This window comes from Streptomyces barkulensis, from assembly GCF_002843305.1.
Taxonomy (GTDB): Bacteria; Actinomycetota; Actinomycetes; order Streptomycetales; family Streptomycetaceae; genus Streptomyces; species Streptomyces barkulensis.
In genome coordinates this window covers 1-46,651 of sequence record NZ_PGSG01000035.1, presented here as the reverse complement: position 1 = coordinate 46,651, position 46,651 = coordinate 1, and the positions used below count along the sequence as shown (strand labels likewise).

The 46,651-nt window shown below is 69.5% G+C and carries 49 protein-coding genes; 9 read left to right on the top strand and 40 right to left on the bottom strand.

Annotated features, from left to right (window positions below; all coding sequences use genetic code 11):
- Positions 1-144 precede the first annotated feature (144 nt).
- The gene (locus tag CUT83_RS08670; RefSeq protein WP_101254054.1) at positions 145-891 is read left to right on the top strand and encodes a transposase family protein; all 747 of its coding nucleotides are present in this window, start codon (positions 145-147) and stop codon (positions 889-891) included.
- 35 nt (positions 892-926) lie between these two features.
- Here CUT83_RS08670 and CUT83_RS08665 read toward each other — a convergent pair whose 3' ends face one another.
- The 38 genes from CUT83_RS08665 to CUT83_RS08475 form a co-directional block, all read right to left on the bottom strand.
- Positions 927-1,262 carry a hypothetical protein gene (locus tag CUT83_RS08665; protein WP_101255285.1) on the bottom strand — a complete coding sequence of 112 codons (336 nt, stop codon included), beginning with the start codon at positions 1,260-1,262 and terminating at the stop codon, positions 927-929.
- A gap of 82 nt (positions 1,263-1,344) precedes the next feature.
- Complete coding sequence (locus CUT83_RS08660; RefSeq protein ID WP_240958044.1) at positions 1,345-8,271, bottom strand: RHS repeat-associated core domain-containing protein; 6,927 nt, start codon at positions 8,269-8,271, stop codon at positions 1,345-1,347.
- 92 nt (positions 8,272-8,363) lie between these two features.
- Positions 8,364-12,074, bottom strand: a complete 3,711-nt coding sequence (locus tag CUT83_RS08655) for a LamG domain-containing protein (RefSeq protein ID WP_101255284.1) — start codon at positions 12,072-12,074, stop codon at positions 8,364-8,366.
- Positions 12,071-13,609 (bottom strand): FG-GAP repeat domain-containing protein, encoded by a 1,539-nt coding sequence (locus CUT83_RS08650; protein WP_240958045.1) that lies wholly within the window; start codon positions 13,607-13,609, stop codon positions 12,071-12,073. The genes CUT83_RS08655 and CUT83_RS08650 overlap by 4 nt, the downstream gene beginning before the upstream one ends.
- 263 nt (positions 13,610-13,872) lie before the next feature.
- Positions 13,873-14,748, bottom strand: coding sequence for a tRNA pseudouridine(38-40) synthase TruA (gene truA / locus CUT83_RS08645; RefSeq protein WP_101255283.1), 876 nt, complete (start codon positions 14,746-14,748; stop codon positions 13,873-13,875).
- A gap of 133 nt (positions 14,749-14,881) precedes the next feature.
- Positions 14,882-15,436, bottom strand: a complete 555-nt coding sequence (gene rplQ / locus CUT83_RS08640) for a 50S ribosomal protein L17 (RefSeq protein WP_093851441.1) — start codon at positions 15,434-15,436, stop codon at positions 14,882-14,884.
- Positions 15,437-15,642: 206 nt separating this feature from the next.
- Positions 15,643-16,665: a DNA-directed RNA polymerase subunit alpha gene (locus CUT83_RS08635; RefSeq protein ID WP_093660637.1), complete on the bottom strand. Its 1,023-nt coding sequence runs from the start codon at positions 16,663-16,665 to the stop codon at positions 15,643-15,645.
- A gap of 137 nt (positions 16,666-16,802) precedes the next feature.
- Complete coding sequence (gene rpsD / locus CUT83_RS08630; RefSeq protein WP_093851443.1) at positions 16,803-17,429, bottom strand: 30S ribosomal protein S4; 627 nt, start codon at positions 17,427-17,429, stop codon at positions 16,803-16,805.
- Positions 17,430-17,456: 27 nt separating this feature from the next.
- Positions 17,457-17,861 carry a 30S ribosomal protein S11 gene (gene rpsK, locus CUT83_RS08625; RefSeq protein ID WP_004571845.1) on the bottom strand — a complete coding sequence of 135 codons (405 nt, stop codon included), beginning with the start codon at positions 17,859-17,861 and terminating at the stop codon, positions 17,457-17,459.
- A gap of 65 nt (positions 17,862-17,926) precedes the next feature.
- Positions 17,927-18,307, bottom strand: coding sequence for a 30S ribosomal protein S13 (gene rpsM / locus CUT83_RS08620; RefSeq protein WP_093851444.1), 381 nt, complete (start codon positions 18,305-18,307; stop codon positions 17,927-17,929).
- A gap of 203 nt (positions 18,308-18,510) precedes the next feature.
- Positions 18,511-18,624, bottom strand: coding sequence for a 50S ribosomal protein L36 (gene rpmJ / locus CUT83_RS08615; protein ID WP_003956441.1), 114 nt, complete (start codon positions 18,622-18,624; stop codon positions 18,511-18,513).
- A 60-nt stretch (positions 18,625-18,684) separates the two neighbouring features.
- A complete protein-coding gene (infA, locus tag CUT83_RS08610) occupies positions 18,685-18,906 on the bottom strand; it encodes a translation initiation factor IF-1 (protein WP_003948620.1) in 222 nt (73 codons plus the stop codon).
- Positions 18,907-19,221: 315 nt separating this feature from the next.
- Positions 19,222-20,058, bottom strand: coding sequence for a type I methionyl aminopeptidase (gene map, locus CUT83_RS08605; protein WP_101255282.1), 837 nt, complete (start codon positions 20,056-20,058; stop codon positions 19,222-19,224).
- Positions 20,059-20,196: 138 nt separating this feature from the next.
- Positions 20,197-20,865 carry an adenylate kinase gene (locus tag CUT83_RS08600; protein ID WP_101255281.1) on the bottom strand — a complete coding sequence of 223 codons (669 nt, stop codon included), beginning with the start codon at positions 20,863-20,865 and terminating at the stop codon, positions 20,197-20,199.
- Positions 20,865-22,181, bottom strand: coding sequence for a preprotein translocase subunit SecY (secY, locus tag CUT83_RS08595; RefSeq protein WP_093851447.1), 1,317 nt, complete (start codon positions 22,179-22,181; stop codon positions 20,865-20,867). Before secY ends, CUT83_RS08600 begins: the two co-directional genes overlap by 1 nt.
- A gap of 198 nt (positions 22,182-22,379) precedes the next feature.
- Positions 22,380-22,835, bottom strand: coding sequence for a 50S ribosomal protein L15 (gene rplO / locus CUT83_RS08590; protein WP_093851448.1), 456 nt, complete (start codon positions 22,833-22,835; stop codon positions 22,380-22,382).
- 1 nt (position 22,836) lies between these two features.
- Positions 22,837-23,019, bottom strand: a complete 183-nt coding sequence (rpmD, locus tag CUT83_RS08585) for a 50S ribosomal protein L30 (protein ID WP_093660623.1) — start codon at positions 23,017-23,019, stop codon at positions 22,837-22,839.
- The gene (gene rpsE / locus CUT83_RS08580; protein ID WP_093660621.1) at positions 23,019-23,624 is read right to left on the bottom strand and encodes a 30S ribosomal protein S5; all 606 of its coding nucleotides are present in this window, start codon (positions 23,622-23,624) and stop codon (positions 23,019-23,021) included. The genes rpmD and rpsE overlap by 1 nt, the downstream gene beginning before the upstream one ends.
- A gap of 43 nt (positions 23,625-23,667) precedes the next feature.
- On the bottom strand, positions 23,668-24,051 hold the full coding sequence (gene rplR / locus CUT83_RS08575) for a 50S ribosomal protein L18 (RefSeq protein ID WP_101255280.1): 384 nt from the start codon (positions 24,049-24,051) through the stop codon (positions 23,668-23,670).
- 3 nt (positions 24,052-24,054) lie between these two features.
- Positions 24,055-24,594 (bottom strand): 50S ribosomal protein L6, encoded by a 540-nt coding sequence (gene rplF, locus CUT83_RS08570; protein ID WP_093851450.1) that lies wholly within the window; start codon positions 24,592-24,594, stop codon positions 24,055-24,057.
- A gap of 24 nt (positions 24,595-24,618) precedes the next feature.
- Positions 24,619-25,017, bottom strand: a complete 399-nt coding sequence (gene rpsH, locus CUT83_RS08565; RefSeq protein ID WP_093660615.1) for a 30S ribosomal protein S8 — start codon at positions 25,015-25,017, stop codon at positions 24,619-24,621.
- Positions 25,018-25,233: 216 nt separating this feature from the next.
- Positions 25,234-25,419, bottom strand: a complete 186-nt coding sequence (locus CUT83_RS08555; protein WP_004571834.1) for a type Z 30S ribosomal protein S14 — start codon at positions 25,417-25,419, stop codon at positions 25,234-25,236.
- Positions 25,420-25,422: 3 nt separating this feature from the next.
- A complete protein-coding gene (gene rplE, locus CUT83_RS08550) occupies positions 25,423-25,986 on the bottom strand; it encodes a 50S ribosomal protein L5 (RefSeq protein ID WP_101255279.1) in 564 nt (187 codons plus the stop codon).
- Positions 25,986-26,309: a 50S ribosomal protein L24 gene (gene rplX, locus CUT83_RS08545; protein ID WP_101255278.1), complete on the bottom strand. Its 324-nt coding sequence runs from the start codon at positions 26,307-26,309 to the stop codon at positions 25,986-25,988. The genes rplE and rplX overlap by 1 nt, the downstream gene beginning before the upstream one ends.
- Positions 26,310-26,312: 3 nt before the next feature.
- Complete coding sequence (gene rplN / locus CUT83_RS08540; protein ID WP_055718836.1) at positions 26,313-26,681, bottom strand: 50S ribosomal protein L14; 369 nt, start codon at positions 26,679-26,681, stop codon at positions 26,313-26,315.
- Positions 26,682-26,781: 100 nt separating this feature from the next.
- Positions 26,782-27,069, bottom strand: coding sequence for a 30S ribosomal protein S17 (rpsQ, locus tag CUT83_RS08535; RefSeq protein WP_093660607.1), 288 nt, complete (start codon positions 27,067-27,069; stop codon positions 26,782-26,784).
- Entirely contained in the window at positions 27,069-27,293 is a 225-nt protein-coding gene (rpmC, locus tag CUT83_RS08530; RefSeq protein WP_093851454.1) for a 50S ribosomal protein L29, read from the bottom strand. The genes rpsQ and rpmC overlap by 1 nt, the downstream gene beginning before the upstream one ends.
- Positions 27,293-27,712 (bottom strand): 50S ribosomal protein L16, encoded by a 420-nt coding sequence (gene rplP / locus CUT83_RS08525; RefSeq protein WP_093660605.1) that lies wholly within the window; start codon positions 27,710-27,712, stop codon positions 27,293-27,295. The genes rpmC and rplP overlap by 1 nt, the downstream gene beginning before the upstream one ends.
- A 5-nt stretch (positions 27,713-27,717) precedes the next feature.
- Positions 27,718-28,548 (bottom strand): 30S ribosomal protein S3, encoded by an 831-nt coding sequence (gene rpsC, locus CUT83_RS08520; RefSeq protein ID WP_101255277.1) that lies wholly within the window; start codon positions 28,546-28,548, stop codon positions 27,718-27,720.
- Entirely contained in the window at positions 28,548-28,895 is a 348-nt protein-coding gene (gene rplV, locus CUT83_RS08515; protein ID WP_006130776.1) for a 50S ribosomal protein L22, read from the bottom strand. The genes rpsC and rplV overlap by 1 nt, the downstream gene beginning before the upstream one ends.
- Before the next feature lie 46 nt (positions 28,896-28,941).
- The gene (gene rpsS / locus CUT83_RS08510) at positions 28,942-29,223 is read right to left on the bottom strand and encodes a 30S ribosomal protein S19 (RefSeq protein WP_101255276.1); all 282 of its coding nucleotides are present in this window, start codon (positions 29,221-29,223) and stop codon (positions 28,942-28,944) included.
- A 14-nt stretch (positions 29,224-29,237) separates the two neighbouring features.
- Positions 29,238-30,074, bottom strand: a complete 837-nt coding sequence (rplB, locus tag CUT83_RS08505; protein ID WP_093851457.1) for a 50S ribosomal protein L2 — start codon at positions 30,072-30,074, stop codon at positions 29,238-29,240.
- A 39-nt stretch (positions 30,075-30,113) separates the two neighbouring features.
- The gene (rplW, locus tag CUT83_RS08500) at positions 30,114-30,437 is read right to left on the bottom strand and encodes a 50S ribosomal protein L23 (RefSeq protein WP_101255275.1); all 324 of its coding nucleotides are present in this window, start codon (positions 30,435-30,437) and stop codon (positions 30,114-30,116) included.
- Positions 30,437-31,093: a 50S ribosomal protein L4 gene (gene rplD / locus CUT83_RS08495; RefSeq protein ID WP_101255274.1), complete on the bottom strand. Its 657-nt coding sequence runs from the start codon at positions 31,091-31,093 to the stop codon at positions 30,437-30,439. Before rplD ends, rplW begins: the two co-directional genes overlap by 1 nt.
- 8 nt (positions 31,094-31,101) lie before the next feature.
- The gene (gene rplC, locus CUT83_RS08490; protein WP_101255273.1) at positions 31,102-31,749 is read right to left on the bottom strand and encodes a 50S ribosomal protein L3; all 648 of its coding nucleotides are present in this window, start codon (positions 31,747-31,749) and stop codon (positions 31,102-31,104) included.
- A 14-nt stretch (positions 31,750-31,763) separates the two neighbouring features.
- Complete coding sequence (gene rpsJ, locus CUT83_RS08485) at positions 31,764-32,072, bottom strand: 30S ribosomal protein S10 (protein ID WP_004571821.1); 309 nt, start codon at positions 32,070-32,072, stop codon at positions 31,764-31,766.
- Positions 32,073-32,497: 425 nt separating this feature from the next.
- Positions 32,498-35,419: a type 2 lanthipeptide synthetase LanM family protein gene (locus CUT83_RS08480; RefSeq protein WP_101255272.1), complete on the bottom strand. Its 2,922-nt coding sequence runs from the start codon at positions 35,417-35,419 to the stop codon at positions 32,498-32,500.
- A 103-nt stretch (positions 35,420-35,522) separates the two neighbouring features.
- On the bottom strand, positions 35,523-35,726 hold the full coding sequence (locus tag CUT83_RS08475; RefSeq protein ID WP_093851462.1) for a DUF6229 family protein: 204 nt from the start codon (positions 35,724-35,726) through the stop codon (positions 35,523-35,525).
- Positions 35,727-36,237: 511 nt separating this feature from the next.
- On the opposite strand from CUT83_RS08475, the gene CUT83_RS31365 reads away from it, so the two are divergent.
- Genes CUT83_RS31365 through CUT83_RS08440 form a run of 7 tightly spaced genes read left to right on the top strand, consistent with a single transcriptional unit; the run spans position 36,238 to position 44,413 of the window.
- Complete coding sequence (locus tag CUT83_RS31365) at positions 36,238-40,974, top strand: DUF6531 domain-containing protein (RefSeq protein WP_101255271.1); 4,737 nt, start codon at positions 36,238-36,240, stop codon at positions 40,972-40,974.
- 10 nt (positions 40,975-40,984) lie between these two features.
- Positions 40,985-41,539: a hypothetical protein gene (locus tag CUT83_RS08465; RefSeq protein WP_101255270.1), complete on the top strand. Its 555-nt coding sequence runs from the start codon at positions 40,985-40,987 to the stop codon at positions 41,537-41,539.
- The gene (locus CUT83_RS08460; protein WP_101255269.1) at positions 41,536-42,171 is read left to right on the top strand and encodes a DUF4291 domain-containing protein; all 636 of its coding nucleotides are present in this window, start codon (positions 41,536-41,538) and stop codon (positions 42,169-42,171) included. The genes CUT83_RS08465 and CUT83_RS08460 overlap by 4 nt, the downstream gene beginning before the upstream one ends.
- A 5-nt stretch (positions 42,172-42,176) precedes the next feature.
- Complete coding sequence (locus CUT83_RS08455; RefSeq protein WP_338104183.1) at positions 42,177-42,560, top strand: YwqJ-related putative deaminase; 384 nt, start codon at positions 42,177-42,179, stop codon at positions 42,558-42,560.
- Positions 42,557-43,057, top strand: a complete 501-nt coding sequence (locus CUT83_RS08450; protein ID WP_143688518.1) for an SUKH-3 domain-containing protein — start codon at positions 42,557-42,559, stop codon at positions 43,055-43,057. The genes CUT83_RS08455 and CUT83_RS08450 overlap by 4 nt, the downstream gene beginning before the upstream one ends.
- On the top strand, positions 43,050-43,439 hold the full coding sequence (locus tag CUT83_RS08445; RefSeq protein ID WP_101255266.1) for a YwqJ-related putative deaminase: 390 nt from the start codon (positions 43,050-43,052) through the stop codon (positions 43,437-43,439). Before CUT83_RS08450 ends, CUT83_RS08445 begins: the two co-directional genes overlap by 8 nt.
- Complete coding sequence (locus CUT83_RS08440; RefSeq protein WP_240958046.1) at positions 43,436-44,413, top strand: SUKH-3 domain-containing protein; 978 nt, start codon at positions 43,436-43,438, stop codon at positions 44,411-44,413. The genes CUT83_RS08445 and CUT83_RS08440 overlap by 4 nt, the downstream gene beginning before the upstream one ends.
- Positions 44,414-44,502: 89 nt before the next feature.
- Here CUT83_RS08440 and CUT83_RS08435 read toward each other — a convergent pair whose 3' ends face one another.
- Together CUT83_RS08435 and CUT83_RS08430 are read right to left on the bottom strand one after the other, a co-directional pair.
- The gene (locus CUT83_RS08435; protein ID WP_101255265.1) at positions 44,503-44,709 is read right to left on the bottom strand and encodes a DUF397 domain-containing protein; all 207 of its coding nucleotides are present in this window, start codon (positions 44,707-44,709) and stop codon (positions 44,503-44,505) included.
- Positions 44,706-45,593, bottom strand: a complete 888-nt coding sequence (locus CUT83_RS08430; RefSeq protein ID WP_101255286.1) for a helix-turn-helix domain-containing protein — start codon at positions 45,591-45,593, stop codon at positions 44,706-44,708. Before CUT83_RS08430 ends, CUT83_RS08435 begins: the two co-directional genes overlap by 4 nt.
- Before the next feature lie 301 nt (positions 45,594-45,894).
- Between CUT83_RS08430 and CUT83_RS08425 the strand changes: the two genes are divergently transcribed.
- Complete coding sequence (locus CUT83_RS08425; protein WP_101254054.1) at positions 45,895-46,641, top strand: transposase family protein; 747 nt, start codon at positions 45,895-45,897, stop codon at positions 46,639-46,641.
- Positions 46,642-46,651: the final 10 nt, after the last annotated feature.

The window sequence follows — 46,651 nt, the reverse complement described above, 5'->3', positions numbered from 1 at the left end:
TGAACGCTTCTCATCCTGTGGTTCGTGGGTGATGGCGGCTGGTGGTCGGGGGGCCGTAACGCGGCAGGGCTCCTGGTCGTTGCGGCTGGTGATCTCACTCGCCAACGTCTCGACACAGGAGCCCTGTTGGTCCCGTATCGTGCCATGCTCGACGTCCCCCACGAAGTCGTGGAGCACGTTTCCTGGCTCATCTACGCCCGAAGGCGTGAGCTGAACTCCCGCTGGCGGAAGCTGGGCTGCTTCCGCCAGGCCCTGCTGGTCCTGGTGCACCTGCGCAAGAACGAGACCCTGGCCCAGGCCGCAGCGGGGTTCGGCATCTCCACCGCCACCGCCGGCCGGTACGTGAGCGAAACGGTCGACCTCCTCGCCGAGCGCGCCCCGAGCCTGCACGAGGCCCTGCGCGAGCTGCCGCCGGAGGGGTTCGTCATCCTCGACGGCACTTTGATCACTACCAACCGCATCGCGGCGGACGAGCCGTACTACTCGCAGAAGCACCGCCGCCACGGGATGAACGTGCAGGTCATCGCCCGCCCGGACGGCACCCCGCTCTGGTTCTCCCGCGCGACACCGGGCCGCACGCACGACCTGACCGCAGCCCGCGCCCACGGTGTGATCCAAGCCTGCCTGTCCCGTCAGCTCCTCGTCCTGGCCGACCGCGCCTACCAGGGCGCCGGCGCGACCGTCCGCACCCCCTACTACGGTCATCGCGACCTGCCCGAGCACTACCAGCAGTACAACCGCGACCACGCCCGGCTGCGCGCCCCGGGCGAACGCGCCTTCGCCCGCCTCAAGCAATGGCGGATCCTCCGCAAGGCCCGGTGCAGCACCAACCGCATCGGTCGCACGGTCGCCGCCGTTCACGCCATCGAGATCGCCTGGCGCTCAGGATGAGAAGCGTTCAGTAACCAGGCAGCCCGAATATTCCATTATTGACTACTCCCCTCGCCTTCAAGCAGGCCCTGGAGACGCCTAACCTCTTCCACAAGGCGCGGCACAGCCTCCCGCGCCATTGCAATGAAGGCCGCGTTCTCGTCCCAGCGTTCATCACCGGAATCGACATATCGCGGATGCTGAACCAAAGTTGCGGCAATCATGTCTCGATGATCAAAATTCGGCCACCTCTCGGCAGTGCCAGTGTCAGGAACCGTGCTCACCGCCACAAGATTCATGGCGGAGTCATCATCCAAGGTCCTAACGAACCAAGGCGCCGGAGTAGCGGCGGAGCACAACTCCTCGATCTCCCCAAGCTCGTCCTCACCCATAGCCACCTTCCACCAACCCGATTAACTCGCCCGGGTGCCCCGCAAGAAAGAAAGCGCGGGGCACCTCGAAAAATGTGATCAACTAATATCGCTCACTCGAATACCCAAGCCTTTCGATATTCTTATAGAATCTCTTGTCATTTGTAATGATCGGCAATCCATCCTGTATTGCAGAGTGCAAGACCGAAGCGTCGTCGTCGGCAATCATCGGCCTGAAGGATTTCCCCTTCCACATGCCCCTGAGGCGAGCTTGGAGTGAAGCAACGCCTTCGCTGGTGGAAGCTGGCCCAATGCGCCCTCCCCGCTCCGACAACCAACTACCAATAGCACCTTCCGAATGTCCACCTTCGAGTAGTTCACGATGAGCAGTTGGCGAAAGCACCGGGGCGCGTCCCGCCAAAGCGGCATCCACTTCAGCGGTCTTTGCACCCGAGAGGGCATCCGTCACCGCATTCGTGTCGACTGCCACCTCGCCGCAATTGTGAACGAGGACCGGCGTAGCCCCCGCCAGCACATAGTAGGTGTGGATGCCGCTGATCGTGAGGTCGTGGGTGCGCTGGCGCTTCTCGAAGTGGCGGGTACCGGTGAGCGTGACGGTGTCGCCGTCCGGGGTGCGGAGCTTCATGCCCGGCTTGAGGTCACCGGCCTCGATCCACTCCTGCTCGGACTCCACCCAGAAGGGGTGGGTGGTGGTGGAGACAAGAGCTGCGGGCTCCCCGCTGCCGCCGACAGTGATGGCCAGGTCAGCGAAGTGCTTGTCGTCCTCGGTGACGATGGTGCCGACGACCTCACGAGCAACCGTCTCGCCGGTCTCCGGATCAGTGACGGCTACCTTGTCACCGATCTCAACGTCCTCAATCGGCTTTCTCGTACCATCGGCAAGCAGCACGCCCGTTCCGGGCAGGAAGCTATGGCACTCGTCTTCCTTTTTCTTTTTCTTGAAGTTCGCCGCCTTCTTCCTGGCAGCGGCGAGGGCGTCCTCGGCCTTTCTGACGGCCTTGGAGTACTTCCACATTCCCTTGGCGCCGCTGACCAGGTCTCCCAGCAGCCCCCAGGTCCGCTTGGCCAGCTCGTAACCCTTTATCGGCTTCCAGGCGTACTTGGTGATGAGCTTGCCGGCCAGCCCTCCCGCAAATGTGCTGGCGACGTTCAGAGCCGTCTCGCCGCATGCGCCTACATCCCCGCTGGCGAAACAGTCCAGCGCCGCATCGACACCCAACTCAACCCGGGCGATCTCTATAAGCTGACCGACCGCCTTCTTGATCTGTTGTTTAGCTGAGTTGTAATTTCCCTGCGCCTGGCTGAGATTGTTCTGGGCCTCGGTGGCTCCTTGGTCCTGGAGCCTGAGCTGCGCTTGGCGGATGACCAGGTTGGGAGGCGGACCGAGATACAGGCCGCTTGGATCGGAAAACGTGACCGGGCTGTTGTTGGCGTAGGCGTAGCCGTTGATCTGCTGGGGCTGGGTGTAGTCGATGATCGGATCGACCGAGATGAACTTGCCCAGCGACGAGTCGTACTCGCGCGCCCCGATGCTCGTCAGCCCGGTCTGGGCGTCGATCGTGCCGCCGACGAAGCCCTTCTCGCCCGGCCAGGTGCCGCTCGCCTGGCCGCGCTCAACGCCGTAGGGGTCGAAGCGGCGCTGGGCGACCGTGCCGGTGGCGGCGTCGATGGCCAGCTCGCCGGTGCCGTGGTGATCGGAGGCGAGGAAGGACAACTTGCCGTCGTCGGTGCGGACGGCGATGGTCTGACCGGCGAAGGAGTAGTAGCGGGTGGCCTCCACCTCGCTGCCGCCCTTGGGCAGGCGCAGTTCCATGCCCGGCAGGTAGACCGTGGTGGCGGTGGCGTCGCGCCGGATGACGCGGTTGCCGCCGGCGTCGTAGAGATAGGTGGCCTCCTTGCCGTCCGCCTCGACGGTCCTGGTCAGCTGACCCTCGGCGTCCCAGTGCAGGGTCTGGGTGTCACCGCCCAGGACGCGCTCGGTGGTGTTGCCGGAAGCGTCGTAGGCGTAGGTGGACCGGCGGTCGCCGGTCGGGGTGTTCTCCACGACCTTGGTGACCGCGTGCGATCCGGCGTCGCCCTCGCCGTAGGTGTAGGTGCGGGTGACGTCCTTGGCCTCGTCCAGGCCGGTGTCGTGGATGACCTCCTTGGTGCGGTTGCCGATGGCGTCGACGGTGTACGACTTCCAGTACGGTGCCGGGCCGCCCAGCGCGCTCTGCCCTGGAGAGGTGTTGCACGCCTCCGGGGACGAGCCGTTCTGGGTGCCGCCGACCGTGCCGGCGGCGACCGCCTGCTCGGGGCTCGCCGCCGGGGTCCAGGCCTCGGCCAGGCGCTGCCCGGTGTCGTAGGCAAAGCACTGCACGTCAGGAGAGGCGCCCGAGGTGTCGGAGATCGACAGGACGTTGCCCGCCTGGTCGTAGGAGTAGTTGGACGCCTTGGCCGGTCCCGCGGCGCCCTCGATGTCGACCACCGAGCGGGTCAGCCGGTCGGTCCCCTTCTCGTACTGGAAGGCCTGCCGGACGTGCTTGCCGCTGCCATTGGACAGGTGGAGCTGCTGGAGCAGGCTGGTGGCGGAATAGACGGCGCTGGTGACGTAGGGGGTGTCACTTGTCATGGACACCGGACGCTGCAGTTCGTCGTAGCCGAAGGTGATCGACTCCGAACCGAGGCCGCCCGCGGCGGGTAGTCCCTGACCGTCGAGTGTGCCGTCCCGGTTGTAGGTGGAGGTGAAGGTGTAGATGCCCGCCAGCGCGCCTTCGGAGGACGGCACCGAGTAGGCCGTGCGCAGCGGACGGTAGTACTCGTCCATGTCCTGAGTGACCATGGCGAAGTACTGGCTGCCGCCGTTCACATAGCGGAGCGAGGCATAGGCGTGGCCCAGCCAGCCCGTTTTGTCGTACCGGGTCTCGGTGAGCTTGGTGCCCAACCCGGGCTGCCCCTCCCAGGTGGAGGTGGCCCGCCCCAGCTTGTCGTAGACGGTGGAGACGACCTTGCCGCGCGCGTCCATCGTTGACACCGGCCGGTCGGCGGCGTCGTAGGTGGTGGTGGAGGCACCGCTGTCGGGGTCGATGCTCTTGACCTTGCGGCCCATCTGGTCGTACTCGTACCGCCAGGTGTTGCCCTGGGCATCGGTGACCGTCTTCAGCTGTCCGGCCGGGGTGTAGGTGTACTTCGTCGCGTCGTAGCCGTTGCCGGGACCGGCAGTGCCGTCGGGGTTCGGGGCGTCGCCGTGGTAATGGCGCAGCTCCGTCATCTGCCCGGCGGCGTCGGTGGTGGTAGTGGTGGGCACTCCACCCTTGGGCGGGTCGACATGGGTGCGCTCGCCGTCGTAGGCGGTGGTCGTCCGCCATTGTTCGACGCCCGTGACCGCGAGGATCTGTGCCGTGGCGCGGCCCAGGCCGTCGTACTCGGTCAGGGTCTGTGCCCCGACCTGGCGATCGCTGACGATCAGCAGTTCGTCCGAGGGCGCGCCGATCGCGTTGTAGGTGGCGTTGGCCTTCTTGATCTTCCCGGTGCCGTCGTAGAAGGTGTCGGCAACCATGCGGGAGCCGTCCGGTCCCTCGGTCTGCTTCTGGCGCGGGCGCAGCAGGCTGTCATACAGCTCGTACTCCGTGCCGTACTCACCGCTGATCTCGACCTTCTCTGTCTTGACCGCGACGACCTTGTCCTTGCGGACGGTATAGGAGTACTTGATGCTCGGTGTCTGGGTCTTGCTCCGGTCCGGCATCCAGACCGAGGTCAGCCGTCCCAGAGCGTCGTGGGCCAGGTCGGTGCGCTTGCCGTTGGGGTCGGTCTGACCCGTCGACTGCCCCCAGGCTGGGGCGTAGTCAGTGGTGGTGACGTGACCGAGCGCGTTGGTGACCTCGGTCTGCGAGATCAGACCGTTGACGTCGGTGTACTCGGTGCGCACGGTCGCGCCGACCGCGTCGGTCTGTGCGGTGGGGCGTCCGAAGGCGTCGTAGGTGGTGGTGCCGGTGACCTGGTAGGTGCCGGTGGTGCCGTCGTGCGAGGTCAGCCGTTCGGTCCTGGTGGCGTCGCCCTTGGTGGGCGCTTCACCGAAGTCGCCGCCATCGTAGTGGGTGCGCTCATCAGCGATGACCTGGGTGGTCCGGTCGGGAGTGGCCGAGCAGGCGATGGAGACGGCCTCGCTGCGTGAGGGCAGCTCGTAGATGTTCTTCGCGGAGTTGTCGGCGTACCACAGACGGGTGCAGCGGTCGTCGTCGGTGGTGGCCAGGTCCCCGGAGTCGTCGGTCTTGATCAGGCGACCGGTGTCGGTGTCGGTGTCGTAGGTGGAGACGGACTTGGTCTTCCGCCAGGTGCCGTCGGACAGCAGGCTGTAGCCGCGGGTGGTGACCGGCTTGGTGATGGTGGCCTTGGTGGTGGCCCAAGGCTTGGTCTGGACGGCGGTGTCGTGCTTCCAGGGCTCGTTGACGACCTTGGAGACGACCGTGTCCCCGTCGTAGGTCGCCGCCTCCAGCTCGAAGCCGGTGTACTCCTTGTGGTCGGTGTAGCTCTTGCCGGTGGAGTCGGTGACCGTCACCGAGCGGGTGCCGCCGTCGGGGTCCTTGTCACCGTGCATGCCCCGCAGGTACGTGTAGTCGATCCGCGTCGAGGTGGTCTCGCCGTCACCGCTGGTGACGGCGACCTTGCCGTAGCCCTGCCACTGGCCCCAGGTGAGGAACTTCTCGTCGGTGATGCCGTCGGGCTCGGCGTGCCGCCAGGCGGCCGGGCCCTGGTAGGCGTAACGGGTGACGAGGTCGTCGCCGCCGCCGGTGCGGTCGGTCTCGACGATCTCGGCGACGACGTACTTGTGGAACCAGTCGGTGATCGGCTCGATGTGGCCCGGCGGCGCCCATTTGACCGGGTAGCAGCGCTTGGTGGACTTCCCCGGAGTGGGCAGGGCTCCGGCGGTGCAGTCGGTGGGGGCGTAGTTGACTTCGAGCTGGGCGCCGGTCTCGCTCAGCACGGAGGCCAGGCGGTGGCGGTGGAAGGCGTCGATGTTGTCGCCGTCGGCGTCCACCCGGTTCTCCAGCTGGATGCCGTGCAGGTCCACCGAGGGCATCGCGATGTGGTCGTCGCCGACCCGGCCCTCGTGGCCGATCTTCGACAGCCACAGCGTCTTGGAGTCGTCGCCGTTGTCGAGGAAACGGTGGGTGAGCGTCCAGGCGTCGACGTCCTCGTAGGTGTCGGCGCCGGTGCGCATCTGGGTGGTGACGCCGGTCAACCGCTTGGTGGTCCAGAACGAGGGCGAGACCTGACCGGCCTCGCAGTGGGTGCCGGCCTTGCACTCCAGGTCGACCGGGGTGTCGGGCCAGTGGGCGGCGTTGGCCGGGGTGCGCTTGCTCGCGGCGCAGTTGAAGGTGTCGGTGGGCAGGCAGCGCTCGGCGACGGTGAACTTCACCCGGGCCGGGGCCTTGGCCGCGTACACCTGGCCGTGGCGCTGTCCGTAGTCGATGCGCTTGAGATAGCCGCCGCGGTGGTACGCGGTGCCGTCGGTGTCCGTCTTGCCGTTCAGGGCGTAGTGGTTGGTCTCCGCCCCGTAGAAGTACGACATGACGTTGCCGTGGGTGTCCTTGACGTGGTCGAGGTTCCACCGCCATGCCTGCTTGCAGTGCGCCTTGGAGAAGGTGGCGTCGTGGCAGGGCTCACCGGAGTCGTCGCCGAAGACGGGAACGGTCCAGGCTGAATCGGTCTCCTCCTTGCCGGAGGTCCAGCCCGGCAGCCGGTTCAGACCGAAGTAGTACTCGGTGCCGTCGGTGGTGGTGACCCGCCAGTGCTCGCCATTGTCGTCGCCGTTGGTGGCACCGGTGAGTTTCTCGACCCGGGTGCCGCTCTCGCCGGTGAAGTGCCACTCACCGGTGTCGTCGTCCTTGATGAGCCGGCTGGAACTGCCTTCGAGCATGATGGTGGCGTTGTCGAACGCCCAGCACTGCTCGGCGGAGGTCTTGTGGCCGTCGTCGGCGCAGGGCTTGTAGCTGCGCTCGATGTAGCCGGGTTCGTAGCTGAAGCCGTCGCCGATCCAGGAGCCCTGGTTGTTGGTGACCGAGGTGCGCCCGTCCACGGACTGCGAGGAGTAGCCCAGTCCGATGGTCGGGGTCAGCCCACCGGGGGTCGGGACGGTGCGGAAGGGATAGTTCCAGGAGAACCCGCCGGAGGAGTTGGCCACCGACCAGCTCGCCGAGGGCGACAGGGGGGTCGCCTTGTAGTCGCCCTTGTCCGAGGAGGTGCCCGAGGTCAGGGCGACCAGAGTGGACGACTCTCCCGCCTGGGTGGACAGGCCCGGCTTCACCGGCTGTGCCTCCACGCGCGCGGTGACCGTCCGCTTCGAGGTGTCGTTGTCCGACGCCAGAGGGACGGGCAGTTCGGGGCAATCCGCGGTGCCCGGGGCAGCGGTCGCAGCACAGTCGGGCAGCTTCACCAGACGCAGCCGGGAACCGTAGCCGCCGCCGTATGCCTCGGCGAACTTCGAGTAGTCCAGAGAAAGTTCGACCGGTCCGGGCTGCTCGGAGCCGTCGGTCCGGCTGACCTCCAGCACCACGGCGCTGTCGAGTTCGGCGGCGCGCTCGCGGTCCAGGGATGTGATGCGGACCTCGGCCGGGGAGGCTCCCGCCTTTCCGGTCTTCTTGTTCTCCGCGGCCTTCTTTCCGGGCTTCTCCTGTGCGGCCGCCGTGACCGTCACCGGTAGACCGCCGACATCGGTGCGCTCGGCGGTCTTCACGTCGGCGGCGACCGCGATCTCGGCGCTGCCGGGTTTCGGCCACTCGGCCTTGTCCAGCCGGGTGGCCGCTGCCTTCTCCGCGGGGTCGGCCGGCCGGGGCGCGGCCTTGGCGTCCCGGCCCTCGGCCGGGTCGGCGGAGTCCTGAACGCCGGGCAGGCCTTTACCGGTGTCCTTGTCGAGCGGTACGGCCTGGGCCGTGGTGCCGACGAGGGCCAGGTTCAGGCCCAGGACGATGGCGCCGACGACGCGTTTGGGTATGCGGCGGCTGAGCAGGCGGCCTCTGAAGGGATTCAAGGGGATTCTCTTCTCCGCGAGTCCGAAGGCGGGGATTGGGGCAGGCGGCACGGATGGCGGGGCACCGGCGGTGGCCGGTGCCCCGGGGGCGGTCACAGATCGGGCACTGCGGTGGGCTGCCGCATCCTCTTGATGCCGGTGGGGTCCACCGCACCGGCGTAGACGCGCACCTCGTCCAGCGCACCGGCGAAGTACTCGCTGCCGCCGCCCTGTGCGGAGCGGCCGACCTGGAGTCCGCCGGTCGCGGGCCACAGGGTGTCGTCCTGATCGCGTGCGGTGGCGGTCAGCTGGCCCTCCACATAGAGGCGCAGTTCGTTGACGAAGGCGTCGTAGACCACGGCCAGGTGCTGGCCGGAGCCTCCGCTGACCGGCAGCTGCTCCGCGTCGGTGACCGCGGTGGTCGGCGCGTCGGCCGCGTCGGTCTCGGAGACCTCCATCTCCCACTGCCCGGTGGCCGCCTGGTAGCGCACCGCCACCCGGTCTGTGTTCTGCCCCGGCAGTGAGAACACGGTCTGCGACTGCGCCGGGGAGTCGGTGGTGAGCCGGGCGCGGGCGGTGATGGTGAAGCTGCCGTCGCCGCTCACCGGCGGCGCGGCCGTGGCCGCCCAGTCGCCTTCGCCGTCCAGGGCCAGATGACCGTCGCCGACCAGTGCGATGTCGCCGAACAGCGGATCGGCGGGCTGGTAGACCGACGCGTTCCCGTTCAGTGCCAGCGGCTCGCCGCCGTCCTGGACGTTGGCGGAGGCACCGTCGGTGGCGGTGTCCAGCATCCAGTAGCCCCTGCGCTCGGGCTTGACCGTCATCAGCTCGGCGACCTGGGCCGCGGGCAGCACCCGGTCGAAGACCCGGACCTCGGCGAGGTCGCCGGTGAAGTGGTCGCGGTAGCCGGACTTGGCCACGGCCCGCCCGATCTGGAGGTTGCCGTGGGAGGTCCACTCCGAGCCGCGCCGGGCGGTCCCCTTGAGCTGCTGGTTGACATAGACGCTCAGTTGCGGACCGCCGGTGGCGTGGGCGTCGTAGACGCCGGTGAGCAGCACCCACTGGTCCGGGACGACCGTGACGCCGGCCGAGGCCTTCCAGTGGCCGAGTGTGGAGACATCTCTGACCGGCATCGAGAAGGCCCAGGAGCCGGCCGTGGCGTCATACCCGAGGGTGAAGCCGGGTTCACCGCTGCCGTCCTGGCTGACCACGGCCATGTCCCGGTCGAGCGCGGTGGGGCGAACCCAGGCACTGACGCTGAAGCTGTCCCTGGTGTCCAGCACCGTGGCCTCGGAGTCGAGGTAGGCATCGGCGCTGCCGTCGAATCTGGCGGCGCTGTCGGCCTCGCCGCCGGGGCCGGTCACCCCGAACTGCACCGCGCTGCCCGCCGTGGCCGGGTAGCGGCCCGACTCGTCGTGGACGCCGTCGGCGTCCGCCTCGTCCGCCAGGTTCCACTGCGCGGCGACCGGGCGGCCGTCGGTGACCAGGAACTCGTGCTGGGCGGAGGCGCTGGGGTTGCCCGCCTGGTCGAACGCCTCGACGGTCACCCAGCGACGCCCGGGGGACATCGGGGTCCAGGTCACCGAGGCGGGGCCGCCCGCGATTTCGGCGGCGACGGTCCGCGGCACTTCACCGTCGAAGGTGTAGCGATACTCGACGACGTCGCCGTCGTCGATCGCGTCGTCGGTGTTCGGCGCGAAGGTGAAGGTGCCGGCCGTGCCCACCCCGTCGTGCCACACCTCGCCCTCCGGGTACTCCTGCGAGGTGACCGCCGGGGCGCCGGGCCGGCTCGAGTCGTAGACGATCTCGCAGCGCTGCGGGTCGCCGTCGTAGCTCCAGCCGCCCCAGGCGTCGCCGTCGTAGGCGTTGGCGGACCAGTAGATCACCGAGTTCGGCTGGAGGTCGTCGGTGACCTGGGTGCTCATGGTGTGGCTGAAGACCGTCCCGGCGCTGGGCGCCTTGTAGACGGTGTCGTGGGTGTAGGAGCGTGATGTGCCGTCCGCCCCCGTCCAGTCCACCTTGAAGCGCACCTTCACCTTGTCGGTACGCGAGGAGGTGTGGTCGGGGTCGCGTGCCTCGGTGCGGAACTGGGGCCGCACGTTGGTGTACGGGCGGTCCGCGCCCCAGACGCACTTGCCGCCGGGGTCGGAGGACATGTGCGCGGTGCTGATCTGCTCGGGCGGGTTGTTGTAGCCGATCTTCAGGTATGCGTTGCCGCAGATCCGCTTCCAGCCGCCGTAGGTGCTCTCGTCCCCGGCCTTCAGCCCCAGGGACATCGACGTCCAGCTCCCGGAGGCCGCCGCGCTCACCTCGCTGGTCAGCTCGCCGCCCTCGAAGTGCAGGTTGGCCTGGCTGGAGCAGGAGGTGGGGGAGATCTTCTTGTCCACCGTCATCAGGTAGTCGTCCCAGTCGTCCTGGGTGTTCGACCAGTCGCTGGAGGAGGTGATGGTGTGGTTCTTGCCGCCGATCCGGTAGAGCTGGACGGGTTCGGCGCGGGCGTCGGCCCAGTAGACGTGGTTGACCCGGGCGGAGAAGGACGCCTTCAGGATCTGCTTGCCGCGGTAGAACGACATGGGCATCGTGAACAGCAGGCGCCGTACACCGATGCCGTCACAGGTGCTGGGGTTGTAGTTGAGCGGGCACTTGCCCATGCCGGCACTGCCGGAGTACTTCCAGTCCTGCTCCCCCGGCATGCCGGACATCACCGATGTCCAGGCCGAGCGCGAGGTGGTGCGCTGGATCGGGTCGATGACCACCGGGTAGACGGTGTCCTCGCCGGTGAGCAGCTCCTGGTCCGGGACGAGGGTGAGGGTGTCGCCGCTCACCTCCACGTCCACCGGCGCGGTGCGGCCGCCCCCGCCGGGGCCTTCGGCGGGCGTCCGGGCGCCGGGGCCCTCGGTGTTGACGGTGAAGGACGCCTGGTCCGTCTGGCCGGCGGCGGGCTGTTCCGCCTCCGTGCCGGTTCCCGCGTCCGCCGAGTCCCACATCACCGGCTTCCCGGCCTCGAAGACCGTGCCGCCAACCGCCGCGTCGACCGCCACCAGCGATCCGTCCGCGGTCTCGCGGACCTCCAGCCCCTCGGTCCGCATCCCGAAGTCGATGCTCGCCAGCTCGGGGTTGGCCGCGGCCTCGGCCGTCCTGACGACCAGCAGGTGGCCCAGGCCGTCCACCTCGGCGCGCGCCACCAGGTCCACGCCGGGCAGGACGTCGGGGTAGGTGGCGGAGTCGCCCTCGATCCGCGGGGCGGGCAGTTCACCCTCGGGCCAGGTCAGGGCGTACTCGCGACCCGCCTTGCGCATCCGTGCGAACGGCCCGTCCCCGCCGTCGGAGAACTCCAGCTCGACGGTGGCGGCCTTCGGCGACCAGTCGCCGTCCTCACGCCGCACCAGGGTGCCGTCGACGTCCACCCACTCGCCACCGCGGAAGGCGCGGACCGGCTCGGTGTACTCGTAGGCGGTGAAGGAGCCGTCGGGGTTGGCGAAGACCTCGCGGCGTTCCTGCCGAAGTCCGGCCACCTCGACGGCCTCCCCGTTCGCCTCGGCGGCGGCCTGGGCCAGTTCCTCGGTCTGCTGGACGTCGGCGTACCGGTTGGAGGACTTCCCCGCCGGGGCGGCCGGTGCGTTGCTCACCGTGGCCCCGGTGTCCGTACCCGCTCCGGGCAGTGCCGCGCACCCGGTGGCCAGGAGCGCGGTGAGCGCTCCGATGACGGTCGCGGTGCGGCGCGTACGGCGCCGCGTTCGTCTGTCGTTCACGTTCTCGCCCTCGGAGCCGTCGAAGTCGCCGGGTCTTCCCTGTGCGTGGTCCGTGCCGCGCCGCGCGCTCACCGGACCACCGATCCGAAGGCGCGTCCGCCGGTGGGGATGCCGCCCTCGCCGGGCCGCCAGGCGCTCACCGCGCCGGTGCCGCCGGAGATCAGGTTGGCCCAGAGGATGCCGTGAACACCTCGGTCGGCTTCCGGGCCATAGGGCATGCCAACGTGGAGCGTCTGCGGTGTGGCCGACAGGCTGGTGCCCAGGTACTCCCTGACCCCGGGCTGCCCGGGGAGCCCGTGCAGGCCCTGCTCCAGCCACACGTCGCCGTCACCGGGCGGTCCGGCCAGCGGGAAGATCTGCACACTGCCCGAGTCCTTGCCGCCGGCGGTCTCGAGGTCCTCACCGGGGATGCCGACGGCCAGCAGCAGGTTCTGTGCGGTGCTGGTCGAGCCGGGTGCGGTGTTCACGGCGGTGAGCTGCTGCCCGAAGTAGTCGCCGTCCTCCCCGGCGCCGGTGACGCCGGCGATGCCCTGGTGGATGTCGGCGACCTGGGTCACGCCTCCGGATAGGGTGACCCTCAGAGTGACGACCCGCCCGGCGTCCTCGCCGGTGGAGGTGTCCTCGCCGGGGATGCCCACCACGACCAGGGTGTCGGTCGTCGAGGAGGAGCCCGAAGGCCGGTACTGCACGGCGGCCAGCGCCGCTCCGTACTGGTCGCCGGTCTCGGCCACTCCGTTGATCCCGGGTGTGTCCTGGTGGGTTCCGCCCACCGGCGTGGGGTTGCCGTCGGAGTTGATCGCGTGCCTGAGCATCTGCACTCCGCCGGAGAAGGTGCGGTCGCCGATCGCCTCGCCGGGGACGCCGACGGCGATGTGGTAGGGCGAGGCGGCGATCGAATAGCCGAACCGGTCGTCGTTCTCCGGGGGGCCGGACGCCCCCTCATCGTTCTGGTTGAAGGCGACGTTGACGCTGTCCCGCAGGTAGTGGACGCTGCCGGCGTCGCGCAGCCCGCCGCTCAGGTCCTCGCCGGGCACTCCGATGATCAGGTAGGGACGGCCGGGCCCGGTGTGGCCCGCCGCCAGGGAGTATCCGAACCAGTCCCCGGCCTCGGCCGCCGAGGCGGCGATGCTGCCGGAGCCCTTGCCCTGGCGGAGGTCGAGGGCGGCGGGCCCCTTGCCCAGGCCGGCGGGCGAGCCGTAGAGGATCTGCGCCGATCCCGCGTCGGACTGGTCCTCGATGTCCTCGTAAGGGGAGCCGACGACCAGGTCTGCGCAGCCGTCGTCGTTTTGGTCGAAGGTCGCCAGGGCGTGGCCGTAGCGGTCTCCCGGCTCGGCCACCCCCGGGATCCCCTCGGTGTCCTGGGAGATCTCCTCCGCTCCCTGACCGCCGCCGTAGACGATGTGGACGGCCCCGGCTTCGGAGTGTCCGGAGACCGTGGCCTCGGGGTCGGCGATCGCGATGTCGCGGACACCGTCGCCGTTGAAGTCCGACGCGGTGCCCGCGGTGCACCCCGCGGCCACCGCCCGGCTGACAAGGGGCGGCGCACCGCCCGACAAGGTCAGTGCGGCCACCAGGGCCAGTCCGAACATGCCTGTGCGTGTGCGCACGTCCCGCCCCCACTTTGTGAAGATCCTTTGAAGCGAATGAAATCCCGGTGGATCTTTCTTTTCACATGTTCACTGGTCAAGGACCTGACAAAGGAATGGCTGGAAACGCACGGTGAGGGGCTGGCCACCGGAGGCTCACCCGACGGAAACGGCTCCGAACGCCACCGCCCCACCCGGTCGGCGGGCAGGGCGGGACGCGCGGTGCGGGTACGGGACGGAACCGGCGGGGGCACCGGTGCCGGCGACCCCTTGGCGGCGGCCGCTCAGCAGCAGCCGGCCACCGCGCCCGCCGTCGGGTCGGCGCCCGGGAGAGTGCGGCGGTTGCGTGCCTCGGCGTTGCGCGCGGCCAGCAGCTCGTCGGCCGGGTAGCCGACCTCCTCCATGATGAGCCCGTGCGGCCGCACCACGTGCACCGCCGAGTCCCGCACCCCGGCCGCCAGCACCTGCCCCGGCCACGTCGGAGGGCGGTGTCCGTCGCCGACGAAGAGCAGGGCGCCCACCAGCGAGCGCACCATGTTGTGGCAGAAGGCGTCGGCGACCACCCGGGCCTCCACGGTGCCGTCGGGGCGCCGCCGCCAGCTCAGCTCCCTGAGCGTCCGTATGGTCGTCGCGCCCTCGCGCCGCTTGCAGTAGGCGGCGAAGTCGTGCTCCCCCAGCAGGCGCCCGGCCGCCTCGTTCATGGCGTCCACGTCCAGCGGCCAGTCGTGCCACAGCACATGGCCGCGCCGGAGCGGGTCCACCCCTCCCGGGTGGTCGCAGACGCGGTAGGCGTAGCGGCGCCAGATCGCCGAGAAGCGCGCGTTGAAGTGGGGCGGGGCCTCGCCGATCCGGTGCACCCGTACGTCGTGCGGCAGCCGCCCGGCCAGCCGGCGCAGCAGCCGCTCCCGGTGCGCCTCCCACAGGTCGGCGGGCAGGTCGGCGTGCGCCACCTGGCCGCGGGCGTGGACGCCCGCGTCGGTGCGGCCGGCGACCGTCAGCTCGAAGACCTCCTCCGAGCGGGTCACCACCCGCAGCGCGTCCTCCAGCTCACCCTGCACGGTGCGCCGCCCGCGCTGCCGCGCCCAGCCGGAGAACTCCCTGCCGTCGTACGACAGGTCCAGCCGGACCCGTACGTGTCCGGGCTCCACCTCGTCGCTCACACCGTGATCCTCTCGAAAAGCGCGTACAGCACGTACAGCGCGTGAAGCGCGTAAACGGCGGCGGACCCGCTCCCGGAAAGGGGGAGGCGGGTCCGCCGCGGTGTGCTCGGGATGCCCCGGAGCGGAGAACGCCTCAGGCGTCCTTCTTCTCCTCGGACTTCTCCTCCGCGGGTGCCTCGGCCGCGGCCTCGGTCTCCTCGGCCGGGGCCTCGGCTGCCTCGTCCTTCGCGGCGTCCTTCTTGAGGTCCTTCACGGCCTCGTCGCCCGCGGCGTCCTTGGCCGTGCGCTTCGTGGCGGCCTCGGCCTCGCCGACGGCCTCCTGCTGCACGGTCAGGGCCTCCACCAGCTCGATGACCGCCATGGGCGCGTTGTCGCCGCGGCGGTTGCCGATCTTGGTGATGCGGGTGTAACCGCCGGGGCGGTTCTCGTAGCGCGGGCCGATCTCGGTGAAGAGCGTGTGCACGACGCTCTTGTCGAGGATCGTGCGCATCACCTGGCGGCGGTTATGAAGGTCGCCCTTCTTCGCCTTGGTGATCAGACGCTCGGCCACCGGGCGCAGGCGGCGGGCCTTGGCCTCGGTGGTGGTGATGCGACCGTGCTCGAAGAGGGCGGTGGCGAGGTTCGCCAGCATGGCCTTCTCGTGCGCGGCGCCGCCGCCGAGGCGGGCGCCCTTGGTGGGCTTCGGCATGGTTGTCTCTCCTCGATGTCTGCACCGGCCGTATCAGGTACCGGTGTCAGTGTCCGTACGGGCTTGTGCCCGCCGGAGCCGGGGCGTGCGACCGCGGCCACGGGCTCGGTCGTACGCTCCGGAGAACGTGGGCCGACCGGGCGCGGCGGGTGCCGCGCCCGGTCGGGATGCCGGCGGGGCCGACGTCAGTACCGTTCGGCGGACGGTCAGTACTGCTCGGTCTCGACGAAACCGGAGTCCGCGTCGTCGTCGGCGCCGAAGGCGTCGGCGGCGGCGGTCGGGTCGAATCCGGGCGGGCTGTCCTTGAGGGTCAGGCCCATGCCGGCCAGCTTCGCCTTGACCTCGTCGATCGACTTGGCGCCGAAGTTGCGGATGTCGAGCAGGTCCGCCTCGGAGCGGGCCACCAGCTCGCCCACCGAGTGGATGCCCTCGCGCTTGAGGCAGTTGTAGGAGCGGACGGTCAGCTCCAGCTCCTCGATCGGCAGGGCCAGGTCGGCGGCGAGCGCGGCGTCCGTCGGGGACGGGCCCATGTCGATGCCCTCGGCGTCGACGTTCAGCTCGCGGGCCAGGCCGAACAGCTCGACCAGGGTCTTGCCGGCGGAGGCCATGGCGTCACGCGGACGCATGGACTCCTTGGTCTCGACGTCGACGATCAGCTTGTCGAAGTCGGTGCGCTGCTCGACACGGGTCGCCTCGACCTTGTAGGTGACCTTGAGGACCGGCGAGTAGATGGAGTCGACCGGGATGCGGCCGATCTCCTGGCCGGCCTGCTTGTTCTGCACGGCGGAGACGTAGCCGCGACCGCGCTCGACGGTCAGCTCCATCTCCAGCTTCCCCTTGCCGTTCAGCGTGGCGAGGACCAGGTCGGGGTTGTGCACCTCGACACCGGCCGGCGGGGCGATGTCGGCGGCGGTGACCAGACCCGGGCCCTGCTTGCGCAGGTACATCACGACCGGCTCGTCGTGCTCCGAGGAGACGACCAGGCTCTTGATGTTGAGGATCAGGTCGGTGACGTCCTCCTTGACGCCCGGCACGGTGGTGAACTCGTGCAGGACGCCGTCGATCCGGATGCTGGTCACGGCAGCACCGGGGATCGAGGACAGGAGCGTGCGACGCAGGGAGTTTCCGAGGGTGTAGCCGAAGCCCGGCTCCAGCGGTTCGATCACGAACCGGGAACGGAACTCGTCCACGACCTCTTCGGTCAGTGAGGGGCGCTGAGCGATCAGCATGGGGATGTGCCTCCAGTCTTCGGCAACCGCTATTTGATGCCGAGCACCGGGCGGGAGCCCGGTTGCCTACTGCAAGGGTACGGGCGGTGCGACCCTTGCGGGCCGCACCGCCCGTGACCGTGAGCCGGTACTCCGGATTACTTGGAGTACAGCTCGACGATCAGCTGCTCCTGCACCTGGGTGTCGATCACCTGGCGCTCGGGCAGCGAGTGGACGAGGATCCGCATCTTCGACGGGATGGCCTCGAGCCACGCGGGCACCGTCTTGTCGCCGGCCTCCGCCTGCGCCACCTGGAAGGGGGTCAGGTTACGGGAGGAGGGACGGACCTCGACGATGTCGTTGGGAGCGACGCGGGCCGACGGGATGTCGGTCTTGCGGCCGTTCACCATGATGTGTCCGTGGCGGACGAGCTGGCGGGCGTGGTCGCGGGACTTGGCGAAGCCGGCCCGGTAGACCACGTTGTCCAGACGGGACTCCAGAATGCGGAGCAGGTTCTCACCCGTCTTGCCCTGCTTGCGGTTGGCCTCGTTGAAGTAACCGCGGAACTGCTTCTCGAGGACACCGTAGATGCGGGCGGCCTTCTGCTTCTCACGCTTCTGCAGCAGGTACTCGCTGTCCTTGGTGCGCCCGCGTCCGTGCTCACCCGGGGGGTAAGGACGGATCTCGATCGGGCACTTCGCGCTCTCGCACTTGGCTCCCTTGAGGAAGAGCTTCTGCTTCTCCCGACGGCAACGCTTGCAGTCGGCCCCGGTGTAACGCGCCATGTTCGTGTATCTCCTACTTCTGCCGGATCAGACGCGGCGACGCTTCGGCGGGCGGCAGCCGTTGTGCGGGGTCGGGGTGACGTCCTGGATCGAACCCACCTCGAGGCCGGTGGCCTGGAGGGAGCGGATCGCGGTCTCACGGCCGGAGCCGGGACCCTTGACGAACACGTCGACCTTGCGCATGCCGTGCTCCTGCGCGCGGCGGGCGGCCGACTCGGCGGCCATCTGCGCGGCGAACGGCGTCGACTTGCGCGAACCCTTGAAGCCCACGTGACCGGCGGAAGCCCAGGAAATCACGTTGCCGGTGGGGTCGGTGATGGAAACGATGGTGTTGTTGAACGTGCTCTTGATGTGAGCGTGCCCGTGGGCGACGTTCTTCTTCTCCTTGCGGCGCACCTTCTTGGCGCCGGCCGTACGGCCCTTCGGAGGCATAGAAAAATACTCCTATGGAGGTGGTCGGTCCTGCGATCCGGACCACTGGCGGTGTCCGGTGAGGACTACTTCTTGCCCGGCTTCTTCTTGCCGGCGATCGCGCGACGCGGGCCCTTGCGGGTGCGGGCGTTGGTGCTGGTGCGCTGGCCGTGGACGGGCAGGCCGCGGCGGTGGCGCAGACCCTGGTAGCTGCCGATCTCGACCTTGCGGCGGATGTCGGCCTGGATCTCGCGGCGGAGGTCACCCTCGGTGCGGATGTTGGCCTCGACGTACTCACGGATCCTGACGAGCTCTTCCTCGGTCAGGTCGCGGACGCGGGTGTCCGGGTTCACACCGGTGCTCGCCAGCGTCTGCTGGGAGAGCGTGCGGCCGATGCCGAAGACATAGGTGAGAGCGACCTCCACGCGCTTGTCGCGCGGGAGGTCGACGCCTTCGAGGCGTGCCATGAACGTGGCTCCTGGTTTCGTTGGAGGTCTTCCGCAGCACCGTTCCCGTAGCGAGTACGAGCCGGGTCCCCGGCCTCCGTCCGGGGGTGTCGTCCCCACCGGCGTTAACGGATGTCACGGCGGGGGGTCGGGTGTCTGCGTATCTGTATGTCGCTTGCGTCGCGCGAAGAACCGCGAGAGGTGCGAGGCGTGGAGGTCTTGCGTCAGCCCTGGCGCTGCTTGTGGCGCAGGTTGTCGCAGATGACCATGACCCGGCCGTGGCGGCGGATCACCTTGCACTTGTCGCAGATCTTCTTGACGCTCGGCTTGACCTTCATGGGATGTGAGGTTCTCCGGGTCAGGCCACCACCCCGCGCGGGGCGGAGTGAGGGCGAGATCTACTTGTAGCGGTAGACGATCCGCCCGCGCGTCAGGTCGTAGGGAGACAGCTCCACCACGACACGGTCGTCGGGAAGGATACGGATGTAGTGCATCCGCATCTTGCCGCTGATGTGCGCGAGGACCTGGTGCCCGTTCTGGAGCTCCACCTTGAACATCGCGTTCGGGAGAGACTCGACGACGGTGCCCTCGATCTCGATGGCCCCTTGTTTTTTGGCCATGCTTGAGCGCTTCACCTTCCGGGATCGGCTACCTGGGTCAGCCCGTGGGTGCGCGCAGGCACACATGGACCGACGAGCCAGTCTACGGCACGGCTCCGGGAAAGACGAATCGGGGATGTATGCCCATCGGGGGAGATCTTTATGCGGGTCTGAGGGACTTCACCCGGCTCGCAGCCGATCCGCAGCCGGCTCACCGCGGAGGAGGCGGTGGTGCGGCCGGGGTCGCGCGCCCCGTACGGCCCGGTGAGCCGTACGGCCCGGCCCTCCGGGAGAGGCCGCCGACCGGGAGGGGCCTCCGACCGGGAGGCCCGGTCGTCAGTCCAGCGGGTCGGGTGCGGTGGTGACGCCGTACTCCGCCAGCTTCGCCCGGCCGCCGTCCGGGGCCGTCAGCACCAGCGGGCCCTGCTCGGTCAGCGCGACGGAGTGCTCCCAGTGGCAGGACCAGCTGCCGTCGTCCGTCTTGACCGTCCACTCGTCCTCCAGGACGTGCGTCCTGGCCGTGCCCAGGCTGACCATCGGCTCGATCGCCAGGCACATGCCCGGCACCAGCTTCGGGCCCTTGCCGCGCCGGCGCTCGACGTAGTTCAGCAGGTGCGGGTCCATGTGCATCTGGCTGCCGATGCCGTGGCCGCCGTAGTCCTCGATGATCCCGTAGCGGCCGGAGGCCGGGCGGGGCTGGCGGCGGATGTAGCCCTCGATCGCCTTGGAGATGTCCACCAGCCGGTTGCCCCTGCGCATCGCCGCGATGCCGGCCCACATCGACTCCTCGGTGACCCGGCTCAGCTCGTGCAGCTCGGGCGCGTGGCCCTCGCCGACGAAGACGGTGATCGCCGCGTCCCCGTGCCAGCCGTCGACGATCGCGCCCGCGTCGATGGAGATGATGTCGCCCGACTCCAGCACCGTCTCCCGGTCGGGGATGCCGTGGACGACGACGTCGTTCACCGAGGTGCAGATGTTGCCGGGGAAGCCGCCGTAGCCGAGGAAGTTCGGCTTGGCCCCGTGGTCGGCGAGCACCTTGGCGGCGACCTCGTCCAGGTCCTTGGTGGTCGCGCCCGGCACCGCGGCCCTGCGGCAGGCCGCGTGCATCGCGGCGACGACCAGCCCGGCCGCACGCATCTTCGCGATCTGCTCGGGGGTCTTGATCTCCACCATGACGGCTGACGCCTTCCAGCTCGCGGTTGTCTGTGGCACATCCGGCCCGGCGCGCTGCCGCCGGGGCCGTTCACTACACGATACGGCCGCGGTGCCCGCCCCGGGCACCGCGGCCTTCTCGCCGTTCCTCCTCCGGGGTCAGGCCCCGGACTGCCCGGCTGCCTGGCCGAGCGCCTCCATCGCGCGCCGGGTGACCTCGGAGACCTTGCCGAGCGCCGAGATCGTCACCACCAGGCCCTGGGCCTTGTAGTAGTCGATGATCGGCTCGGTCTCGGTGTGGTAGACCTCCAGGCGCTTGCGGACGGTGTCCTCGTGGTCGTCCTCGCGCTGGTAGAGCTCACCGCCGCAGATGTCGCAGACGCCCTCGGTCTTCGGCGGGGTGTACACGACGTGGAAGATGTGGCCGCTGTCGTTGCGGCACATCCGCCGTCCCGCGATCCGCTTGACGACCTCGTCCTCGGGGACCTCCAGGTCCAGCACGGCGTTCAGCCGGGTGCCGGACTCGCGCAGGATGCCGTCCAGGGCCTCGGCCTGGCCGATGTTCCGCGGGAAGCCGTCGAGCAGGAAGCCGTCGGCGGCGTCGGGCTGCTCCATCCGGTCCCGGGCCATTCCGATGGTGACCTCGTCGGGTACGAGCTTGCCGGCCCGCATGTACTCCTGCGCCTTCTGCCCGAGCTGGGTGCCCTGGCTGATGTTGGCGCGGAACAGGTCGCCCGTGGAGATGTGCGGAATGGACAGGTTCTCGGCCAGGTACGCGGCCTGCGTGCCCTTGCCCGCGCCAGGCGGTCCGACGAGGACGATTCGCATCAGCGGAGGAACCCTTCGTAATGGCGCTGCTGAAGCTGGCTCTCGATCTGCTTCACGGTCTCCAGACCGACACCCACGATGATCAGGATGCTGGTCCCGCCGAACGGGAAGTTCTGATTCGCGTTGAACAACACCAGCGCGACGGTGGGCACCAGAGCGATCAGACCCAGGTACAGCGAACCCGGCCACGTGATGCGGTTCAGCACGTAGCTCAGGTACTCCGCGGTGGGACGTCCGGCCCGGATGCCCGGGATGAAACCACCATACTTCTTCATGTTGTCGGCAACTTCTTCGGGGTTGAAGGAGATGGCGACGTAGAAGAAGGCGAAGAACACGATCAGCACGAAGTACGTGATGATGTAGTACGGGTGGTCACCCGTGACGAGGTGCCGGTTGATCCAGTCGGCCCAGCCCGCCTGCGACCCGCTGAACTGAACGATCAGTGCCGGGATGTAGAGCAGGGAGGAGGCGAAGATGACGGGGATCACACCCGCCTGGTTCACCTTCAGGGGGATGTAGGTGGAGGTGCCGCCGTAGGAGCGGCGGCCGATCATCCGCTTGGCGTACTGCACGGGGATGCGGCGCTGCGCCTGCTCGACGAAGACCACCAGGGCGACCATCGCCAGACCCGCGAGGACCACCACGCCGAACTCGATCCAGCCGTCCGCCAGGTTGCCCTGCACCTTGATGGCCCACAGCAGCCCCGGGAAGCCGGCGGCGATCGAGACGAACATCAGGATCGACATGCCGTTGCCGATGCCGCGGTCGGTGATCAGCTCACCCAGCCACATGATCAGCGCGGTGCCGGCGGTCATGACGATCACCATGGTGATCGTGGTGAAGATCGAGTCGTCCGGGATGATCTGGTCGCGGACGGTGCACTGCGCGAAGAGGCTGCCGCTGCGGGCCGTTGCCACCAGGCCGGTGGCCTGGAGCACGCCGAGCGCCACCGTCAGGTAGCGGGTGTACTGCGTGATCTTCGCCTGGCCGGACTGCCCCTCCTTCTTGAGGGCCTCCAGCCTCGGGATCACCACCACCAGCAGCTGCAGGATGATGCTCGCCGTGATGTAGGGCATGATCCCGAGCGCGAAGATGGTCAGCTGCAGCAGCGCGCCACCACTGAACATGTTGACCAGGCCGAAGAGGCCGGCGCCGGCGCCCTCGGCCTCCTTCACGCACTGGTTGACGTTCTCGAAGCTGACACCCGGGACGGGGATGTGTGCTCCGAGGCGGAAGAGCACCATGATGCCAAGGGTGAACAGCAGCTTCTTGCGCAGGTCGGGCGTCTTGAACGCCCGGGCGAACGCGGTGAGCACGGTGCCTCCTGCGCCCCCCGCGTCACACGCGAGAGGTTACGGTCGTGAGGATCAACGGATAAAACGGTTCAGATTCCGCAGGAGGGGTCCTGCGGAGGTCAATAACGCACGACACCTTACCGGCGACCGTGCCCCCCATGGAACGACCAACCGGGGACGCCCGTTCCTGGGCGCCCCCGGTTGGTCACTTCACCGTGCTCAGACGAGCTCGGTGACGGTGCCTCCGGCAGCGGTGATCTTCTCCTTGGCGGAGCCGGAGACCTTGTCCACGGTCACCTGCAGCGCCACGGAGATCTCTCCGTTGCCCAGCACCTTCACGAGCTGGTTCTTGCGAACCGCACCCTTGGCGACCAGGCCCTCGACGGTGACCTCGCCACCCTCGGGGTACAGGTCCGCCAGCTTGTCCAGGTTCACGACCTGGTACTCGGTGCGGAAGGGGTTCTTGAAGCCCTTGAGCTTGGGCAGCCGCATGTGCAGCGGCATCTGCCCACCCTCGAAGCGCTCCGGAACCTGGTAGCGGGCCTTGGTGCCCTTGGTGCCACGACCGGCGGTCTTGCCCTTGGACGCCTCACCACGACCGACGCGGGTCTTGGCAGTCTTGGCGCCCGGGGCGGGCCGGAGGTTGTGGACCTTCAGCGGCTTCTGCTCCGCCATGTCAGTCGACCTCCTCGACCGTCACGAGGTGGCGGACGGTCTGCACCATGCCGCGGATCTCGGGACGGTCCTCCTTGACGACCGAGTCGTTCACTCGCCTGAGGCCGAGGGAACGCAGGGTGTCGCGGTGGTTCTGCTTGCTGCCGATGTAGGACTTGGTCTGGGTGACCTTCAGGCGTGCCATCAGGCGCTCACCCCAGCCCGCGCCCGCAGCAGAGCGGCGGGAGCAACGTCCTCCAGCGGCAGGCCGCGGCGGGCGGCGATCTCCTCGGGGCGCTGCAGGCCCCGCAGAGCGGCCACCGTGGCGTGCACGATGTTGATCGGGTTCGACGAGCCGAGGGACTTGCTCAGCACGTCGTGGATGCCCGCGCACTCCAGCACGGCGCGCACCGGGCCACCGGCGATCACACCGGTACCGGGCGAGGCCGGCTTGAGCAGCACGACACCCGCGGCCTCCTCACCCTGGATCGGGTGGGGGATGGTGCCCTGGATCCGGGGGACCTTGAAGAAGTGCTTCTTGGCCTCCTCCACACCCTTGGCGATGGCGGCCGGCACCTCCTTGGCCTTGCCGTAACCGACACCCACGGTGCCGTCACCGTCGCCCACCACGACCAGCGCGGTGAAGCTGAAGCGACGACCACCCTTCACAACCTTGGCGACGCGGTTGATCGCGACGACCCGCTCGACGTACGCGGTCTTCTCGGCGGCCGCGCCACCGTCCCGCCGGTCCCGTCGGTCCCGCCGCTCGCCGCCACCGGCGCCGCCACCGCGGCGCTGGGGTCCAGCCATTGGAATTACCTCTCTCTATGCGTCCGCTTGCGTGGGGACCGGCTCAGAACCTGAGCCCGGCCTCGCGGGCGGCGTCGGCCAGGGCGGCGATCCGCCCGGCGTACTTGTTGCCGCCGCGGTCGAACACGACGGCCTCGATGCCCGCGGCCTTGGCGCGCTCGGCGACCAGGGACCCGACCTGCTTGGCCAGGGCGGTCTTGTCGCCCTCACCGCCGCGGATCGAGCCGTCCAGCGTCGACGCCGAGGCCAGTGTGTGGCCCGCGATGTCGTCGATGACCTGGGCCACCATGTGGCGGTTGGAGCGCGTCACCACCAGGCGCGGACGCTCGGGGGTGCCCGACACCTTCTTGCGGACGCGGATGTGGCGCCGCTTGACAGCGGCGGCCTTGCGCGCGCTGCCCTTCGCGATCTTCACACCGTATGCCATGGCTTACTTACCAGCCTTTCCGACCTTGCGGCGGATGACCTCGCCCGCGTACTTCACGCCCTTGGCCTTGTACGGGTCGGGCTTGCGCAGCTTGCGGATGTTCGCGGCGACCTCGCCGACCTTCTGCTTGTCGATGCCCTCGACGCTCAGCTTGGTCGGGGACTCCACCTTGAAGGAGATGCCCTCGGGAGCCTTCACCGTGATCGGGTGGCTGTAGCCCAGGGAGAACTCCAGGTCGGAGCCCTTCGCCTGGACGCGGTAACCGACACCGCTGATCTCGAGCTGCTTGGTGTACCCCTGGGTCACGCCAGTGATCATGTTCGCCACCAGCGTGCGGGACAGACCGTGCAGGGCCTTGTTCCGGCTCTCGTCGTTCGGGCGGGTGACGTTGATGACGCCGTCCTCACCCTTGGCGACCTCGATGGGCGCGGCGACGGTGTGCGAAAGGTTGCCCTTGGGCCCCTTCACGTTGACCGTCCGGCCATCGATGGTGACGTCCACACCGGCGGGAACCTGGATGGGGAGCTTGCCGATACGCGACATGAGCTTTACCTCCGTTCCCTTCCGTTACCAGACGTAGGCGAGGACTTCCCCACCCACGCCCTTCTTCTGAGCCTGCTTGTCGGTGAGGAGCCCGTGGGACGTGGAGATGATCGCCACGCCCAGGCCGCCGAGCACCTTCGGCAGGTTGGTGGACTTTGCGTAGACCCGCAGACCCGGCTTGCTGATCCGCTTGATGCCGGCGATCGAACGCTCGCGGTTCGGACCGAACTTGAGCTCCAGGACGAGGTTCTTGCCCACCGGGGCGTCCTCGACCTTCCATCCGGTGATGTAACCCTCCTGCTGGAGGATCTCCGCGATGTGCGACTTGATCTTGCTGTGCGGCATCACGACGGTGTCGTGGTAAGCCGAGTTCGCGTTTCGCAGACGCGTCAGCATGTCTGCGATCGGATCGGTCATGGTCATGTGATGGCCTTCGGCCTCTCTCGCCGGGGTTTCCTGTCTGCTCCGTCCCTCTCCCCGTACGCGGGACGCGACGGGACGGGTGCGGTGCGGGGACCTACGGCGTAGTAAGACGGTCATGGGCGGCGACGCCCAACCCACAAGCCTAGGGCACGCGGGGAGGGCGTTCGCCGGCCAGGATGCTCTTACCGAGAGTCCCTGAGGTCCGCTTGCGCGGACCTACCAGGAGCTCTTGGTGACGCCCGGCAGCTCGCCGCGGTGGGCCATCTCACGAAGGCACACGCGGCACAGGCCGAACTTGCGGTAGACGGAGTGGGGTCGGCCGCAGCGCTGGCACCGCGTGTACGCGCGGACCGCGAACTTCGGCTTGCGGGCGGCCTTGGCAATCAGAGCCTTCTTCGCCACGGCTCACGCCTCCTTGAAGGGGAATCCGAGGTGACGCAGCAGGGCGCGACCCTCCTCGTCGGTGTTCGCCGTGGTGACCACGGTGATGTCCATGCCTCGGACCCGGTCGATCTTGTCCTGGTCGATCTCGTGGAACATGACCTGCTCCGTGAGACCGAAGGTGTAGTTGCCCCTGCCGTCGAACTGCTTCGGCGACAGACCGCGGAAGTCGCGGATGCGCGGCAGCGCGAGCGACAGCAGGCGGTCCAGGAACTCCCACATCCGGTCGCCCCGGAGGGTGACGTGGGCACCGATCGGCTGACCCTCGCGCAGCTTGAACTGCGCGATGGACTTCCGGGCCTTGGTCACGGCCGGCTTCTGGCCGGTGATCGTGGCGAGGTCGCGGATGGCGCCCTCGATCAGCTTGGAGTCGCGGGCGGCCTCGCCCACACCCATGTTGACCACGATCTTGGTGAGACCGGGGGTCTGCATGACGTTCTCGTACTTGAACTCGTCACGCAGCTTGCCCGCGATCTCCTCGCGGTAGCGCGCCTTCAGACGCGGCTGCACGTTCGTGGCGGTAGTCATCAGATGTCCTCACCGGTCCGCTTGGCAACGCGGATCTTGTTGCCGTCCTCGTCGAAGCGGTAACCGACGCGGGTGACGACCTTCTTGCCGTCCTTCTCCACGACGAGCTGAACGTTGCTCACGTGGATCGGGGCCTCGGTCGTCACGATGCCGCCGGTCTTCGAACCGCGAGCGGTCTGGCCGGCCTTGGTGTGCTTCTTGACCCGGTTGACACCCTCGACCAGGACACGGTCCTCGCGGGGGTAGGCCTCGATGACCTTGCCCTGCTTGCCCCTGTCCTTGCCGGTGATGACCTGGACCAGGTCGCCCTTCTTGATCTTCATCGGTTACAGCACCTCCGGCGCGAGCGAGATGATCTTCATGAACTTCTTCTCGCGCAGCTCACGGCCGACGGGGCCGAAGATACGGGTGCCGCGGGGGTCGCCGTCGTTCTTGAGGATGACGGCGGCGTTCTCGTCGAAGCGGATGTACGAGCCGTCGGGGCGGCGGCGCTCCTTGACGGTGCGCACGACGACGGCCTTGACGACGTCGCCCTTCTTCACGTTGCCACCGGGGATCGCGTCCTTGACGGTGGCGACGATGACATCCCCGATACCCGCGTAGCGGCGGCCGGAGCCACCGAGAACACGGATGCAAAGGATCTCCTTCGCGCCCGTGTTGTCGGCGACACGCAGCCGCGACTCCTGCTGGATCACGTCTATCTCCTGATCGTCTGCCGGTTCCCGGCGGGTGCGCGCTCACCGCGCGCACCTCGCCGAGCCTGGCGGAACTCGTCCCGAGAAGGGATCTCGGGAATTACTTGGCCTTCTCGAGGATCTCGACGACGCGCCAGCGCTTCGTCGCGGACAGCGGCCGGGTCTCCATCAGGAGGACGCGGTCGCCGACACCCGCGGCGTTCTGCTCGTCGTGCGCCTTGAGCTTGTTCGTACGGCGGATGACCTTGCCGTACAGGGCGTGCTTGACGCGGTCCTCGACGGCGACGACAACGGTCTTGTCCATCTTGTCGCTGACGACCAGACCCTCACGGGTCTTGCGGAAGCCGCGGTTCTGCTCTGCAGTCTCAGTCACATTCGTCTCGCTCATCAGGCGCTCTCCACCGTCTCGATGCCGAGCTCGCGCTCACGCATCAGGGTGTAGATCCGGGCGATGTCCTTGCGGACGGCCTTCAGCCGGCCGTTGTTCTCCAGCTGTCCGGTCGCCGCCTGGAAACGGAGCTTGAACAGCTCCTCCTTGGCCTCGCGCAGCTTCACGACGAGTTCCTCGTCGCCGAGCTCGCGCAGCTCGCTCGCCTTGGTACCGGCCGCCATCACGACTCACCTGCCTCGCGCCGCACGATCCGGCACTTCATCGGAAGCTTGTGAGCAGCGCGGGTGAGCGCCTCACGAGCAATCTTCTCGTTCGGGTAGGACAGCTCGAACATCACCCGGCCGGGCTTGACGTTCGCGACCCACCACTCCGGCGAACCCTTACCGGAACCCATGCGGGTCTCGGCGGGCTTCTTGGTCAGCGGACGGTCCGGGTAGATGTTGATCCACACCTTGCCGCCACGCTTGATGTGACGGGTCATGGAGATACGAGCTGCCTCGATCTGCCGGTTCGTCACATAGGCAGCGGTCACGGCCTGGATGCCGTACTCGCCGAAAGCAACCTCGGTGCCGCCCTTGGCCATGCCCTTGCGCTTCGGGTGGTGCTGCTTGCGGTGCTTGACCCTGCGGGGGATCAGCATGACGGTCAGGCCTCCTTCCCGGCAGAGCCGGTGCTCTCGGCGGCCGGAGCGGCAGCGGCGCCCTCGGCGGCCTTGGGCGCCTCGGTCCGCTCCTGCTGCGGCTTGCGGCCGCGGCCGCCGCGCTCGCCACCGCGGCGCGGGCGGTCGCTGCCACCGCGCGACGGGCGGTTGCCGGCGCGGGCGGCGGCGTTCTCGGCGCGGACCTCGGCGATGTTCTTGACGTCGCCCTTGTAGATCCAGACCTTCACACCGATCCGGCCGAAGGTCGTCTTGGCCTCGAAGAAGCCGTAGTCGACGTTGGCGCGCAGGGTGTGCAGGGGAACCCGGCCCTCGCGGTAGAACTCCGAGCGGGACATCTCGGCGCCGCCGAGGCGGCCACCGCACTGGATCTTGATGCCCTTGGCGCCGGCCTTCATCGTGCTCTGCATCGACTTGCGCATCGCACGGCGGAAGGAGACGCGGGAGGACAGCTGCTCGGCGACGGCCTGGGCCACCAGCTGAGCGTCCGTCTCCGGGTTCTTCACCTCGAGGATGTTGAACTGGATCTGCTTGCCGGTCAGCTTCTCCAGCCGACCGCGGATGCGCTCCGCCTCGGCGCCGCGGCGGCCGATCACGATGCCCGGGCGGGCGGTGTGAACGTCGACGCGGACGCGGTCACGGGTGCGCTCGATCTCCACCTTGGAGATGCCGGCCCGCTCCATGCCCTGCGTGAGCAGGCGGCGGATCTCGACGTCTTCCTTGATGTAGTCCTTGTACAGCTTGTCGGCGTACCAGCGGGACTTGAAGTCCGTGGTGATGCCGAGCCGGAACCCGTGCGGGTTGACCTTCTGCCCCATTACCGGGTTCCTTCCTTGCTGCTGACGACCACCGTGATGTGGCTGGTCCGCTTACGGATCCGGTAGGCGCGGCCCTGGGCGCGCGGCCGGAACCGCTTCAGGGTCGGGCCCTCGTCGACGTAGGCCTCGGAGATGAAGAGGCTGTCGACGTCCGTGTGGTCGTAGTTGTGCGCGGCGTTGGCGATGGCGCTGTCGAGCACCTTGCCGACGGGCACGCTCGCGGCCTGCGGGGCGAAACGCAGGACCGCCTGAGCCTCCGTGGCGTCCATGCCACGGATGAGGTCCACCACGCGGCGGGCCTTCATGGGCGTGACGCGGATGTACCGCGCCTGGGCCCTGGCTTCCATGGTTGTCCCTTCGGTGTCAGTCATAGGTCTTCGCTACTTCCGCAGATCAGCGACGACGCGACTTGCGGTCGTCCTTCTCGTGGCCGCGGAAGGTGCGGGTCGGCGCGAACTCGCCGAGCTTGTGGCCGACCATCGACTCGGTGACGAACACCGGGACGTGCTTGCGGCCGTCGTGCACCGCGATCGTGTGGCCCAGCATGGCCGGGACGATCATCGAGCGGCGGGACCAGGTCTTGATGACGTTCTTGGTGCCTGCGTCGTTCTGTACGTCCACCTTCTTCATCAGGTGGTCGTCGACGAAAGGCCCCTTCTTGAGACTGCGCGGCATCGAAAACCCGCCTCCTAGCGCTTCTTGTTCGTCTTGCGGCGGCGGACGATGTACTTGTTGCTGGCCTTCTTCGGCGAGCGAGTACGTCCTTCCTTCTTGCCCCACGGCGAGACCGGGTGACGACCACCGGAGGTCTTGCCCTCACCACCACCGTGCGGGTGGTCGACCGGGTTCATGACCACACCGCGGACGGTCGGGCGGACGCCCTTCCAGCGCATGCGGCCGGCCTTGCCCCAGTTGATGTTCGACTGCTCGGCGTTGCCGACCTCGCCGACGGTGGCGCGGCAGCGGACGTCGACCAGGCGGATCTCACCGGACGGCATGCGCAGGTGGGCCATGCGGCCCTCCTTCGCCAGCAGCTGCACGGAGGCGCCCGCGGAACGGGCGAACTTCGCGCCGCCGCCGGGCCGCAGCTCGATGGCGTGGATGGTCGTACCGACCGGGATGTTGCGCAGCGCGAGGTTGTTGCCCGGCTTGATGTCGGCGCCGGGGCCGTTCTCGACGCGGTCGCCCTGCTTCATGCCGGCCGGCGCGAGGATGTAGCGCTTCTCGCCGTCGACGTAGTGCAGCAGCGCGATGCGCGCGGTGCGGTTGGGGTCGTACTCGATGTGCGCGACCTTGGCCGGCACGCCGTCCTTGTCGTGACGACGGAAGTCGATCACGCGGTAGGCGCGCTTGTGGCCGCCGCCCTGGTGACGGACGGTCACACGACCGGTGTTGTTACGGCCGCCCTTGCTGTGCAGGGGGCGGACCAGCGACTTCTCCGGCGTGGACCGCGTGATCTCGACGAAGTCGGCGACGCTGGAGCCACGACGGCCCGGGGTCGTCGGCTTGTACTTGCGGATACCCATTTCTCAGTCCTCGTCCGATATCGGACGGTACGACCTCCGTTAGGAGACCGGACCGCCGAAGATGTCGATACGGTCGCCCTCGGCGAGGGTCACGATGGCGCGCTTGGAGTCGGCGCGCTTGCCGTAACCGGTGCGGGTGCGCTTGCGCTTGCCCTGGCGGTTGATCGTGTTGACCCCGGTGACCTTGACCGAGAAGACCGCCTCGACGGCCTGCTTGATCTGGGTCTTGTTGGCACGCGGGTCGACGACGAACGTGTACTTGTTCTCGTCCAGCAGCGCGTAGCTCTTCTCGGAGACCACCGGCTTCACGAGGATGTCGCGGGGGTCGGAGAAGGTCTTGCTGGTGACGGTGGTCTCGGCCATCAGGCCTCGCTCCCTTCGTGCTGGGCGGCCTTGCGGCCGGCCACGAAGCTGTCGAGGGCGGCCTTGGTGAAGACCACGTCGTCGGAGACGAGCACGTCGTAGGTGTTCAGCTGGCCCGGCTCCAGGATGTGGACCTGGGGCAGGTTGCGGGCGGACAGCCACGCGGCCTCGTCGCTCCGCTCGGCGACCAGGAGCACGTTCTTGCGCTCGCTGATCTTCCCGAACAGGGCCTTGGCGGCCTTGGTGGAGATCTCGCCCTCGACCACGCCGGTCACGACGTGGACGCGGCCGTGGCGCGCCCGGTCGGAGAGGGCACCGCGCAGGGCGGCGGCCTTCATCTTCTTCGGGGTCCGCTGCGAGTAGTCGCGCGGCACGGGGCCGTGCACGACGCCACCGCCGGCGAACTGCGGGGCGCGGGTCGAGCCCTGGCGGGCGCGGCCGGTGCCCTTCTGGCGGTACGGCTTCTTGCCGCCGCCGCGGACCTCGCCGCGGGTCTTGGTCTTGTGCGTGCCCTGGCGGGCAGCGGCCAGCTGTGCGACGACGACCTGGTGGATCAGCGGAACGCTGACCTGCGTGTCGAAGATCTCCGCGGGGAGTTCGACGGTCCCGGCCTTGTCGCCCGCCGGCGAAAGGATGTCAACGGTACTGGTGCTCATCGGTTACCTCAGGCCCCCTTGGCCGCGGTACGGACCAGGACGAGGCCGCCGTTCGGACCGGGAACCGCGCCCTTGATGAGCAGCAGACCCTTCTCCGCGTCAACGGCGTGGACGGTCAGGTTCTGGGTGGTGACCCGCTCGTTGCCCATGCGGCCGGCCATGCGCAGGCCCTTGAACACGCGGCCCGGGGTGGCGCAGCCACCGATGGAGCCGGGAGAGCGGTGCTTGCGCTGCGTGCCGTGGCCGGCGCCGAGGCCGCCGAAGCCGTGGCGCTTCATGACACCGGCGGTGCCCTTGCCCTTGCTCTTGCCGGTGACGTCGACCTTCACGCCCGACTCGAACACCTCGGCGGTGACCTCCTGGCCGAGCGTGTACTCGCCGGCGTCGGCGGTACGCAGCTCCACCAGGTGGCGGCGCGGGGTGACGTCGGCCTTGGCGAAGTGGCCCTTGAGGGGCTTGTTCACCTTGCGCGGGTCGATCTCGCCGAAGGCGATCTGGACGGCCTCGTAGCCGTCCTTGTCTGCGGTGCGCACCTGGGTGACGATGCAGGGGCCGGCCTTGACGACGGTGACCGGGACGACACGGTTGTTCTCGTCCCAGACCTGGGTCATGCCGAGCTTCTCGCCCAGGACACCCTTGATCTGCTTGGTGGTCATCTCTACCGCGCCTCTCAGAGCTTGATCTCGATGTCGACGCCGGCCGGCAGGTCCAGGCGCATCAGCGAGTCAACGGTCTTGGGCGTCGGGTCGAGGATGTCGATCAGGCGCTTGTGGGTACGCATCTCGAAGTGCTCGCGCGAGTCCTTGTACTTGTGCGGCGACTTGATGACGCAGTACACGTTCTTCTCTGTGGGCAGCGGCACCGGGCCCGCGACCGACGCACCAGTACGGGTCACCGTCTCGACGATCTTCTTCGCCGAGGTGTCGATGACCTCGTGGTCGTAGGCCTTGAGCCGGATGCGGATCTTCTGTCCCGCCATGGCTACTTCGTAGTCCTGTCTCTCGTCACGCTCCGGGACCCGGTGGGACCACGCTCTCCTCCGACCCACGCGGTCGGGCGTGTCGCATTCCCGCCACCATGGAAATCCTTGAATTTCCCTGCCTGGGGATGCGGTGCGCGAGACCGCGGAACCGGGGGAGGAAACCCACCGGGCGCCTGGTCGGTGCCCCGCCCACGCTTCCCGGAAGATTCCCGTACTTCCGCCCCTGACGAGGGGCGACGAATACATTGGGACTCGCTTCCAGTCCTCCCGGCGGGAGGCGCGCAGCATCGGCACTCAACCGAGCAACCCGGACAGTCTGCCACACGGGGCATCGCCGATGCCAATCGGACCCATCACGTTACCCCGCTGCCCGGCCGTCGAATCCTGCGCACCCGCCCGCGGCACCCCCTGGACGCCGTTCCCTAGCGCGGGCTCAGGCCCTCGGGAGCGGTGAGGAGCAGCGGGGTGCGGGGGCGTCCGGGGCCGGTGGCGTCCGGGGTGAGGCGGAGCAGCAGGTGCAGGACCCCGCTGAGGCCGGGCATCAGGCCCGGGGAGAAGGACTCCCGGGCCAGTCCGCCGACCGGGCCGCGGTGTTCGAGGTCGGTGAGCAGCCCGGCCAGCAGATCCCGGGTGCCGGGGACGCGGACCGGGGGCGGGACGGACGCGGCGCCGGGACCGGGACCGGGGTCGGGCGCGGGCAGGGCGCGCAGATGGGTGAGCAGCTCGATGAGCCCCAGATCGCCGTGGCACAGGGTGTGGCTCCAGCCGAAGCCGTCGGCCAGGCCGGCCGCCGCCGCGCGGTGGGCGTTGACCAGGTGGGCCCGGTCCCCGGTGCGGTGGTAGAGGTCCACGGCGGCCAGGCCGATGCCGGCGCTGCCGTGGCACCAGGCGGTGGCGTGGTCCTGCCGGCTGCCGATGCGGGCGTCGTGCCAGTTGCCGGCCTCCGGGTCCCACAGCGACTCCTCGTAGGACAGGGCGGCCCCGGCCAGCTCGCGCCAGCGGCGGCGGTCGGCGTCGGCGCCGGCCCCGCCGAGGGCGAGGCGGTGCAGCGCCCAGCCCATGCCGGTGGCCCCGTGGGCGAAGCCGCCGATGCCCTCGGCGAAGAGCGCGGTGGACCAGCGGGCTCCGCGGTCGTCGCGGACGGCGGTGCGTTCCAGACGGCGGGCCGCGCGGGCGGCGGTGGCCAGCCACCGTTCCTCGCCGGTGAGGTGCGCGAGGTTCAGCAGCGGGACGATCACCCCGGCGGCGCCGCCGAGGATGTCGAGGTCGGTGTCCTCGTCGAGCAGTTCGGGGGTGAGCGCGGCGGCGCGGAGCCGGGCGCGGGCCAGGTGGGCCTCGTCGCCGAGCAGCCCGTGCAGTTCGGTCCACGTCCACACCTGGGAGGCGATGCCGGTGTAGCCGCCGATGAAGGCGGTGGCCGTGGTGTCCTCGGTGGCGGCCAGCACGCGCAGCGCGCCCTCCAGGACGCCTTCGAGCCCGGGTACGGGGTCGGCCCGGCCGCGCCGCGCCTCCCGCAGGTATCCGGCCAGGGCGACCGCGACGCCTCCCTGCCCGGTGTACAGCTCGGCCGACAGCGGGCGGATGGCCCAGCCGACGCCGGTGAGCACCGGGCTCACCCAGGTGACGGTGGAGTCCTCGCCGGTGACGGCCTCCTCGCACAGGGTCCGCACGAGCGCCGCCGCCATGGCGCGCCGGCGCTGTTCCAGCCCGTCGTGCCGGGGGACGGGCAGATCCGCCCGCACGCGGGGCGGCAGGGTGCGTTCGTTGAGGTAGGCGCCCACCAGGGCGCCCTGGATGACGGACTCCTCCATCCGGAGGTCCGCGCCGCGCCAGTCCGCCACCGCGTGCCGGATCGTCTCCGCGTCCACCACGGCGGTGAACACCGGGATGTCGCCGGTGAGCAGGTCCTCGATCTCCGATTCGATGATCTCGGGGGAGTCCGGTGCGCCGGGCAGTGCCCGGGCGTTGCCGAGCAGTACCTCCCGGGCCCGCCGCCGGGCCTCCTGTGGCCGGTGCAGGGAGGCCGGGTGCCACAGCATCCGGCCGATGTCGACGTACGCCTGGGTGCCGCGGCGCAGGTTCCGGACCCGGCAGCCGGTGAACGGCCGCAGCAGCTCGGGCAGTCCGCCGCCCTCGGAGTCCATCCGGTGCAGATGGGCGGTCAGTTCGCGGAATCCGTCGAGCACCTGGTCCCAGTGCCGGAACAGGGCGGGTTCGGCGGCGGGCAGGTTCGCCGAGGGCGGCGGTGCGATGAGTTCGGTGTCCATCCGGGCGCCGTCGGTGCCGCCGCCGGTGATGACGGGCACCGGTATCAGGGGCTGCTGTCCGGGGATCGCCCCGGCCGCCGAGAGGTCGGTGCCGCCCATGGCGTAACCGCCCATCCGGGTCGGCAGGATGCCGGTGCGCAGCACGGTGCGCCGGATGACGGCGGCGGCGGCGTCCACGGCGGCCCCGCGCCCGCTGTCCTCGGCGGGCGGGACGTCCTGGGTGAACAGGCATTCGGCGTCCACCACGACGGGTTCGGGGCCGTGGGCGATGAGGTTCTCGGCGTGCAGGTCGGTGCCGCCGGTCAGGCGCATCAGGGCCAGCCAGTGGCCCAGGGTGCGGTAGTACTGCGCGAGTTCGGCCTCGTCGGCGCAGTAGCGGTGGGGAACGTGGGCGGTCCAGCCGTAGCCGTCGCGCAGGAGTGCGCGGGGGGTGCGCGGGCGGGGGCCGCCGGGCGCGCCGGGGTGCGACCAGAGGCGGACGAGCAGGTGCTCCAGCGCGGTGTCGGTGTCCAGGGGGCGCGGCTTGTACATCACGCTGCCGCCCTCGAAGGTGAGGTGGGCGACGGTGCGCCCGCCCTGGTGGGGGTCGCCCGCCCCGAGGTGGAGGGCCGTCAGCCGCCCGGCGGGGCGGCCCAGGAGTGCGGGGAGCCGGTCGCGGTCGCCGGCCAGGCGCCGGGCGAGTTCGGCGGCCGCGTCGGCCAGGGGGGCGGTGGCGCGTGCCACGCGCTCGCCGAGTCCGGGGTACCGCCTCTCCAGTCGCTCGCGGAACTCCGGGGTCCGGGCCCGGTCCTGGAAGGCCGCCCAGCGTTCGCGGCCGTCCGCGCCGGGGAGGGCGCCCGTGAGGCTCTGGGCCCGCAGTTCCAGCAGCAGGAGCCGGTTGAGCTTGCGTTGCAGGGAGGCGAGCTGGGCGGTGCGCGCGGTGGCCGCGATCAGGGTCCGCTCCGCGTCGCTCAGGCCGGGTACGGCCGCCAGTCGGCGGCGCAGCTCGGCGGGGAATCCGGCGGTCCAGGCGGCCACCGGCGCCTCGAAGTGGCCGGTCTCGGCCGGGGTGTCCTGCCTGCCGGTGACGTCTGTCATGGCCTGCTCGCTCCTGTCGGTGTCCGCGGCCGTGCCGCGGCGGGGTCCTCCGGTGGTGCCCCGGGCGGCGGCACGGCGCCGTCCGGGGCGGTGGTGGCGCCGGTCAGCAGCAGAAGGTGGTCAACGAGCCGGTGCAGCTGCTGCAGGCGGTGAACAGGGCGTCGGTGGCGTCCACCAGCGCGGCCTCGGTGGCGGCGCCGCCCACGTACAGCGGGCCGGCCGGGTTGGGTTCGCCGTGGGAGTTCTCCGCGCCGTCGAGCCAGGCGGCGACGATCTCGTCGGCCCGCGTCAGAGTTGCCTGGGGCATGACAAACCTCCAGAGTGGTGGGAAGTGTGAAGGCCAAGGCTCAGGTACTCACACTCCGTCCACAAGGACGCCGGGCGGAATCCGGACTCCCCTCACTGGCGACAACAGGAGCTTGCGCCCGGGAAGGCACCGGCCCCCGACGGCCCCCGCCGGGGCGCTCCGGGCGGACCGGCGGCGCGATGACGTGAGACGTTGCGCGCCCCGGCGTGCGCTCCCCTCGTCCGGCGGCCCGCGGGACCCGCCCGCGCGCGCCCCGGCGTACGCCGGAACCGGCCATGATCCGCCGGCCGACAGGGCCCGATCGCGCGGCCCGGCCCCCGGCGGGTCCGCCCCGGTGGCCCCACCGGCCCCTGCCGTACCACAACCGGTCACCCCGGTCGTCGGTGTGTGGCCGGAGCGTTGCGCCCGGGAGCCTCCCGGAGGTTTCCCGGATGCTCCGTGTCACCCCTCTGCGGCATGATGACCGTACGACCACAGTGTGAACTGGTCGGTTTGCGGGGGGAGTTGGGTCATGGGGTATGTGCTGCCCGAGGGCGCCGACGCGATGCTCGACATCATCGGCGTGGGCTGGCCCAACGTCGACGAGGACGACTACCGCGACATGGCCACGGACCTGCGGGACTTCGCCGACGACGTCGACGAGGACGCCCAGGCCGCGCACAAGGGCATGGAGCGGCTGATCTCCTCCGGGCAGAGCGAGGCGCTGAGCGCGCTGAACGGCTACTGGGGCAAGGTCAACGGCAAGCACATGAAGGATCTGGGCGATGCCGCCCGGGTGCTGGCCGACGCGCTGGACGGGGCGGCCGGTCTGATCGCGGGCCGCAAGGCCGTGGCGGTCGGCGAGCTGATCGCGCTGGCCGCCTCCATCGGCATCGGACTGGCCGCCGCCCCGTTCACCGCCGGACTGTCCACCCTGCTGAGCGCGGGTGCGATCCAGGCGTGCCGCATCGCGGTCAAACGCGCGCTGAAGGAGGCCGCCGACCTGGCGGTGGAGGAGATCGTCACCGCGATGTCCGAGCCGGCGGTGGCCGCGCTGGAGAACATGGCCGCCGAGCTGGTGGTTCAGCTGGCCGCCAACGGACTGGGCACCCAGGACGGCGTCGACATGGACAAGGTCGGCGACGCGGGCAAGGAGGGACTCCAGCAGGGGTGGAACCTGGCCTCCGCCGACGGCGGACCGCTGGCCCCGCCGCGCCTGGGCGGGCTGATCGGCACCCTGGACATCGACGAGGACGAGCACGACCGGGCCGCGACCAAGCTCAACACCGCCGCCGGCTCCCTCAACGGCCGTACCTCCGGCAAGCTGGGCAAGGCGCGCGGGCACCAGGGCCGCACCCGCGGCCGGGACGAGATCGCCAACCTCGTCAACGAGGTCGCCGACCGGGGCATGGACGCCCTGGAGAAGGCCACCAAGCAGCTCGGCGACCACCTCGGCGGCGCCCTGCCCAAGGGCGTGCGCGGCATCGCCGACTCCCACAAGGAGAACGACCGCCGCACCAAGGACTCCTTCGACAGGATCAAGACCGGCGACGGCACCGACGACGGCGGCAGGAGGGGCGGCAGCCCGGGAGGAGGCGGGCCGCGCCGCGACGGCGACACCCCCGCCGCCCGCACCCGGCCCGACTCGCTGCGCACGGTGAAGTCCGATCCGCGCACCAACGGCATCCCGCTGGACAGGAAGACCTGTCTGAACGATCCCGTCGACGTGGCCACCGGCGAGATGATCCTGGCCCAGACCGACCTGGAGCTGCCGGGCGTCCTGCCGCTGGTGCTGCGCCGCACCCATCTGTCGAACTACCGGTGGGGCCGGTGGTTCGGCCGCTCCTGGGCCTCCACGCTGGACGAGCGGCTGCACGTCGACGGCGACGGCACGGTGGTGTGGGCGCGTGAGGACGGCTCGGCGCTGACGTATCCGCGGGTGCCGGAGGCCGGCGGGGAGCCGGTGTGGCCGATGGAGGGTCCGCGGCTGCCGCTGGCCCGCACCGCCGGCGAGCCGGGCATCCTCTTCGCGGTCACCGACCCGCACACCGGCATCACCCGGTGCTTCGCCCGGGCCGAACTGCCGGAGAGCGTCTTCGACGCCCCGGCCTTCTGCCACCTGGCCGCGGTCGAGGACCGCAACGGCAACCGCGTGGAGATCGCCCGCGACGCCGACGGCACACCCGAGGCGGTGGTCCACTCCGGCGGCTACCAGGTCCAGGTCACCACCACCCGCCCGGACAGAGGCGGTCCGGTGCGGGTGACGGGCCTGGCCCTGCGCACCCCGAACGGGCCGGTGACGGTCCTCTCCTACGGCTTCGATGCGGCCGGGAACCTGGACGCGGTGGTCAACTCCTCCGGCCGGGCCCTGCGCTTCACCTACGACCGGGACGCACGGATCACCTCCTGGACCGACCGCAACGACTCCGCCTTCGAATACGCCTACGACGACGCCGGCCGCGTGGTGCGCACCACCGGCCCCGACGGCTTCCTCTCCTCCACCTTCGAGTACGGCACGTACGGCACGGACGGGGCCGGGAACCAGGTCACCCGCTACACCGACTCCACCGGCGCCGTCACCGCCCTGGAGATCAACGGCCTGCGCCAGGTCACCGCCCGTACCGACCCGGCCGGCCACACCGTCCGCCAGACCTGGGACGACCGGGACAACCTGCTGACCCGCACCGACGGACTGGGCCGCACCACGACCTGGGCGTACGACGAGGCGGGCAACGTCACCGCGATCACCCTGCCCGACGGCAGCACCGCCACCGCCCGCCACAACGACCTCAACCTCCCCGTCGAGATCACCGGCCCCGACGGCGGCATCTGGCGTCAGGGATGGGACGAGCGCGGCAACCACATCTCCCTCACCGCGCCCGACGGCGCGACCACGGCCTTCACCCACGACAGCACCGGTGCTCCGGTGACCGTCACCGACCCGGCGGGCGCCGCTCAGCACGTGACGAACGACTCCGCCGGACTGCCGCTGACGGTCACCGATGCGGCCGGTCACACCACCACCGTCACCCGCGACGCGTTCGGCCGACCCGTCGCCGTCACCGACCCACTCGGCGCGGTCACCCGCCTGGAGTGGACGGTCGAGGGGAAACCGGCCCGCCGCACCGCCCCGGACGGCACCACCGAGTCGTGGACCTGGGACGGCGAGGGCAACTGCACCTCCCACACCGATCCGAACGGCGGCACCACCCGCTTCGAGCACACCCACTTCGACCGGCTCGCCGCCCGCACCGGCCCGGACGGGGCACGCTACGAGTTCGCCCACGACACCGAGCTGCGCCTCACTCAGGTCACCAACCCCCAGGGACTGAACTGGAATTACACCTACGACCGGGCCGGCCGGCTGGTGTCCGAGACCGACTTCGACGGCCGCACCGTCGCCTACGCCCACGACGCGGCCGGGCGCCTGACGGCCCGTACCACTCCGCTCGGCCACGAGATCCGCTACGAACACGACGTCCTCGGCCGCCTGGTGGCCAAGGACGCCGACGGCGCCCGCACCGAGTACTCCTACGACGCCGCAGGACGCCCCGCAGGCGCCGCCTCGCCCACCTCCAGCCTCACCGTGGAGCGCGACATCCTCGGTCGGGTCCTGGCCGAGACGGTCGACGGCCGCACCACCCGCTACACCTACGACGTCCTGGGCCGCCGCACCTCCCGCACCACCCCCACCGGCGCGGTCACCGAACTGGCCTACGACACGGCGGGCAACCGCACCGCCCTGACCGCCTCCGGCCACCCCCTCGCCTTCACCCACGACGCACTCGGACGTGAGCTGGAACGCTCCTTCGGCGCCACCGACCGGCCCGTCACCCTGGCCACCGCCTTCGACGCCCTGGGCCGCCCCACCGAACAGACCCTGGCCGCCCAGGGCCGCACCCTGCGCTCCCGCGGCTACGCCTACCGTCCCGACGGCCACCTCACCGCCGTCACCGATCACCTCACCGGCACCACCCGCCACTACGGCCTCGACCCGGTCGGCCGGCCCCTGACCGTCACCGCCGAGGACTGGACCGAGACCTACGCCTACGACACGGCGGGCAACCAGACCTCCGCCTCCTGGCCCGACGCCGCCCCGCACCCCGAGGCCCGCGGCGAACGCACCTACGACGGCACCCGCATCACCCAGGCCGGCCGTATCCGATACACCCACGACGCGGCCGGCCGCACCGTCCTGCGCCAGAAGACCCGACTGTCCCGCAAACCCGAAACCTGGCGCTACGCGTGGGACGCCGAGGACCGCCTGGTCTCCTGCACCACCCCCGACGGCACCGTCTGGCGCTACCGCTACGACCCACTGGGCCGCCGCACCGCCAAGCAGCGCCTGACCGCCGACGGCGAGGTCGCCGAGGAGACCCTGTTCACCTGGGACGGCACCCGCCTGGCCGAGGAGTCCAACACCGCCACCCACACGGTGCTGACCTGGGATCACGACGGCCACCGTCCCCTGGCCCAGACCGAGCGCCTCCTCGACCCCGGCGACCAGAGCGAGATCGACCGGCGGTTCTTCGCCATCGTCACCGACCTGGCCGGTACCCCCACCGAACTCGTCGACGAGACGGGCGAGATCGCCTGGCACACCCGCACCACCCTGTGGGGCACCACCACCTGGAACCGCGACGCCACCGCCTACACCCCCCTGCGGTTCCCCGGCCAGTACGCCGACCCCGAGACCGGCCTGCACTACAACCACTTCCGCCACTACGACCCCGACACCGGCCGCTACACCACCCCCGACCCCCTCGGCCTGGCCCCCGCCCCCAACCCCGCCACCTACGTCCACAACCCCCACACCTGGACCGACCCCCTCGGCCTCGCACCCGACTGCGAGAACGGGGACGTCGTGACCGTCTACCGTAAACAGACCGATCACCCGCTGAGTCAGCGAGTACACATCGGAGACAACGGCGAGGTGACGATCACAGGGAACGGAAAGCTCTACGTGAACATGAGCGGAGACATCAGGCACACCACCGAGTTCCGCGGTGACGGGGGACAGATCGTCGCCTTCGACGTTCCCCGTGCGTACCGTGATGCCGTCAGAGCCGACGCCCTGCCCCAGGACAAGGACGAGCACCCGGACGGCTCCGCGTTCACCCGGCAGGAGTGGAAGCAACTCCTCAAGGAGTACCCCGAGATCTCCGATCCCACCAAGGGGCCGGATCTCTACGGAATTCCGAACAATCTCCTCGGCCAACTCAGGAATTCCGTTGTCCCCGGCTCGGGGCGCGTAATTCAAGAAGGATGATTCTCACCCGATGATGCACAGCGAGGAAAGTCTGGAGGCGGAGGCGGAGCGTCTTCGACGCCGCCCTGCCGCCGAATCGGCTCCCCCCGTCCTCTCCGAGTTCACGGTGGACCTCCCCGGTGATCCGGGCCGGTACGCCGAGCGTCTTCGCTCGGTCCTGTCGGCCGCGGTGAGCCTGGGGATCGCCGCCGACTTCGAGCAGGAGGAACTCCCCACCGAGGGCGTACCGGGCTGGTTCGCGGCGGTCTGCGCACCGGGCGGTGAAGAGGTCCCGGACTTCGCCGGGGATGGTCGTGGCGCGTACGAGTCCCACACCCGGAGCAGGCCGTGGTCGCTCCAGAACTGGCTCTACCGGTTCGACCCCGATGACGACTCCAGGGGGTGGCAGTGGTGGGACGTCACACGGGCCGGTCCCTCACGCGTGCACATCTGGGTCGACAGCTGGGGCGAGTCCTTCTTCGGATGCCAGGAGTTGCGCTGGGCCGCGTACACGGCCGGCGCCCTGCGCGTCGACGGGCCCGTCGTCCGGCGTTCCAGTGCCTGGGCGGAGGGGACGCCGGCATGACGTCCGGGGGAGGAGCCACGAACGCACCGCTGCCCGTGGCGGACCGGCAGGTGAGAGCGCGTTTCACGGAGGAGACCATCACGGTGTACCAGGCGTACGCGCCGGCGATAGCCGATGCCGCGCTCGCCGCCGGCACGTTTGTGGCCCCTTTCAAACGTGAGCGGATGACGTGGATCAAGCCGTCGTTCCTGTGGATGATGTACCGCTCCGGTTGGGCCACCAAGCCGGGCCAGGAAAGGGTCCTCGCCATCGAGATGACGAGGGAGGGGTTCGAGTGGGCACTCTCTCATGCGAGTCTCAGCCACTACGCACCGAAGGTCCACGCCGATGTGGGGGCGTGGAAGGAGCAGCTGAGGGCCAGTCCCGTGAGGGTCCAGTGGGATCCGGAACGTTCGATCACGCTTCAACCCCTGCCGTACCGCGCCATTCAGATCGGTCTGTCGGGCGAAGCCGTGGAACGGTATGTGGAGAAGTGGGTCGTCCGGATCTCGGATATCACCAACTCCGCTCGGGCGATTCACCGTGATGTCACAGCCGATCGCCTGGACCAGGCATCGGCCGGACTCCCACGGGAGATCCCGTACCCGCTGCCTGAGGGCATACGCGAACGCATCGGCGGCACGCTCGGGTAGCCCTCCTGCATGACGGTGTCATCACCTCGCACACCAGCACCACCAAGAAGCACGGCATGAGGATCCCCGAAACCCACCCCGCCGTCGCGGACGCGTTGAAGCAGGTGGAAACCGAACTCACCGAAAAGGGGAAGAGAACAGGAGCCGGGCATGGCAAGTGTGCGGAGGTGTCCCTTATTTCCGACCGGCTGCACCAGATTGATCCTGACGGGACGAGGATCCGCACGGTGGAGGACGCGCGTGAAGCGTTGTCGGGAGCCATAGTCCACACCCGGCAGATCGGCGAGTCCGTGACCTCCGAGGAAAACCTCGCTCATGGCGACTACAAGAAACCGTGTCGTTCCTGTGAGCACATGCTTCCCGTCCTCGGGGTGACGGCCCACAAGTGAGGAAAGAGAAAGACGGAGAGGCGATGAGATTTCCTTCGTCTCGGCAAGAGGCCGAGGCATGGTTCCGCCAGTACGGTTGGAGTCCCGAGCGCGACATCGGCGCCGAAGCGGACGCACTCATCCAGAAGGCTCGGGAACAGGCCGCCGAGTACGGCGTCTCCTATGTTGTCTCCGAGTATGCGCGTGACTTCATCCGGAGCTTCGGGGGGCTCAGGATCCTCTTTGACGACAGTCCCGAGAACCACTTCGTGACGAAGCCGGGTTTTGCATACAAGGGGGACGCCGAGGGAATCGAGGAGTTCTCCGGGGAGCTGGGAGAAAGTCTTTTCCCGTTGGGCTTCGACACCTATGACGGTGCCGTCATGCTGGTGGACGGCAGAGGGCGCTTCTTCCTCATGCACCACACGGGCAACTACTACCTGGGCGATGATGCGCTGCAAGCCGTCACCAACTTCATGACGGCGGACATGGAGGACGCGGAGGATTTCTATGTCTGACGGCGTTCCCGGCGTCGCCGCCTCCCTGCTCATCCGGGGCACGGTCGTGAGCCAGACGAACCTGACCGGGGACGGGCGGCCCGAACTGCATCCGGCGGTACGGGAGTTCTTCGACGCGCTCCCTCCTGAACACTGGGAGCCGTTCATCGGCTACTGCGCCGAGTCCGCGCTCGTCTCCGACCAGCTGTGGCGTCTGGACCAGGAGCGTACGGACGGCCGTACAGCCACCCTCGACGAGGCGCGCCCGCACTTCGAGGAATCGGCGATCATGTGCCGGAAGATCCGCGAGCAGGGCGACCCCGAGCACGGGCAGCCGACCCCGCCATGCCGTTCGTGCACGGCCCTCCTGGAGAGGCTGTCCGTGCGGATCCTGAGCGCGTGAGGGCAGCCTCCGTGGATCTCGTGGACGCCATGGAACCCGTGGAGGAGCACCCGGCGCTGCGGGCCGGTGGCTGGAGCCCCGGCCGGGACGTACGGGAGCAGGCGATGACGGCGCTGCTGGAAGTGCTGAGCGCGGTCTCCCCGGTTTCGGGCCCGCACCCGGCCCGGTGGGAGCTCTTCCCCGCGGCGGAGCGGGCGCTCCGGGAGTTCCACGGCCTGCGCATACCGCCCGCCGGGGCGGGGAGGGAGTGCGCGGCCACCGGGGCCACCGTCGATCCGGCTCTGGCCCGGCACGCCCACCAGGTGTTCGGTGAACTGGCCGAGGCGCTCGGCGTACGGCTCTTCCCCTTCGGCCGCACGGACGGCGACTCGCTGCTCGCCGTGGACGAGGCGGGCCGCCTGTTCGCCGTGGACCACGGCGGATGGTGGCTGCTGGGCGACTCTCCGGGTGCCGGGCTCGAAGCGCTGGCGCACGGGCATGCGCCGCACCGCCTGGAGAGCCGCCGATGGCGGTGGCGAATTCCCCGCGACGGGGACGGCCCGGTGGCCGGGTCACTGCGAGTGGCCATGACCGCCGTCTACGTCCTGCACCGCGACGGCGTCCGCAGCGCCAGGACGCTGGGCGTCCGCGTCACGGCGCTGCGCGGCTTCGGGGCCGTGGCCTTCGAGGAGCGGTTCGATCTGCACCCCACCTCGCTGGAGGAGAACGCCGGTCTCCTGGCGCGGGAGGTCTCCGGCTCTCTGGAGAAGAGCGGGGCCGCCCTGCGCGGGGCGGAACTCGCCGTCCTGGTACTCCCACCGCCGGACACGGCGATGCCCCTGGCCTCGGTCGACTGCCGGATCCGCGTGGACGGCTCGGCGGACGCCGCGCCCCTCGCACTCGATCTGGCCGCCGGCCCCGGGGCGTCCGTCGGCACCGCCGGTGCGGCCGTGTCGGCCGCCGCCCGCGCCTTCGGCGCCTGGGCGGATGCCTGAACAAGGCAGGGCAGACTCTTCCAGCCGCCGCACGGCGACGCGTCCCGCGCCCAGCCGGGGCCGGGCGCGGGAGTGCGGGCCGCTGGAGGTCAGTGACCCGCTGTGCGCGACAGGAAGTCGGCCCACGCGCCAGGCGCGAAGGCGAGCCGCGGGCCCTGTATGTCCTTGGAGTCGCGGACGTGGATGGTGCCAGGGGTGGCCGCAACCTCGACGCAGTCGTTGTCGTTGCTGCCGCTGTAGCTGCTCTTGACCCAGTTCGGCGCGGAACCGTCTCCGGCGGAGGGCTTGAGCGTCATGTGATCTCTCCCAGCAGTTTCTCGATGAAGGCCAGCGACTCCCGTGGGCTGAGAGCCTGGGCGCGGATGATGCCATACCGCAGCTCAAGCACCTGGACTTCCTTGGGGTCGGAGACCACACGGGTGTTGAGCTGGGACTCGCAGTAGCCCACCGCCGTGCCGTCCCTGAGCTTCAGCACCTGGAGCTGACCTCCCATCCCCGCATGCTCTTCACGATCCAGCGGCATCACCTGGACCTCGACGTGCCGCAACCGACCGATCTCCAGCAGGTGTTCGAGCTGGCGGCGCAGCACCATTCTGCCCCCGAGCGGGCGTCGAAGCGTCGCCTCTTCCTGGACAAAGGTCAGTGTCGGGGTCGGCCTCCGCTTGAAGATCTCCTGTCGGGCCATGCGAGCAGCCACGTACCGTTCGAGGTCGTCCTCGGAGTGAGCCGGGCGCCTCATGTTGAACAGCGCTCGCGCGTACTCCTCCGTCTGCAACAGGCCATGGATGTTGTGGTTGTTGTAACCACCCATCTCAACGACTTCGGCCTCCAGCTTGGCCAGATCCCGCACCTTCTTCGGGTACCGGGCCTCCTCCACGTCCTTCTTCATCGCGGCGAGCTTGCCGCTCGCGCCCACGACCTCGTCCGCCTTGCCCAGGAAGTCCGGGTGCGGCAGCCGCTTGGCGCGCTCGACGGCCGAGACCATGCCCAGGCTGTAGCCGATGGCGTCGCCCAGCTCCTGCTGGGTCAGGCCCGCACCTTCTCGCCACAGCTTGATCTGGCGGCCGGCGGCCTTCACCACCGGCGCGTACTCGTCGTCCCAGTCGGGTTCCCAGGACGTGCCGTCCGCGCCGTCCGTGGTGTGGATCCCGCGTGCCGCGCTGTTGTCGTCCACAGCCATGTGCACCAGCCCCTCCGTGTTCGCCGTGCCCGTGTCCAACAGCGCCCGAAACGAAGCCGTCACGCCGTACAGGCCGCACAGTCCCGGCCCGCACCCGCACAGCCACTCCCCGTTCGAGCGCCGTCACCAAGAGTCACATTAGGTATGGAAGGTCCACTGAACGCTTCTCATCCTGTGGTTCGTGGGTGATGGCGGCTGGTGGTCGGGGGGCCGTAACGCGGCAGGGCTCCTGGTCGTTGCGGCTGGTGATCTCACTCGCCAACGTCTCGACACAGGAGCCCTGTTGGTCCCGTATCGTGCCATGCTCGACGTCCCCCACGAAGTCGTGGAGCACGTTTCCTGGCTCATCTACGCCCGAAGGCGTGAGCTGAACTCCCGCTGGCGGAAGCTGGGCTGCTTCCGCCAGGCCCTGCTGGTCCTGGTGCACCTGCGCAAGAACGAGACCCTGGCCCAGGCCGCAGCGGGGTTCGGCATCTCCACCGCCACCGCCGGCCGGTACGTGAGCGAAACGGTCGACCTCCTCGCCGAGCGCGCCCCGAGCCTGCACGAGGCCCTGCGCGAGCTGCCGCCGGAGGGGTTCGTCATCCTCGACGGCACTTTGATCACTACCAACCGCATCGCGGCGGACGAGCCGTACTACTCGCAGAAGCACCGCCGCCACGGGATGAACGTGCAGGTCATCGCCCGCCCGGACGGCACCCCGCTCTGGTTCTCCCGCGCGACACCGGGCCGCACGCACGACCTGACCGCAGCCCGCGCCCACGGTGTGATCCAAGCCTGCCTGTCCCGTCAGCTCCTCGTCCTGGCCGACCGCGCCTACCAGGGCGCCGGCGCGACCGTCCGCACCCCCTACTACGGTCATCGCGACCTGCCCGAGCACTACCAGCAGTACAACCGCGACCACGCCCGGCTGCGCGCCCCGGGCGAACGCGCCTTCGCCCGCCTCAAGCAATGGCGGATCCTCCGCAAGGCCCGGTGCAGCACCAACCGCATCGGTCGCACGGTCGCCGCCGTTCACGCCATCGAGATCGCCTGGCGCTCAGGATGAGAAGCGTTCA

Coding starts and splice junctions, on each gene's coding strand:
- rpsS (WP_101255276.1), bottom strand. CDS start 29,223: ATGCCGCGCAGTCTCAAGAAGGGGCCTTTCGTCGACGACCACCTGATG.
- rplE (WP_101255279.1), bottom strand. CDS start 25,986: ATGACTACCGCCACGAACGTGCAGCCGCGTCTGAAGGCGCGCTACCGC.
- rplP (WP_093660605.1), bottom strand. CDS start 27,712: ATGCTGATCCCCCGCAGGGTCAAGCACCGCAAGCAGCACCACCCGAAG.
- CUT83_RS08475 (WP_093851462.1), bottom strand. CDS start 35,726: ATGCCCCAGGCAACTCTGACGCGGGCCGACGAGATCGTCGCCGCCTGG.
- rplQ (WP_093851441.1), bottom strand. CDS start 15,436: ATGCCGAAGCCCACCAAGGGCGCCCGCCTCGGCGGCGGCGCCGCGCAC.
- CUT83_RS08600 (WP_101255281.1), bottom strand. CDS start 20,865: ATGCGAATCGTCCTCGTCGGACCGCCTGGCGCGGGCAAGGGCACGCAG.
- rplV (WP_006130776.1), bottom strand. CDS start 28,895: ATGGAAGCCAGGGCCCAGGCGCGGTACATCCGCGTCACGCCCATGAAG.
- rplX (WP_101255278.1), bottom strand. CDS start 26,309: ATGAAGATCAAGAAGGGCGACCTGGTCCAGGTCATCACCGGCAAGGAC.
- CUT83_RS08425 (WP_101254054.1), top strand. CDS start 45,895: ATGCTCGACGTCCCCCACGAAGTCGTGGAGCACGTTTCCTGGCTCATC.
- rpsH (WP_093660615.1), bottom strand. CDS start 25,017: ATGACCATGACCGATCCGATCGCAGACATGCTGACGCGTCTGCGAAAC.
- CUT83_RS08670 (WP_101254054.1), top strand. CDS start 145: ATGCTCGACGTCCCCCACGAAGTCGTGGAGCACGTTTCCTGGCTCATC.
- rplD (WP_101255274.1), bottom strand. CDS start 31,093: ATGAGCACCAGTACCGTTGACATCCTTTCGCCGGCGGGCGACAAGGCC.
- rplR (WP_101255280.1), bottom strand. CDS start 24,051: ATGGCATACGGTGTGAAGATCGCGAAGGGCAGCGCGCGCAAGGCCGCC.
- rpsC (WP_101255277.1), bottom strand. CDS start 28,548: ATGGGGCAGAAGGTCAACCCGCACGGGTTCCGGCTCGGCATCACCACG.
- CUT83_RS08460 (WP_101255269.1), top strand. CDS start 41,536: ATGACGTCCGGGGGAGGAGCCACGAACGCACCGCTGCCCGTGGCGGAC.
- CUT83_RS08435 (WP_101255265.1), bottom strand. CDS start 44,709: ATGACGCTCAAGCCCTCCGCCGGAGACGGTTCCGCGCCGAACTGGGTC.
- rpsD (WP_093851443.1), bottom strand. CDS start 17,429: ATGGCGCGTTACACCGGGGCCGACTGCAAGCGTTGCCGTCGGGAGAAG.
- rpmC (WP_093851454.1), bottom strand. CDS start 27,293: ATGGCGGCCGGTACCAAGGCGAGCGAGCTGCGCGAGCTCGGCGACGAG.
- CUT83_RS31365 (WP_101255271.1), top strand. CDS start 36,238: ATGGGGTATGTGCTGCCCGAGGGCGCCGACGCGATGCTCGACATCATC.
- CUT83_RS08665 (WP_101255285.1), bottom strand. CDS start 1,262: ATGGGTGAGGACGAGCTTGGGGAGATCGAGGAGTTGTGCTCCGCCGCT.
- rpsK (WP_004571845.1), bottom strand. CDS start 17,861: ATGCCTCCGAAGGGCCGTACGGCCGGCGCCAAGAAGGTGCGCCGCAAG.
- CUT83_RS08465 (WP_101255270.1), top strand. CDS start 40,985: ATGATGCACAGCGAGGAAAGTCTGGAGGCGGAGGCGGAGCGTCTTCGA.
- CUT83_RS08445 (WP_101255266.1), top strand. CDS start 43,050: ATGTCTGACGGCGTTCCCGGCGTCGCCGCCTCCCTGCTCATCCGGGGC.
- rplB (WP_093851457.1), bottom strand. CDS start 30,074: ATGGGTATCCGCAAGTACAAGCCGACGACCCCGGGCCGTCGTGGCTCC.
- rpsQ (WP_093660607.1), bottom strand. CDS start 27,069: ATGAGCGAGACGAATGTGACTGAGACTGCAGAGCAGAACCGCGGCTTC.
- rpmJ (WP_003956441.1), bottom strand. CDS start 18,624: ATGAAGGTCAAGCCGAGCGTCAAGAAGATCTGCGACAAGTGCAAGGTG.
- rpsJ (WP_004571821.1), bottom strand. CDS start 32,072: ATGGCGGGACAGAAGATCCGCATCCGGCTCAAGGCCTACGACCACGAG.
- CUT83_RS08635 (WP_093660637.1), bottom strand. CDS start 16,665: ATGCTGATCGCTCAGCGCCCCTCACTGACCGAAGAGGTCGTGGACGAG.
- rplO (WP_093851448.1), bottom strand. CDS start 22,835: ATGGCGGAGCAGAAGCCGCTGAAGGTCCACAACCTCCGGCCCGCCCCG.
- rplW (WP_101255275.1), bottom strand. CDS start 30,437: ATGGCCGAGACCACCGTCACCAGCAAGACCTTCTCCGACCCCCGCGAC.
- infA (WP_003948620.1), bottom strand. CDS start 18,906: ATGGCCAAAAAACAAGGGGCCATCGAGATCGAGGGCACCGTCGTCGAG.
- rpsE (WP_093660621.1), bottom strand. CDS start 23,624: ATGGCTGGACCCCAGCGCCGCGGTGGCGGCGCCGGTGGCGGCGAGCGG.
- CUT83_RS08480 (WP_101255272.1), bottom strand. CDS start 35,419: ATGACAGACGTCACCGGCAGGCAGGACACCCCGGCCGAGACCGGCCAC.
- rplC (WP_101255273.1), bottom strand. CDS start 31,749: ATGACCACCAAGCAGATCAAGGGTGTCCTGGGCGAGAAGCTCGGCATG.
- rpmD (WP_093660623.1), bottom strand. CDS start 23,019: ATGGCACGCCTGAAGGTCACCCAGACCAAGTCCTACATCGGCAGCAAG.
- map (WP_101255282.1), bottom strand. CDS start 20,058: ATGGTGGAGATCAAGACCCCCGAGCAGATCGCGAAGATGCGTGCGGCC.
- CUT83_RS08430 (WP_101255286.1), bottom strand. CDS start 45,593: ATGGCTGTGGACGACAACAGCGCGGCACGCGGGATCCACACCACGGAC.
- rplF (WP_093851450.1), bottom strand. CDS start 24,594: ATGTCGCGTATCGGCAAGCTCCCCATCCAGGTTCCCGCCGGTGTGGAC.
- rpsM (WP_093851444.1), bottom strand. CDS start 18,307: ATGGCACGCCTCGAAGGCGTCGACCTCCCGCGCGACAAGCGCGTGGAG.